Annotated in this window: 52 protein-coding genes (1 of these 52 only partly in view); 24 read left to right on the top strand and 28 right to left on the bottom strand. The window is 67.4% G+C overall.

What is annotated here, in order from left to right:
* Positions 1-126 precede the first annotated feature (126 nt).
* The gene (trmFO, locus tag MLE27_RS10900; RefSeq protein WP_279355790.1) at positions 127-1461 is read right to left on the bottom strand and encodes a methylenetetrahydrofolate--tRNA-(uracil(54)-C(5))-methyltransferase (FADH(2)-oxidizing) TrmFO; all 1335 of its coding nucleotides are present in this window, start codon (positions 1459-1461) and stop codon (positions 127-129) included.
* 71 nt (positions 1462-1532) lie between these two features.
* On the opposite strand from trmFO, the gene MLE27_RS10905 reads away from it, so the two are divergent.
* From MLE27_RS10905 to MLE27_RS10915, 3 genes are read left to right on the top strand one after another with little or no spacing between them, the layout of a single operon-like run.
* Positions 1533-2510, top strand: coding sequence for an ABC transporter ATP-binding protein (locus MLE27_RS10905; RefSeq protein ID WP_243312105.1), 978 nt, complete (start codon positions 1533-1535; stop codon positions 2508-2510).
* Positions 2507-3454, top strand: a complete 948-nt coding sequence (locus MLE27_RS10910) for an ABC transporter ATP-binding protein (protein WP_243312106.1) — start codon at positions 2507-2509, stop codon at positions 3452-3454. The genes MLE27_RS10905 and MLE27_RS10910 overlap by 4 nt, the downstream gene beginning before the upstream one ends.
* 43 nt (positions 3455-3497) lie before the next feature.
* Complete coding sequence (locus MLE27_RS10915; RefSeq protein ID WP_243312107.1) at positions 3498-3995, top strand: hypothetical protein; 498 nt, start codon at positions 3498-3500, stop codon at positions 3993-3995.
* Between the two features lie 542 nt (positions 3996-4537).
* On the opposite strand, the gene MLE27_RS10920 is transcribed toward MLE27_RS10915, so the two are convergent.
* The 8 genes from MLE27_RS10920 to MLE27_RS10955 form a co-directional block, all read right to left on the bottom strand.
* On the bottom strand, positions 4538-4990 hold the full coding sequence (locus MLE27_RS10920; protein ID WP_243312108.1) for a hypothetical protein: 453 nt from the start codon (positions 4988-4990) through the stop codon (positions 4538-4540).
* Between the two features lie 86 nt (positions 4991-5076).
* A complete protein-coding gene (locus tag MLE27_RS10925) occupies positions 5077-5712 on the bottom strand; it encodes a hypothetical protein (RefSeq protein WP_243312109.1) in 636 nt (211 codons plus the stop codon).
* 167 nt (positions 5713-5879) lie between these two features.
* Positions 5880-6965: an NAD-dependent epimerase/dehydratase family protein gene (locus MLE27_RS10930; RefSeq protein WP_243312110.1), complete on the bottom strand. Its 1086-nt coding sequence runs from the start codon at positions 6963-6965 to the stop codon at positions 5880-5882.
* 109 nt (positions 6966-7074) lie between these two features.
* Positions 7075-7998: a glycosyltransferase gene (locus MLE27_RS10935; RefSeq protein ID WP_243312111.1), complete on the bottom strand. Its 924-nt coding sequence runs from the start codon at positions 7996-7998 to the stop codon at positions 7075-7077.
* A gap of 250 nt (positions 7999-8248) precedes the next feature.
* Positions 8249-9721 carry a B12-binding domain-containing radical SAM protein gene (locus tag MLE27_RS10940; protein WP_243312112.1) on the bottom strand — a complete coding sequence of 491 codons (1473 nt, stop codon included), beginning with the start codon at positions 9719-9721 and terminating at the stop codon, positions 8249-8251.
* Entirely contained in the window at positions 9722-10711 is a 990-nt protein-coding gene (locus MLE27_RS10945; protein WP_243312113.1) for a glycosyltransferase, read from the bottom strand.
* Positions 10712-10714: 3 nt separating this feature from the next.
* Positions 10715-11665, bottom strand: a complete 951-nt coding sequence (locus MLE27_RS10950; RefSeq protein WP_243312114.1) for a glycosyltransferase family 2 protein — start codon at positions 11663-11665, stop codon at positions 10715-10717.
* Positions 11666-11806: 141 nt separating this feature from the next.
* Positions 11807-12757: a UDP-glucuronic acid decarboxylase family protein gene (locus MLE27_RS10955; protein ID WP_243312115.1), complete on the bottom strand. Its 951-nt coding sequence runs from the start codon at positions 12755-12757 to the stop codon at positions 11807-11809.
* A gap of 226 nt (positions 12758-12983) precedes the next feature.
* On the opposite strand from MLE27_RS10955, the gene MLE27_RS10960 reads away from it, so the two are divergent.
* Positions 12984-14813, top strand: coding sequence for a hypothetical protein (locus MLE27_RS10960; protein WP_243312116.1), 1830 nt, complete (start codon positions 12984-12986; stop codon positions 14811-14813).
* Positions 14814-15132: 319 nt separating this feature from the next.
* Here MLE27_RS10960 and MLE27_RS10965 read toward each other — a convergent pair whose 3' ends face one another.
* The 6 genes from MLE27_RS10965 to dut form a co-directional block, all read right to left on the bottom strand.
* The gene (locus MLE27_RS10965; protein ID WP_243312117.1) at positions 15133-15786 is read right to left on the bottom strand and encodes a flavodoxin family protein; all 654 of its coding nucleotides are present in this window, start codon (positions 15784-15786) and stop codon (positions 15133-15135) included.
* Positions 15787-16121: 335 nt separating this feature from the next.
* Positions 16122-16412 carry a type II toxin-antitoxin system RelE family toxin gene (locus MLE27_RS10970; RefSeq protein ID WP_243312118.1) on the bottom strand — a complete coding sequence of 97 codons (291 nt, stop codon included), beginning with the start codon at positions 16410-16412 and terminating at the stop codon, positions 16122-16124.
* On the bottom strand, positions 16402-16647 hold the full coding sequence (locus tag MLE27_RS10975) for a type II toxin-antitoxin system Phd/YefM family antitoxin (protein ID WP_243312119.1): 246 nt from the start codon (positions 16645-16647) through the stop codon (positions 16402-16404). Before MLE27_RS10975 ends, MLE27_RS10970 begins: the two co-directional genes overlap by 11 nt.
* Before the next feature lie 223 nt (positions 16648-16870).
* The gene (locus MLE27_RS10980) at positions 16871-17770 is read right to left on the bottom strand and encodes a 50S ribosomal protein L11 methyltransferase (RefSeq protein ID WP_243312120.1); all 900 of its coding nucleotides are present in this window, start codon (positions 17768-17770) and stop codon (positions 16871-16873) included.
* 557 nt (positions 17771-18327) lie between these two features.
* The gene (locus MLE27_RS10985) at positions 18328-19527 is read right to left on the bottom strand and encodes an aspartate aminotransferase family protein (RefSeq protein ID WP_243312121.1); all 1200 of its coding nucleotides are present in this window, start codon (positions 19525-19527) and stop codon (positions 18328-18330) included.
* A 113-nt stretch (positions 19528-19640) separates the two neighbouring features.
* The gene (gene dut / locus MLE27_RS10990; protein ID WP_243312160.1) at positions 19641-20084 is read right to left on the bottom strand and encodes a dUTP diphosphatase; all 444 of its coding nucleotides are present in this window, start codon (positions 20082-20084) and stop codon (positions 19641-19643) included.
* A gap of 212 nt (positions 20085-20296) precedes the next feature.
* On the opposite strand from dut, the gene glgP reads away from it, so the two are divergent.
* The 4 genes from glgP to MLE27_RS11010 all read left to right on the top strand — a co-directional run bounded on the left by glgP (position 20297) and on the right by MLE27_RS11010 (position 27594).
* On the top strand, positions 20297-22870 hold the full coding sequence (gene glgP / locus MLE27_RS10995; RefSeq protein WP_243312122.1) for an alpha-glucan family phosphorylase: 2574 nt from the start codon (positions 20297-20299) through the stop codon (positions 22868-22870).
* A 105-nt stretch (positions 22871-22975) separates the two neighbouring features.
* Positions 22976-24058, top strand: a complete 1083-nt coding sequence (corA, locus tag MLE27_RS11000; RefSeq protein WP_243312123.1) for a magnesium/cobalt transporter CorA — start codon at positions 22976-22978, stop codon at positions 24056-24058.
* 67 nt (positions 24059-24125) lie between these two features.
* Positions 24126-26474 (top strand): ATP-binding protein, encoded by a 2349-nt coding sequence (locus MLE27_RS11005; protein WP_243312124.1) that lies wholly within the window; start codon positions 24126-24128, stop codon positions 26472-26474.
* A 37-nt stretch (positions 26475-26511) separates the two neighbouring features.
* Entirely contained in the window at positions 26512-27594 is a 1083-nt protein-coding gene (locus tag MLE27_RS11010) for an HD-GYP domain-containing protein (protein ID WP_243312125.1), read from the top strand.
* A 24-nt stretch (positions 27595-27618) separates the two neighbouring features.
* Here MLE27_RS11010 and MLE27_RS11015 read toward each other — a convergent pair whose 3' ends face one another.
* Positions 27619-28467: a sirohydrochlorin cobaltochelatase gene (locus MLE27_RS11015; protein ID WP_243312126.1), complete on the bottom strand. Its 849-nt coding sequence runs from the start codon at positions 28465-28467 to the stop codon at positions 27619-27621.
* A 190-nt stretch (positions 28468-28657) separates the two neighbouring features.
* Between MLE27_RS11015 and MLE27_RS11020 the strand changes: the two genes are divergently transcribed.
* Both MLE27_RS11020 and MLE27_RS11025 read left to right on the top strand, forming a co-directional pair.
* Positions 28658-28960 (top strand): metal-sensitive transcriptional regulator, encoded by a 303-nt coding sequence (locus MLE27_RS11020; RefSeq protein ID WP_243312127.1) that lies wholly within the window; start codon positions 28658-28660, stop codon positions 28958-28960.
* Positions 28961-28993: 33 nt separating this feature from the next.
* On the top strand, positions 28994-31462 hold the full coding sequence (locus tag MLE27_RS11025; protein ID WP_243312128.1) for a heavy metal translocating P-type ATPase: 2469 nt from the start codon (positions 28994-28996) through the stop codon (positions 31460-31462).
* 173 nt (positions 31463-31635) lie between these two features.
* On the opposite strand, the gene MLE27_RS11030 is transcribed toward MLE27_RS11025, so the two are convergent.
* The 4 genes from MLE27_RS11030 to MLE27_RS17985 form a co-directional block, all read right to left on the bottom strand.
* Entirely contained in the window at positions 31636-31896 is a 261-nt protein-coding gene (locus MLE27_RS11030; protein ID WP_243312129.1) for a Txe/YoeB family addiction module toxin, read from the bottom strand.
* A complete protein-coding gene (locus MLE27_RS11035) occupies positions 31893-32147 on the bottom strand; it encodes a type II toxin-antitoxin system Phd/YefM family antitoxin (protein WP_243312130.1) in 255 nt (84 codons plus the stop codon). Before MLE27_RS11035 ends, MLE27_RS11030 begins: the two co-directional genes overlap by 4 nt.
* Positions 32148-32292: 145 nt before the next feature.
* The gene (locus MLE27_RS11040; protein ID WP_243312161.1) at positions 32293-32658 is read right to left on the bottom strand and encodes a cupin domain-containing protein; all 366 of its coding nucleotides are present in this window, start codon (positions 32656-32658) and stop codon (positions 32293-32295) included.
* A gap of 5 nt (positions 32659-32663) precedes the next feature.
* Positions 32664-35081, bottom strand: a complete 2418-nt coding sequence (locus MLE27_RS17985) for a diguanylate cyclase domain-containing protein (RefSeq protein ID WP_279355791.1) — start codon at positions 35079-35081, stop codon at positions 32664-32666.
* Between the two features lie 117 nt (positions 35082-35198).
* Between MLE27_RS17985 and MLE27_RS11060 the strand changes: the two genes are divergently transcribed.
* The 9 genes from MLE27_RS11060 to MLE27_RS11100 all read left to right on the top strand — a co-directional run bounded on the left by MLE27_RS11060 (position 35199) and on the right by MLE27_RS11100 (position 41083).
* Positions 35199-35717 carry a nitroreductase family protein gene (locus tag MLE27_RS11060; RefSeq protein WP_243312131.1) on the top strand — a complete coding sequence of 173 codons (519 nt, stop codon included), beginning with the start codon at positions 35199-35201 and terminating at the stop codon, positions 35715-35717.
* A gap of 8 nt (positions 35718-35725) precedes the next feature.
* Positions 35726-36352 (top strand): MBL fold metallo-hydrolase, encoded by a 627-nt coding sequence (locus MLE27_RS11065; protein WP_243312132.1) that lies wholly within the window; start codon positions 35726-35728, stop codon positions 36350-36352.
* A 6-nt stretch (positions 36353-36358) separates the two neighbouring features.
* Positions 36359-36982 (top strand): flavodoxin family protein, encoded by a 624-nt coding sequence (locus tag MLE27_RS11070; protein WP_243312133.1) that lies wholly within the window; start codon positions 36359-36361, stop codon positions 36980-36982.
* Positions 36979-37728: a ComF family protein gene (locus tag MLE27_RS18185; protein WP_243312134.1), complete on the top strand. Its 750-nt coding sequence runs from the start codon at positions 36979-36981 to the stop codon at positions 37726-37728. The genes MLE27_RS11070 and MLE27_RS18185 overlap by 4 nt, the downstream gene beginning before the upstream one ends.
* A gap of 56 nt (positions 37729-37784) precedes the next feature.
* Positions 37785-38096, top strand: a complete 312-nt coding sequence (rplU, locus tag MLE27_RS11080; protein WP_243312135.1) for a 50S ribosomal protein L21 — start codon at positions 37785-37787, stop codon at positions 38094-38096.
* Positions 38097-38106: 10 nt separating this feature from the next.
* Positions 38107-38376: a 50S ribosomal protein L27 gene (rpmA, locus tag MLE27_RS11085; protein WP_243312136.1), complete on the top strand. Its 270-nt coding sequence runs from the start codon at positions 38107-38109 to the stop codon at positions 38374-38376.
* A gap of 198 nt (positions 38377-38574) precedes the next feature.
* A complete protein-coding gene (locus MLE27_RS11090) occupies positions 38575-39594 on the top strand; it encodes a flagellar motor protein MotB (RefSeq protein ID WP_243312137.1) in 1020 nt (339 codons plus the stop codon).
* A 19-nt stretch (positions 39595-39613) separates the two neighbouring features.
* Positions 39614-40474, top strand: coding sequence for a flagellar motor stator protein MotA (gene motA, locus MLE27_RS11095; protein WP_243312138.1), 861 nt, complete (start codon positions 39614-39616; stop codon positions 40472-40474).
* A gap of 24 nt (positions 40475-40498) precedes the next feature.
* A complete protein-coding gene (locus MLE27_RS11100) occupies positions 40499-41083 on the top strand; it encodes a response regulator (protein WP_243312139.1) in 585 nt (194 codons plus the stop codon).
* 19 nt (positions 41084-41102) lie between these two features.
* Here MLE27_RS11100 and MLE27_RS11105 read toward each other — a convergent pair whose 3' ends face one another.
* The 4 genes from MLE27_RS11105 to MLE27_RS11120 form a co-directional block, all read right to left on the bottom strand.
* Positions 41103-44417 (bottom strand): response regulator, encoded by a 3315-nt coding sequence (locus MLE27_RS11105; RefSeq protein WP_243312140.1) that lies wholly within the window; start codon positions 44415-44417, stop codon positions 41103-41105.
* 63 nt (positions 44418-44480) lie between these two features.
* Complete coding sequence (locus MLE27_RS11110) at positions 44481-45233, bottom strand: OmpA/MotB family protein (RefSeq protein ID WP_243312141.1); 753 nt, start codon at positions 45231-45233, stop codon at positions 44481-44483.
* Between the two features lie 3 nt (positions 45234-45236).
* A complete protein-coding gene (gene motA / locus MLE27_RS11115; protein WP_243312142.1) occupies positions 45237-46085 on the bottom strand; it encodes a flagellar motor stator protein MotA in 849 nt (282 codons plus the stop codon).
* Positions 46082-46693 (bottom strand): hypothetical protein, encoded by a 612-nt coding sequence (locus tag MLE27_RS11120; RefSeq protein WP_243312143.1) that lies wholly within the window; start codon positions 46691-46693, stop codon positions 46082-46084. Before MLE27_RS11120 ends, motA (MLE27_RS11115) begins: the two co-directional genes overlap by 4 nt.
* Positions 46694-46952: 259 nt before the next feature.
* Between MLE27_RS11120 and MLE27_RS11125 the strand changes: the two genes are divergently transcribed.
* From MLE27_RS11125 to MLE27_RS11135, 3 genes are all read left to right on the top strand, one after another.
* A complete protein-coding gene (locus MLE27_RS11125) occupies positions 46953-48392 on the top strand; it encodes a DNA integrity scanning protein DisA nucleotide-binding domain protein (protein ID WP_243312144.1) in 1440 nt (479 codons plus the stop codon).
* A gap of 2 nt (positions 48393-48394) precedes the next feature.
* Positions 48395-49273, top strand: coding sequence for a M23 family metallopeptidase (locus MLE27_RS18190; protein WP_243312145.1), 879 nt, complete (start codon positions 48395-48397; stop codon positions 49271-49273).
* Positions 49274-49373: 100 nt separating this feature from the next.
* A complete protein-coding gene (locus tag MLE27_RS11135; RefSeq protein ID WP_243312146.1) occupies positions 49374-49655 on the top strand; it encodes a hypothetical protein in 282 nt (93 codons plus the stop codon).
* A 71-nt stretch (positions 49656-49726) separates the two neighbouring features.
* On the opposite strand, the gene MLE27_RS11140 is transcribed toward MLE27_RS11135, so the two are convergent.
* From MLE27_RS11140 to MLE27_RS11150, 3 genes are all read right to left on the bottom strand, one after another.
* Positions 49727-50956 carry a CgeB family protein gene (locus tag MLE27_RS11140; RefSeq protein WP_243312147.1) on the bottom strand — a complete coding sequence of 410 codons (1230 nt, stop codon included), beginning with the start codon at positions 50954-50956 and terminating at the stop codon, positions 49727-49729.
* A 113-nt stretch (positions 50957-51069) separates the two neighbouring features.
* On the bottom strand, positions 51070-51390 hold the full coding sequence (locus MLE27_RS11145; RefSeq protein WP_243312148.1) for a hypothetical protein: 321 nt from the start codon (positions 51388-51390) through the stop codon (positions 51070-51072).
* Between the two features lie 7 nt (positions 51391-51397).
* A complete protein-coding gene (locus tag MLE27_RS11150; RefSeq protein ID WP_243312149.1) occupies positions 51398-51919 on the bottom strand; it encodes a toxin-antitoxin system YwqK family antitoxin in 522 nt (173 codons plus the stop codon).
* Between the two features lie 127 nt (positions 51920-52046).
* Between MLE27_RS11150 and MLE27_RS11155 the strand changes: the two genes are divergently transcribed.
* Positions 52047-52568, top strand: a complete 522-nt coding sequence (locus tag MLE27_RS11155) for a hypothetical protein (RefSeq protein ID WP_243312150.1) — start codon at positions 52047-52049, stop codon at positions 52566-52568.
* 85 nt (positions 52569-52653) lie between these two features.
* On the opposite strand, the gene MLE27_RS11160 is transcribed toward MLE27_RS11155, so the two are convergent.
* Positions 52654-53931, bottom strand: coding sequence for a deoxyribodipyrimidine photo-lyase (locus tag MLE27_RS11160; RefSeq protein WP_341482533.1), 1278 nt, complete (start codon positions 53929-53931; stop codon positions 52654-52656).
* 155 nt (positions 53932-54086) lie between these two features.
* On the opposite strand from MLE27_RS11160, the gene MLE27_RS11165 reads away from it, so the two are divergent.
* Positions 54087-54442: the 5' portion of a YajQ family cyclic di-GMP-binding protein gene (locus tag MLE27_RS11165; protein WP_243312152.1), read on the top strand. 136 nt of this gene lie beyond the right edge of the window; only the first 356 of its 492 coding nucleotides appear in the window; it begins with the start codon at positions 54087-54089; its stop codon lies beyond the right edge, outside the window.

Consider the following 54442-nt stretch of genomic DNA (forward strand, 5'->3'; position numbering starts at 1 on the left):
GTGTTTGGGGGGGGGGGGGGGTGGGGGGGGGGGGGGGGGGGGGCCCCGGGGGGGGGGGGGGGGGCGCCCCCCCCCGGGGGGGGGGGGGGGGGCCCCCCCCCCCCTCTTCTCTTCCTGCTTCTCTCCCTACTTCTCTTCCTGCTTCTCTTCCGATTCTTTCCCGCCTTCCATCCACCGCTCCCAGGCCGCCCTGGCCCGCGCGGCGTACAGGGCCTTGCGGCTGTCCTTCTTGGCGCGCTCGGTCAGGTCGGGGCTCAGGCCGAAGTTCACGTTGGAGGGCTGGAACTTCTTCACGGGCGTGCGCAGGTGGCCCAGGAGCGCGCCCAGGGCCGTCTCGCGCGGGGGCAGGCTCAGGCCCCCGGCCAGGTGCAGGCCCAGCCAGAGCCCGCAGGCCGCGCTCTCCAGGTAGCCCTCCACGCCGGTGATCTGCCCGGCCAGGTACACTCCCGGGCGGGCGGCCAGCTCCAGGTCGTCCGTGAGCACCTTGGGGGCGTCCACGTAGGTGTTGCGGTGGATGGAGCCCAGGCGGGCGAACTCGGCGTTTTCGAGCCCCGGCAGCATCCTGAAGATGCGCTCCTGCTCGGGGTACTTGAGCTTGGTCTGGAAACCCACCAGGTTGTAGCAGGTCTTCTCCGCGTTCTCGGGGCGTAGCTGGGCCACCGCGTAGGGCCGCCTGCCGGTGCGCGGGTCCGTGAGGCCCACGGGCTTGAGCGGGCCGAAGACCAGGGTCTTCACGCCGCGCTCGGCCAGGGCCTCCACGGGCATGCAGCCCTCGAAGTGGATCTCCTTCTCGAACTCGCGGGGCACCACCTTCTCGCCGTCCAGCAGGGCCTGGTGGAAGGCCAGGTACTCGTCCTTCTCCATGGGGCTGTTGAGGTAGTCGCCCTCGCCCTCCTCCCAGCGGGAGGCGGAGAACACTTTGCTGAAGTCGATGGAGTGGGTGAAGATGATGGGCGCGATGGCGTCGTAGAAATAGAGGCTCTGCGCGCCCACGGCCGCAGCCAGGCTCTGGGCCAGGCCCTCGCTGGCCAAGGGCCCGGCCGCGATGACCACGGCGTCGAAGCCTTGCAGGGCGAGGTCGTCCAGGGAGGCCACCTCCTGCCGGACGAGCGTGATGTTCGCTTCGGCCTCCACCGCGCGGGTCACCTCGCGGGCGAAGAGCTCGCGGTCCACGGCCAGGGCCTTGCCAGCGGGCACCGCGGTGGCGCGGGCGGCGCGCATGACCACGCTGCCCAGGGCTTCCATCTCGCGCTTGAGCAGGCCTATGGCGGCGTCCGGGTCGTCGGAGCGCAGGGAGTTGGAGCAGACCAGCTCCGCCAGGTCGTCCCCGGTGTGCGCCGGGGAGCGCCGCAGGGGGCGCATCTCGAAAAGGGTGACCTTCACCCCGGCCCGGGCCAGGGCCATGGCGCATTCGCAGCCAGCCAGGCCGCCGCCGACAATCGCTACGGTTTTGGGGCTCAACGCGCGCTCCTTGCCTAAGTTTTACGAAAGCCGTAGGTGTACGGGCCGAACGCCTGGCTCACAAGGGAAAAATGGACCCGCTTCTGCGCCTTCAGGATTTCAGCGCCGCCTTCGACACCGCCAGGGGCCTGGCCCCGGCCGTGGACGGCGTGAGCTTCGACCTCGCCCCCGGCGAGGTCTTCGGGCTCGTGGGCGAGTCGGGCTGCGGCAAGACAGTGCTTTCCCTGGGCATCCTGGGGCTGATCCCGCGCCCGGGCAGGATATCCGGGGGCAGGGCCTTCTTCGGCGGGCGCGAACTGACCGCCATGAGCCAGGAGGAGCTGCGCGCCCTGCGCGGGGCCGAGATCGCCATGATCTTCCAGGAGCCCATGACCGCGCTCAACCCCGTGATGCGCGTGGGCGTCCAACTGGCCGAACCCCTGCTGCTGCACAAGGGCCTGGACAAGCGGCAGGCCGAGGCCCGCTGCCTGGAACTGCTCGAACAGGTGGGCCTGCCAGGCCCCCGCGCCGTGCTGCGCGCCTACCCCCACGAACTTTCCGGCGGCATGCGCCAGCGCGTGATGATCGCCATGGCCCTTGGCTGCGGCCCCCGTCTGCTCATCGCCGACGAGCCCACCACCGCCCTGGACGTGACCATCCAGAAGCAGATCCTGGAGCTGCTCTCCGGCCTTGCCGCCGAGCGCGGGCTGGCCATGCTCTTCATCACCCACAACCTGGGCGTGGTGGCCCAGACCTGCCACCGCGTGGGCGTGATGTACGCGGGCCGCCTGGTGGAGGTCAGCCCCGTGGAGGCGCTGTTCGCCAAAGCGCTGCACCCCTACACCCAGGGGCTTATGGCCTCGCTGCCCAGGCTGGGCTCGCGCCACGAGCGCCTGACCCCGGTGGCGGGCACCGTGCCGCCGCTCACCGCGCTGCCCTCGGGCTGCCATTTCCACCCGCGCTGCCCCTTCGTGATGGATCGTTGCAGACGGGAAATTCCCCCCGTCTTCCGCCCGGAGCCGGGGCGCGAGGCGCGCTGCTGGCTGCACGCCGAAGGGGGCCGGGCATGAGCGCCTGCCTGGAGTTCCGCGACGTGCGCAAGACCTATTTCGTGCGGCGCGGCGCGTTCTCGCGGGCCGTGCCCGTGCACGCCGTGGCCGGGGTGGACCTGGCCGTGGCCCACGGCGAGACCGTGGGGCTGGTGGGCGAGTCGGGCTGCGGCAAGTCCACGCTGGCGCGCATGGCCGTGCGCCTGGACGCGCCCACCTCGGGCCAGGTGCTCATGGACGGCATGGACCTCTGGCGCACCGAGGAGGTGACGGACCGCCTGCCGGAGCTGGTCCAGATGGTCTTCCAGGATCCGTTCTCCTCCCTGGACCCGCGCATGACCGTGGCCCAGTCCGTGGGCGAGGCCCTGGACGCGCGCAAGGTGGGGGACAAGGCCTCCCGCCGGGCGCGCGTGGCCGAACTGCTGGATATGGTGGGCCTCTCGCCCGAGCACGCGGGGCGCTACCCGCACCAGTTCTCCGGCGGGCAGCGCCAGCGCGCGGCCATCGCCCGCGCCCTGGCCCTGAACCCCAGGCTGGTGGTCTGCGACGAGCCCGTCTCCGCCCTGGACGTGTCCATCCAGGCCCAGGTCATCAATATTTTCCAGGACCTCAAGGAGCGCCTGGGCCTGACCTACCTGTTCATCTCGCACGATCTGGCCGTGGTCAGCCACTTGAGCGACCGGGTGGCCGTGATGTATGCGGGGCGGCTGGTGGAGCTGGCCCCGGCGGCGGCGCTGTACGATGCGCCGCTCCATCCGTACACGCGGATGCTGCTGGCGGCCATCCCCGTGCCGGACCCGGCCGTCAGGCAGGAGCGCGGGGCCGCGCCCGAAGCCCGCGAAAGCGCCGGGGAGGGGGCCTGCCCCCTGGTTCCCCGCTGCCCGCTGGCCGGGCCGGACTGCGCCCAGGAGCCCCCCATGCGGGAGGCCGCGCCCGGGCATCTGGTGCGCTGCCACCGGGCCTGAGGCGCACACACCACTTCGATATCACGTTAAGGAGCGATAGAGCATGTCCAACGCCTGCAACAACGTCATCTGCGACCTCTCCCGCGTGTTCAGCTTCGAGCACTGGGCCAGGTTCTACTTCACCGTCGAGCGCGACGGGAAAACCTTCCTGGAGGTTCCCGCCGAAGTGGTGGAGGAGTGCCGCAAGAAACACCCGGACCTGGCCCCCCTGCTGGACGAGACCAACAACCAGGAGCTGACCTACGAGTCCTCCTGCCAGAACGTGGGCGCGTTCGTCTGCCGCCTCTACGACGGCGAGCGCTACGGCCCCGGCGTGGTGACCAAGACCATCGACTCCAAGGACTTCCGCATCGAGCTGCACATGTTCGGCCTGTGGCTCAAAGGCCACGAGAACTACCTGGACGAGCACAACGTGGACTTCGACACCTGGCTGGAGATGTTCACCGAGTGGAACAAGCTGGAGCAGGTGGCCGCATACAGGAAGCGGCTGATGGAGTCCTCGGCGGCGGATACGCCTGCGGGCGAGAAGACCGTGCACTAGCGCGGTTGCCGGGCCAAGGCCCGGGGGAAGATGAGAATGGATGCAGCGGGAGCCGGATGGCTCCCGCTTTTTTTTGTGCGAGGGGGGCATGGCTTCAGGCCGGAAAGAAGTCGTTGCAGGATATTCTTGAGCTGTTTCTGGGAATAGATTAGCATGTATTCAGTTGGCATGACGTGTTGCCCGAGCGGAGTTGGAACCTCTCCGCGCTCTCTTGGAGGTGTACTGTGAGAGGAATCCCCTACGGATCGTATTATGGGGCTTATTCGCTTCCGGCCGGATGGTATTTCTGGTTCGGCTGGCCCATGTGGCGTGTTGCTTTGTATCTGCTGCTCAAAGCGGCGGCTGTGTTCTCGCTCATTTTCATCTATTGGTAGGGCGCAATGGAAGTTGAGTTGTCATATCAGGAACTTCAATTGTTAACGGCAGCTTTGTGGCGTGATTTTGTTGGCAGTATCACGTTGTTTGGGGCAGTTCTTTTTGTTGTAAAATTATTGGGACATTAGCCGGACATCCTGCCTGGAGACAGGATGCCGGCTGTTAGATCAATCCATCCTGTCGCAGGTGTTGCCATCGCACTCCGCCGGGTAGGAACCGGGGATATCGATCTCGATATCCGAAGGAATGCCGATGTAATCCAAGGCATCGTCACCATAAGCGCCAACAAGACCACCAATGGCAGCCCCTGCAAGGGCACCTGGAACGCCGCCCGCCTGACCGATACGAGCCCCTATCCCAGCGCCGAGGATTGCGCCCGCTTTGCCGTGTGCTTTTCGCAAATAATCAGGAAATGGGTTCGCCCGCCATTTCAAAGGTCCCAACTCGCGATTAGGAGCTTGCCGTTGAGTGTCAGGCCCCGGGGTCTGAGCACCTAGCTGGCCTTCGTCGGGGCCAGACACCACCAGGGTCCCCCCATTGAAGTTGTCTCCAAAGTGATCGCCCGTCTGGTCCTGGGCGTTGATGAAGCTGTTAGTAAGGCCATCGACATAAGGTTCCATGTGAGTCTCCCTAATCTAGGCGCTGACGGGATGGCCCGTCAGCGCGTTGCACCACCTTCGCCATCGAAGCATTGCCGCCGGTTCGGTCAGTCTGCTCCCTGGCGCCGGGCGATGCGCCGATTGTGGTAGATCTTCGCTGTGTTTTCCGAGACCGCGCGCATCTCCCGATAGAATTCGAGCACCTCATGAGGGTCACGTTCGAACACTCCCTGCGCGGCGCGCCTGGCCGATGCGGGTAAGTGTTCCAAATTGTGCTGCATCACGGCGTTGGTGCCTTCGAAAAGGGGATCGAGCCTCTTCAGTCTTGCGAGGAGTGTTTCTATCCGCTGCCGTGTGCGGTGCTTCCGAGCGTCCTTGAAGTCGGCCAAATGGCGTTTGTGGTGGAAGTCGTTCAGGTCGCGCAGGGTGTACCAGCGCAGTTGCGCGTGGGGATTAGCAGGGGCGGGGCCGAGGTCGTTGGGGACGAAGGTGTCGTTCCAATGGTCCTGGAGAATGACCAGGACTTCGGGGTCGCTCAGGAGCGAGGCGTAGACCGCGTCAAATCCAGGGTCGAGGTACGATACGCACTGAGATAGAGCGTGCGGATTCACAGCCTGGGGCGCGGTGTAGGTTCCGGCGGGGTTGGGGTCGTCGGGGTGGGTTCCTGCCGGAACGCCGCAGGCGGCGTTCAGCCTGCGCCAGTAGGCGGCCAGATTGTCCTTGAATTCCTTTTCTGTTTTCATGGTGCGTCCTTTGTGTGGATATCCCGGTGCTCCGGGTAATGGGACGCATCATATTCAAGAAGGAATCGTTGTCTCCCCACATAGGGCTATGTGGGGAGAAAGTTGGGGGTAGGACAAAAAAAAGGGGGCCCTAAGGCCCCCTTCGTCAATTCTCGCCAATCGCGGTTCTAGCAGGCGCCGTTCGCGCCGCCTTCCTTCACCACGTCCTTCTGCACCTCGTAGATCTCGCGCAGGATCTTGGGCACGTCGTAGGTCATCTTCCAGTCCGGGTAGTGCTCCTCGAACTTCTTGAGCCCGGAGATCCACCAGATGTGGTCGCCGATGCGGTTGGTCTCGTCGTACTCGAAGTTCATGGTGTTGCCGGTGATCTCCTGGCACATGTCGATGGCTTCCATCATGGAGCAGTTGGAGTAGCGCCCGCCGCCCATGTTGTAGACCTCGCCCACGCGGGGCTTCTCGAAGAAGTGCCACAGGGAGTTGACCAGATCGTAGCTGTGGATGTTGTCGCGGACCTGTTTGCCCTTGTAGCCGTAGATGAAGTATTTCTTGCCGGTGATGCAGCAGCGCATCAGGTAGGACAGGAACCCGTGCAGCTTGGTGCCGGAGTGGGCCGGGCCGGTGAGGCAGCCGCCGCGGAACACGCCGGTCTTGAGGTCGAAGTACTTGCCGTACTCCTGCACCACCACGTCGGCGGCCACCTTGGAGGCGCCGAACAGGCTGTGCTTGGTCTGGTCGATGGACATGGTCTCGTCGATGCCGCCTTCCCACTTGTGGCCGGGCTGCAGCTCGAAGCGCTTCTCCAGCTCCACCAGGGGCAGGTAGTTGGGCGTGTCGCCGTAGACCTTGTTGGTGGAGGTGAAGATGAACACGCCCTCGGGGCAGTGCTGGCGGAAGTTCTCCATCATCACCAGGGTGCCGTTGGCGTTGACGGTGAAGTCCATGTAGGGGTCGGAGGCGGCCCAGTCGTGCGAGGGCTGGGCGGCGCAGTGGATCACGGCCTTGATGGCCTTGCCGTAGCGGCCGTAGATCTTGCTGATGGCGTCGTGGTCGCGGATGTCGGCGTCGTAGTGGGTGTAGCCCTTGACGCCGTCTTCGAGGCGCTGGCGGTTCCACTCGGTGGAAGCGTCCTCGCCGAAGAAGGTCTTGCGCAGGTTGTTGTCGATGCCGACGACGTCGAACCCTTTGTCCGCGAAGAAGCGGACGGTTTCCGAACCGATCAGACCGGCGGAGCCGGTGACGATGGCGACTGACATGCGATGCTCCTTGAGGATACGTTGGGGGCGCCGCCCCCAAACCCCCGGCAGGGCTCAGCCCTGCACCCGCCAGGGGAGAGCCTCCCCTGGACCCGGCAACGGGGTGTATTTATTTTATGAGTTTGCCCACCAAAAACATGAAGCCCACCATAAACCGCAGAAAATACATGCCGAAGGCCAGGTGCGGGTGCTTAAGCAGCCTGCGCCAGCGGCCTTGCTCGAAAAATACGCCGAAGAACCTGTAGGGCATGCCCAACTGGCGGCGCACGTCCGGGTCGCCCGCTGGCCATTTGGCCACGTAGGTCTCGAAGGAGTTGCCGTAATAGGTCTTCTTGGTCAGGTAGCGCCAGAGCTCGAAGGCCGCCTCGTTGTGGAAGAGCAGCGGGGTGTCGTCCTTGGTGCGGCGTTCGTAGTCCACCAGCCAGGGCACGAAGGTCCTCTCCGGCAGGCGGGAGACGTAGGCGTCCACGTCGTCGAACTCGTACGTGGAGAGAAGCCCCACGCGGGTGCTGTCGCGCATGAGGCGGTCGAAGTCCCAGTCTTCGGGGCCGGTGAGGCGCTCGTCGAAGCCGCCGGTGGCCTGGAAGGCCTCGCGGGTGAAGGCGCGCACGCAATCGATCACTGTGGCGTCGTAGAAGCTGCGCTCGAAGCGGCGCACCGTGGGGAAGAAGCCCTTCCCGAGCACGATCTCAGGGATGTAGAGCGCGCCGAAGCCGTGCTGCAGCATGATGACCGACTTCTCGACCACCGTGGCCGAGAGGATCATGTCCGCGTCAAGGAACATGAACACGCCGCCGCCGGCCTGGGCGAAACCGAAGTTGCGCTGGGCGGAGCGCTCGGGGCCTTTGTCGAACACCTTGTCCGTATAGCGGGCGGCGATTTCCTTGGTGTCGTCGGTGGAGGCGTTGTCCACCACGATGATCTCGATCAACTCGGCGGGGTAGGTCTGGGCCTTGATGGAGTCCAGACAGTTGCCGATGTTGCGGGATTCGTTGCGGGTGGTGACGACTATGGAGACGCGTTCAGGGTTCATGCTGGGCTTACGTTTTTCCGGCTCTGTCCGTTCATGCGAGATATGTCCGGACCGTCCGGCCGGGGCCGGGTATCCGGTTGTGTCCCCGCCGAGGGGGTCCGGGGGAAATCATTTCCCCCGGCGGGTCCAGGGCAGGGCCCTGGCCGGGTGCGGGGCGGAGCCCCGCCTTGCCTTGCCGCCTGTTGTTTCCCGCACCCCGCGCAGTCCGTGAAGACTTCCGGCCGCGCGGAGCCACTCCATCATCCACCCGTTATTTCTTGCATTCCGCGCAGCCTTTGCGGCTGTTGAGCAGGTGCCCGATCAGCTTCCCGGCTGCGCGATAGAAGAAGGCGATGTCGTCCATGCTGCGGATGGAAAGCACCTTGCGCAGGATGAACGCCGGGGTAAGGGCGGCCTTATAGAGTTCGTTCTTGAATTGCAACACGTCTTCATTGGAAATGGGCGATTTCCACACGCTCTGGCGCATGTCGTAGTCGTCCCAGTCCTCGGTGGTGAGCCAGCCCTGCTTGCGGGCCTCGGCGAAGAGCGGGGTGCCGGGGTAGGGCACCACGATGGTGGCCTGCAGCGTATCCAGGTAGCCCTGGGTGAACATGCGCTTGGCGAAGGCGATGGTTGCCTTGGCGTCCTCCTTGGTTTCCCAGGGGTAGCCCACCATGGTGGTGATGTGCGGGGCCAGCCCGGCCTTCTTGCACATGCGCAGCGTCTCCTCGATCTGGGCCACCTTGATGCCCTTGACCAGCCTGTCCAGGGTGGACTGCACCACGGACTCCAGCCCGATGAGGATGAAGCGGAAGTTGGCGGCCTTGAGCAGGTTCCACTGCTCCTGGCTGAGCGCGCCCACGCGCATGTTGCAGCCCATGACCACGCGCTTGTGCAGCCCCCGGCGGACCATGCCCTTGCAGAAGTCCTCCAGCCACTGGCCCTTGGGGAAGCAGCCCGAGTCGTCGAAGATTTCCTTCACGCCCATGTCGGCCAGGGCCTCGATCTCGTCCAGGTGGCGCTCCACGGAGACGGTGCGGTAGTTGCGGCCCGGGTACAGGGTGGTCCAGGAGCAGAAGGTGCACTTGCCCCACCAGCAGTCGCGTCCGGCCATGATGTAGGTGCCGGGCGTGTATTTGAAGTTGCCGTTCTTGTAGGCGTAGAGCTCCCAGCGGGTGAGCTTGCGGTCGATGTGGGGGAGCTGGTCCAGGTCGTGCTCCAGGGAGGCGGGGCCGCTGCTCTTGATCTCGCCGTTCTCGCGGTACCACACGCCCCCGGGCAGGGCCTCGGCCTTGCCGGAGAGGAAGTCCGCCAGCCCGGCCAGCAGGAAGTCGAAGTCGCCCCCGGCCAGAACGAAGTCGGCGGGGCAGTTCTCCATGGATTCGCCGGGCAGCGCCGTGACGTGGTCGCCCATGAGCACGACCTTGGAGCCGGGCAGCAGGCGCTTGAGCTCCTCCACGATGCGCCAATGGCGCTTGATGACCGGCGTCTTGGACTCCATGGCGATCAGGTCCGGCTTCTCGCGGGTGATGCGCGCCAGCCAGTCGGCGTAGGTCATCTCCTCGGCGATGCCGTCGTCCCAGAACACCTGGTGCCCGCGCTCCTGGCAGAGGCTGGCCGCGTAGGAGGGCACCATGGGATAGATGTAGGTGGGGTTGGTGAACCACTGGAACTGGCGGTTCTGGGACAAGAGGGCAACGCCCTTGCTCGATTCGAGGGGCGGATAGGAGACGGATACTTTCATTTATCTGCCGAGGGTGCTCTTGAGGTCCTTGGTGAACCAGCCGCGCAGGAAGCGCCAGCCGTACCACAGGTGCGTAAGCAGGATGTAGGGTATGGACGCCAGGGTCACGTCCAGGGGCTCGCGGCGCAGGATGTCCAGCACGGCGATGAACTGGGTGAACAGATACACCTTGATGCCCAGCGCGTAGAGGCAGTCGGGCAGCGCGAAGAAGCCCAGCACCAGGAACAGGAGCCACAGCGAAGGCAGGAAGTAGGCCAGCCGCCGGGAGTTGCCCGGAAAATTGTGGGCGAAGAAGCCCCGGTGCGCGCCGTAGTTGCCGATCTGCTTGAGGTGCTTGCACAGCCCGGAGCGGCGGTGGTGCCACACGAGCATCTCCGGCAGGTAGAGGATGCGCCCGCCGGTGCGCTGGGTCAGGTCCATGCAGAGCTTGGTGTCTTCGCCGGGCCAGAAGGCGTTGTCGAAGCCGCCCACGGCCAGGAAGGCCTCGCGGCGCACCATGAGGTTCACGGTGGGCCAGTCCTCCACGTCGCGGCGCGGGGGCAGGGGCAGGTAGCGCTGCGGGAAGCCGCCCGACAGCCGGGAGAGGAACACCGCGCCAGAGGCCCTGGCCCAGAACGGGTCGGAGGGCGGGGTCTGGGCGGGGCCGCCCACGGCTACCACGTCGGGCTCGCGCTCGAAGGCCAGCAGGGCCACGGTGAGCCAGGTGGAGTCGGGGTAGGCGTCGTCGTCGATGAAGGCCAGGTACGTCCCCTTGGCGGCCTCCGCGCCCATGTCGCGCTTGATGGCCGGGCTCACCGCGCCGGTGGGCAGGATGGACACGGCGGGGTGCGCGTAGACGCCCTTCACCTCGCCCTCGGGCAGGGGGGCGTCGGGCAGCAGGATCACCTCGAAGCGCTGCTCGCGCAGTTCGAAGATGTGGCTCAGGCACTCCTCGACGAGGACGCCGGGCTCCTTGAAGGGGATGATGATGCTGAAAAGGGTCTCTGGCATGGTCTACTCCCAGCGGCCCGCGCGTTCGCGGATGATGTAGAGGGGCCGTTGCACCACTTCGGTGTGGATGTGGCCGATGTAGAGCGACACCATGCCCAGCCCGCAGAGCACGATGCCGATGAGGAAGGTGTTGAACACCGTGAAAAAGGCCATGGGCGTATAGTTGGCGCCCCAGAGCACGTTGCCCGTGAGCATGAACCCGAGGACCAGCAGCGACAGGGCGATGATGGTCAGGCCCAGGTAGCCGGTGAAGCGCAGGGGCAGGAGCGAAAAACTGGTGAAGCTGTTCACGGCCAGGTTGAAGAGCTTCTTGAAGGAGTAGCCCACCTGCCCGGTGTCGCGCGCGGGGGCCACGAAGGGGATGTAGGTCTTGCGGAAGCCCATCCAGTCGATGAGGCCCCGGAACATGCGGGTGCGCTCCGTGAACTCGAGCAGGGTGTGCACCACCTTGCGGTCCAGCAGGCGGAAGTCCGTGCTGGAGGGGGGGATGTCCAGGTCGGAGTAGCGGGTCATCACCCAGTAGAAGGCCTTGGAGCCGAACTTCTTCAGCGGGGAGTAGTCGGCCACGGCCTCGCGCACGGTGGCCACGATCTCGTAGCCTTCCTCCCACCTGGCGGTGAGGGTGGGGATGAGCTCGGGGGGGTGCTGCAGGTCCGCGTCGATGCAGATCACGGCGTCCACGTCGGCGCAGAGCTCCACGCCGGCGGTGAGGGCCATCTCCTTGCCGAAGTTGCGCGAGAGCATGAGGCCCTTCACGCGCTCGTCGCGCGAGGCGATCTCCTTGATCTTTTCCCAGGAGGCGTCGGCGCTGCCGTCGTCCACGAGCACGATCCTCCAGTCATAGGGGAGGGTCTCCATGACGGCCCTGAGCCGCTGGTGGAGCGCGTCCAGCCCTTGGGATTCGTTGTAGACGGGAACGACGATGGCGATTGATTTCTGCACGGTGTCAGGCATGCGCTGCTGCTGGAGGGCCGGGCGTGGCGCCCGCCTCCGGTTTCTCCTTGAAGTGGCTGTCGGGCTTCCGTGGCGGGAACCGGCCCGCAACGGCGCAGACCCCCGGCCTGGGCCGGGGGTCTGGAAGCGCCGGGAGCGGTCTTATTTCCTTTTCAAAAACCAGTCAAAGTATTCGATGGTCTTCTTGAGGCCGTCGGCCAGCTTGACCTTGGGCTCCCAGCCCAGGGCCTGCTTGGCCAGGGTGATGTCCGGCTTGCGCTGCTTGGGGTCGTCGGAGGGCAGCGGGCGGTACTCGATCTTGGACTTGGAGCCCGTGTACTCGATGACCAGCTTGGCCAGCTCCATGATGGTGAACTCGCCGGGGTTGCCCAGGTTCACGGGGCCGGTGAACTCGTCGGCGGTCTTCATGGAGCGCACGAAGCCGTCGATCAAGTCGTCCACGTAGCAGAAGGAGCGGGTCTGCTGGCCTTCGCCGTAGACGGTCAGCGGGTTGCCCTGCAGGGCCTGCACGATGAAGTTGGAGACCACGCGGCCGTCGTTGGGGTGCATGCGCGGGCCGTAGGTGTTGAAGATGCGGACCACCTTGATGCGCAGGTTGTGCTGGCGGCGGTAGTCGAAGAACAGGGTCTCGGCGCAGCGCTTGCCCTCGTCGTAGCAGGAGCGGTAGCCGATGGGGTTGACGTTGCCCCAGTAGGACTCCGGCTGCGGGTGCACGTGCGGGTCGCCGTAGACCTCGGAGGTGGAGGCCTGCATGATCTTCGCCTTCACGCGCTTGGCCAGGCCCAGCATGTTGATGGCGCCGTGCACGCTGGTCTTGGTGGTCTGCACGGGGTCGAACTGGTAGTGAATGGGCGAGGCGGGGCAGGCCAGATTGTAGATCTCGTCCACTTCGATGAAGAGCGGGAAGGTGACGTCGTGGCGGAGGAGCTCGAAGTTGGGATTATCCATGAGGTGCTGGATGTTCAGCTTCGTGCCCGTGAAGTAGTTGTCCAGGCAGATGACTTCGCAGCCCTCGGCGAGCAGACGTTCACACAGGTGGGAACCAAGGAAACCCGCGCCGCCGGTTACGAGCACTCGTTTGTTCAGATGCATGTCGGATGATCCTTTGTGGGTGAGATGAAAAGGCCTTGCCTGCGCGCTGTAAACCGCTTTGTGATGTTTGTAAATCGGCTTGAGGCCACGCATCGCGCCGTCCGCCGCCGCACGCCGCGCGGCGGTGCGCACAGGCCCCGGAGCTTGTGGCTCCGGTATTTTCCATGTACCTGCCTGGGCAGCCGCGTCAAGGCTTTGCGATCAATCCCACTAGGATGCCGGGCTCATGCGACTTCGCCCAACATTTGCCGCCCTCAAGGAACGCCTGGACGCCCTCTGCGCCGCGCCGGCCTTCGCCACGCTCGGCCTGCTGGGCCTGGCCGCGCTCTATTTCGCGGCCTACCTCTCCCACCCGGACCTGCCCTTCGACGGCTGCGCCAAGGGCTGGTGGGCCCACTGGGACCAGTTGCGCTACCTGGAGAGCGCCCGCTCCCTGGGTGCGGGCAGCCTGGACCCCCAGACCTACTGGTACCCCCTGGGCTACCCCCTGCTGGGCGCGCCCTTCGCCCGGTCGCTGCCCCTGCATCTTTTCCTCCCGGTGAACCTGGCCTGCACCCTGGCTGCGGCCGCGCTCTTCTGGATGCTCGCCCGGCGCTGGTTCGGCCCGGCGGCCAGCGCGGCGCTGCTCGGGCTGTGCCTGTGGCTGCTGAGCGTCGAGGCCGGGATCTCCCTGCTTGAGCCCTGGAACACCATCCCCACCATGAGCCTGGCCTACGGCATGCTCTGGGTGTCGGGCCTGCCGGGCTTCAGCCTGGGCAGGACGCTCGGCCTCTTCGCCCTGGCCGGCGCCGCGTATCTGGTCCGCCCCGTGGACGCCGCCTTCCTGCTGCCCATTGCCGCCTGCTCCTGCCTGCGCGCGGACAGCGGACGCGAACGCCTGGGCGCGCTGCTGGCGGGGCTTACGCTGTTCGCCCTGTTCCCGCTCTGCGTGGCGGGCCTGAACGTGTGGGTGTTCGGCTCCTGGCGCACGCCTTACGAGCTCAACTCGGCGCAGGTGGGGTTCGGTTGGCGCGGGCTCGTCCGCAAGGCGTATTCCCTGTTCGTGGACGGCCTGCCCGTGTACGGCCAGGCCCGCACCGCGCTGCTGCCGCGCATGCCCTGGCTGCTGCTGGCCCCGCTGGGGCTGTGGGCCGCCTGGAGGCGGGACCGCGCGTGGGCCGGGGGGGCCGGGGCCTCCTTGCTGCTGTGCCTGCTGGCCTACAGCCTCTACAACGACTTCACCCCGCACAACATCTACGCTTTCGAGCTGATCCACTACCTCTTCTGGCTGCTGCCGGTGTGCCTGCTGCTGGCCGCGCTGGCCCTGCGGGACGGCATGCTGCTGCACCCCGGGCCATTGGCCGCGCTGATCCTGGCGGGCCTGACCCTGATGACGCTGCGCCTCGAGGCCCACGATGCCGGGAGCGGCGTGGTGGACGCCCAGGGAAGGCTGGAGCTCCCGGGCGGCGCGGCCCCGCGCGTGGACATGGCCCTCCTGGGCGCGGCCGTCACCGAGCCCGGGAGCCTGGTCTCCATGATCTCGAATGGGGCCGGGCCTCTGGCGCCCTACCGCGACTACCTGCTCTGGAACGACCAGGAGCAGGCCCATCTTTTGTTCGCGTCCCCCCAGGAGCCTGGGCGGCTGCGCCTCACGGACCCGGCTTTCTTCGGGCGCGCGGTGCGGCTGCGCACCACGGGCTTCGGCCTGCGCGACATCAAGGGGATGGAGGAGCTGGTGCTGCGGGCGCTGGGGGGCCGGGTGGTGCGCCTGGCCGTGGCGCACGTCCGGCGCGGCCCCGAGTCCGGGGCGGAGGCCCTGCTGGTGGTGGAGGGCTGGCCCGCGGCGCTGGACGGGGCCTCGGGCTGGTTCGTCGGCGTCGGCGGGATTGCGGCCTTCAGTTCTTCCCGGCCGTTGCTGCCGCTGACCAGGCCTCTGGCGGTGGCGGCGGCACCTGGAAAAGTGGGGCTGGCCTGCCCGCTGCCGGGGCCTGTTCCGGCGGGGACGCCGCTGATGGTGGCCGCGCTGGACGAGTTCGGCCGGGTGCTGGCGGTCTGGCGCGGGGTGCTGGGGGAGTAGGCCCGGGCCGGGGTAGATTTTTTTGTTGGAGTCCCCCTGTGGTGTCGCCCCGGCGCGCAACGGACCGATGTATTTTTTAGAAAAAGCGCCCGGGCCCCCGGGGGGCGGCCCCCAAAGAGACAGCGCGTCTCACGGTGTCGGAGCGGAGGGATCGAGGCCCTAGCCCCGTGAAGCCGTGCGGGAGCCCAGGGAGGCGAAGCCCCTTTGGCCGCCGGAGTCGCTCCCTTACATCCCCTGTCAGAATGCTGAATCCGCTTCGGCGCGGAGCCTGCCGTCTGTCAGGCTCCGCCCACTCATTCGATCATCCATCTATTCCGGATCAGGACGCCTTGGCGGAGGCCAGCTTCCTGCCCAGCTCGAAGGCCTTGGCGCAGACCCGCGGGAAGACCTCCTCGCGCCGCTTGGCCTTGGCCACCGGGTCCCACACGGTGGAGAGGTACTTGCCGTAGTCCTTGAACTGGTAGGTGTCCGTGGCCAGGAGCACCTCGCAGGAGCCGAAGATGCGAGCCATGGTGCCCTGCATGCGGCCCATGAACTTGTCGTAGGCGAGCTGTTCGAGCATCTCCTCCTTCACGTTCATGGTGTAGACCAGGGCGGTGGCCAGCTTGCCGGGGAAGATGGAGGCGTAGCCCGGGGTATAGGTGGTGAAAGGGAACATGAGCCGCTCCAGGAAGGAGCGGGTCTCGCCGGTTTCGGCCCCGAAGTAGACCGGGCTGCCCACGATCAGGGCGTCGGCCGAGGCGGCCTTCTCCAGAATGGGGGTCAGGCCGTCCCGCACGATGCAGCGGCCGTAGCTCTTGCCGCCGATCTTCTTGCACTCGAAGCAGCTGATGCAGCCCTTGAAGTCGAGATCGTAGAGGTGCACCAGCTCGCAGGCCGCGCCTGCGCTCTTGGCCCCTTCCAGGGCGTTCTCAAGCATTGTGGCGGTGTTCCACTTCTTGCGCGGGCTGCCGTTGATGGCCAGTACGTTCATGGGGTGTCTCCCTTGGTAGTAGGATGAGTAGTGCTGCTCATACGGCTTTGCGGGAGATGCGCGCAAGAACGGTCGGAAATGATAGCGAGGCACCGGGAGGGAACCGGGGAGAGGGAGAGTTGACTCAGCCAATTGGAGTCTGCTGGCGGGAGCGTCTGGGCGCGGGGCCGGATATATCGGAAGAATATCCTGGCCCCGGGCCCAGGCGCACCCGCCAGCAGACAACGCGTCTCACGGCGTCAAAGCGGAGGAATTGAGGCTGCTGGTTTCGCGAAGCAGGATGGGAGTCCAGAGGGGCGAAGCCCCTTTGGCCGCCGGAGGCGACTCCTCCCGCATCACTCGGACACGCGGTTTTGCGCCTTGTCGTATACTCGGAGGTTGTCGCGCCAGCCAACCGCGACCACGGTCACGAAGACGATGTCGTCCTCGACGCGGTAAACCAGGCGGTACCCAGCACTGCGCAACTTGATCTTGAAGCAGTCCGGCATGCCCCGCAGCGCGGCAGCGGGCACGCGAGGATTCTCCAGTCGTTCTTCCAGCTTTTTCTTGAACTGCTCGCGCAGGGTCGCATCCAGCCTCTTCCATTCCTTCAGGGCGAGCTCGTGGAAGCGCAGCCTATAGCGCATCGATGTCCACTTCCACGAAAGGCCCGTCCGCGCGTTCGCGGACCAGGCGAGCGTCCTCCAGATCCTCCAGGCGCTCCAGGAGCCTTTCGTAGTACGCGGCGGAGAGCAGGTAGGCCTCCGGCTTGTTGTGGTTGAGCACAGCCACGGGGTCGTCCCCGGCCTCGCTCAGGATGGCGCTGAGGTTGCGCTTGAGCTCGGTGACGCTCACGGTCTTGTTGGAGTAGATGGTCTCCATGCGGAAGGCTCCTGTTTCGGCGTGCTATTTGGCATTAAAATTAGTGCCGTTTCAGGTGTGAGTCAACTTGAGCGTTTCGGTGCGCGGAAGCGCTGATAGGGGAGGGGAAAACTTGACTGGAGGTGATAGGGACGTCCCTCGCATTCGAAAGGGCAGTCCTGGGAACCGGCCTTGGGGGGCCGGTTCCCTGAAGTCCTTGAGTGAAGCCGGCGAGTGCGCCTCTCTACATCCAGAACAACCCGCTCCATTCCCCCTCGTCCTTGCGCAGGGGCTCGGGCATGCCCAGGCGGGTGTAGGCCAGGGCCACGGCAGGGGCCTGGGTGGTCAGCAGGCCGGAGAGCACCAGCGCGCCGCCGGGCTTGAGGTGCGTGATGAGGTGGGGGGCCATGTCGATGAGCGGCTGGGCCAGGATGTTGGCCACGATGCAGTCGAACACGGCGCCCGGGGCCAGGGCCTCCAGCCCGCCCACCACCAGGCGGATGGGGGCGTCGGGCTCGCCCGAGGCGGGCAGCTTGTTGAGCTCCAGGTTCTCGGCGGCGCAGAGCACGGCCTGGGGGTCGATGTCCGCTCCGATGCCCTTGCAGCCCAGCTTGGCCAGGCCGATTGCCAGGATGCCGGAGCCGGTGCCCAGGTCCAGGAAGGAGTCGCCGGGCTTCACGCGGCCCTTGGCCACCATGTCCGCGATGCCGCCCAGGCACAGGGCCGTGGTGGCGTGGTGGCCGGTGCCGAAGGCCATCTTGGGCTCGATGATGATGGGCTCCAGGCCGTGGTGGTCGGCGTCGGCCAGCCAGGGCGGCACGATCTCGAAGCGGCCGCCGATGTCGATGGGGGTGAAGAATTCGCGCCAGGCGGCGGACCAGTCCTGCTGCTCCAGGGACTCCATGCTCACCGTGGCGGCGGGCCAGCGGGAGGCGGCGTAGTCCTTGATGATGGCCGCCATGGGGGACTCGGGCTCCAGGTAGAAGCGGAAGGTCAGGTCGCGGCTCACGGGCCCGACCAGCTCCTCCCAGCCTTGCAGGGAGTTGGCGGAGAGCCAGGCGGCCACATCCTCGCCCATGGCTTCGAGCTCGAAGGGGTCGATGGTTCCGGGGATGACGAGTTCGGTCTTGAGCAGCTTGGACATGATGGCCTCACGCGTGTTTTCTATTGGAGAGCCCGCTTGTGAGCGAAAAAAAAGGCCGGGTCAAGCGACCCGGCCCAGTGGCATGTTGGACTAACGAAACAAAATCCAAGGATTTTCCGTATTTGCCAGCAGGAATTCTGGCATGGGCTGCCTGAGATAGCTTACTAGTCTGGAACCTTGCGGGTACGCTGGTTGCAAGTGGCTTCTTTCCAAAGCCTAATGCAATGTTCGCAAATATCCCCTGGCGGTCTTTTCCCTTCATCAACCCATCGTTTGTCGGGCGCCGGGACGCTCCCGTCACCAGGCCAATTCTGGCAGTGGGGGCAGCAATGCCAATCGTTTTCATAGTCCGGGTTAGGGCGTTTTCTCCACTCAATTTGAATTTTCATATCACACCTCCGGGTGCAATATCAAAATATTGCATAAATTTGTCAATACTATAGAGGTACAATATTGTATTATTATATATACTTGCTTATGTGTGTCGCAAAACTCAGAGGCTTGAAATAAAAAAGGCGCACCCCGAAGGGTACGCCTAGGACAGTTTACGCAATCAACTACAGGTCGCCCAGCACGTCGCCCAGGGCCTCTGCGAAGCGCTTGAGCTCCTCCTGGGTGATGATGAGCGGCGGCAGCAGGCGCAGCACGGAGCCCGCCGTGAGGTTCAGGATGAAGCCGCGCCGGGTGAGCCCCTCCCAGGCCTTCTGGCCGTCCACGGCCAGGTCGATGCCGATCATCAGGCCCAGGCCGCGCACTTCCTTGATCTTGCCGGGGTTGCACTCGGCCACGTCCTGGAACAGGGCCTTGGCGAAGTCGCCCATGCGCGCGGCGCGCTCGGCCAGCTTGTCGCGGTCCATGATCTCGAGGGTCTTCGAGGCCGCGGCGCAAAGCACGGCCCCGCCGCCGAAGGTGGTGGCGTGGGTGCCGGGCACGAAACCGGCGGCAACTTCCTCGGTGGCCAGCACCGCGCCCATGGGCAGGCCGTTGGCCAGGGCCTTGGCCGAAGTGATGACGTCCGGCTCCAGCCCGTAGTGCTGGTGCGCCCACCACTTGCCCGTGCGGCACAGCCCGGTCTGTATCTCGTCCACCATGAACAGGATGCCCGCCTCGCGGCAGGCCGCCTGCACGCCCTTGAGGTAGTCCACGGGGAAGGGCTTCACGCCGCCCTCGCCCTGGATGATCTCGATGAGCACGGCGGCGGTCTTGGGGCCGATGGCGGCCTTGAGCGCGTCCAGGTCTCCGGCGGGCACGGTGACGAAGCCCTCGGGCAGGGGATGGAAGCCGTCCTTGACCTTGTCCTGCCCGGTGGCGGTCAGGGTGGCCAGGGTGCGCCCGTGGAAGGAGTTCACCAGGGTGATGACCTCGTGGCGTTCCTCCCCGCGCACGGCGTGCATGTAGCGCCGGGCGAGCTTGATGGCCCCCTCGTTGGCCTCCGCGCCGGAGTTGCAGAAGAACGCGCGCCCGGGCCGCCAGGTGCCCAGCAGGGCCTCGGCCAGCTCGGCCTGGGGCTCCTGGTAGAACACGTTGGAGACGTGCACCAACTGCCCGGCCTGGGCGCAGATGGCCTGGGTGACCTCGGGGTGGCAGTGGCCCAGGTTGCACACGGCGATGCCCGCCAGCAGGTCGAGGTATTCGCGGCCGTCCAGGTCGTACAGGGCGCAGCCCTTGCCCTTGGCGATGGCCAGGGGGTAGCGGCCGTAGGTGTTCATGATGGACGCGCCGACGCGCTGTTTGAGTGCCTCGAATTTTTCGCTCATGGATGCCTCGCGATGGAAGATCGTCCGCGTCGCCCTCGGCGAGACGGATTCGTCAACAAAAGTCCTTTAAGGGAAAAGGCCGTGGCCGGTGGAGTGGGGCGTGGGCGCGGCCCCTAGTGGGAGCCGGTGTGCCCGAAACCGCCCTCGCCTCGGCAGGTTTGGCCCAGTTCGTCAGCCGCCTGGATGATGACCGGACGGTACGGCATGACGACGAGCTGGGCGATGCGCTCTCCCCTGGCGACGGTTCTGGGGGTTTGGGAGGTGTTGAGCAGCCAGACCACGATCTCGCCCCGGTAGTCCGGGTCGATGACGCCAACGCCCTGGGCCACCACGAGGCCGTGCTTGGCCCCGAGCCCGGAGCGGGAATAGACGAAGCCCGCCAGGCCCGGCTCGCAGATCTCGATGGCGATGCCCGTTCCGAAGGCGTGGCGCGCCCCCGGGGCCACCACCACCTCGGGCTCGTCCATGGCGGCGCGCAGGTCCATCCCGGCGGAACCGGGGGTGGCCGGCTCCAGGCTGAACTCGGACCAGATGGCGTGCGTATGCCTCACCTTCATGGTCACGGGCGCGGTCCCGGGCGTGGCGATGGACGGGTCGGAGAGGCTCACGGAGGCTCCTTGGGGTTGATCGCTCGCCCTGCACTAGCGCTTTTGGGTCCGCAGCAAAAGGAAAAAATGAAGCCCGGGCAAGGCCCTGCACCTGCGCCTTGCCATTTCACAAAAGCCTTGGCATGGTGTCGAGGCTTAATCTTTTCATCATAAGGACAGCCATGCAACCACTGCGCGTCTACAGCGTTGTCCCCAAGTTGCCGCCCAGGCTCAAACCGCTCTGGGAGTTGGCCTACAACCTCTGGTACTCGTGGAACAACGAGATCGCCGAGTTGTTCGCCCAGGTGGACCAGAAACTCTGGCGCGAGTGCGAGCTGAACCCCGTGGCCTTCCTCAACAGGCTGCCCCAGCGCACCCTGGAGAACCTGGCCACGGACCAGTTCTTCCTGGACAGGCTCACGGAACTCAGGCGCAACCTGGAGACGTACCTCTCCAAGGCCACCATCTCCATCCCCTTCCCCGAGGGGGAGAACAAGGAGCCGGTCATCGCCTACTTCAGCCTGGAGTACGGCATCTCCAAGGGGCTGCCCATCTACTCCGGCGGCCTGGGCATCCTGGCGGGCGACCACCTGAAGTCCGCGTCGGACCTGAGCCTGCCCCTGGTGGCCATCGGCATCGCCTACCAGCAGGGCTACTTCCGCCAGTACCTCACGCCCGACGGCTGGCAGCAGGAGCGCTACCCCGTCTACGACTTCGAGCAGATGCCCATGACCCCCTGCCTGGACGCGGACGGCAAGCGCCTGCTCATCTCGGTCGACCTCAAGGGCGACCGCGTGTTCGCCCAGGTCTGGCGGGTGGCGGTGGGGCGCATCAGCCTCTACCTGCTGGACACCAACATCCAGGAGAACCAGCCCCAGTTCAAGCAGATCACCACCAGGCTCTACGGCGGCAACCTGGAGATGCGCCTCTGGCAGGAGATCCTGCTGGGCATCGGCGGCATCAAGACCCTGGACGCCCTGGGCTTCAAGCCCAAGGTGATCCACATGAACGAGGGCCACTCCGCCTTCGCGGGCCTGGAGCGCATCCGCCGCTTCATGGAGAACGCCGGGCTGACCTTCGAGGCCGCGGCCGAGCTGGTGGCCTCCTCCTCCATCTTCACCACGCACACCCCGGTCCCGGCGGGCAACGACCGCTTCCCGCCCGACCTCATGCAGCCCTACTTCGAGGACTACGCCCGCAAGCTGGGCCTGGCCTGGAAGGTGTTCCTGGCCCTGGGCCGCGAAGACCCCCGCAACGACGCCGAGCCCTTCTGCATGACGGTGCTGGCGCTTCGGCTCTCGCGCATCAACAACGGCGTGTCCATCCTGCACGGGTTCGTGTCGCGCAACATGTGGAAGCGGGTCTGGCCGCAGTACCCCGTGGAGGACGTGCCCATCGGCGCGGTGACCAACGGCGTGCACGTGCCCACCTGGGTCGCCCCGGACCTGGCCCTGCTCTTCGACCGCTACATGGGCCCCAACTGGCGCGAGGACCCGGACTGCCCCCGCGTGTTCGAGCAGACCGAGGCCATCTCCGACGCGGAGCTGTGGCGCACCCACGAGCGCCTGCGCGAGCGCCTGATCGACTTCGTGCGCCGCCGCCTGCACGACCAGCTGCTGGCGCGCGGGGCCAAGCGCAAGGAGCTCCAGATCGCCGAGGAGGTGCTGGACCCCCAGGCCCTGACCATCGGCTTCGCCCGGCGCTTCGCCACCTACAAGCGCGCCACGCTGCTGCTCTCCGACCAGGAGCGGCTGGTGAAGCTCATCTCCGACTCGTCCAGGCCCCTGCAGTTCATCTTCGCGGGCAAGGCCCACCCCCACGACAACGAGGGCAAGAAGCTCATCCAGCAGCTTGTGCAGCTCTGCGAAACCGCCGAGTGCCGCTACAGCATGGTCTTCCTGGAAGACTACGACATGGAGATCGCCTCCTACATGTACCACGGCTGCGACGTGTGGATGAACACCCCGCGCCGCCCCCTGGAGGCCTGCGGCACCTCGGGCATGAAGGCCATGTGCAACGGCGTGCTCAACTTCTCCACCCTGGACGGCTGGTGGGCCGAGGCCTGGAAGCCCGACAACTCCCTTGGCTGGGCCATCGGCCTGGGCGAGGAGTACGAAGACGTGCAGTACCAGGATTTCGTCGAATCCCAGATGCTCTACAATGCCCTGGAGAACGAGATCGTCCCCACCTTCTACGAGCGGGGCCACGGCAACCTGCCGCGCGGCTGGATCCGCAAGATGAAGGAGTCCCTCAAGACCCTGGGCCCGGTGTTCACCTCCCACCGCATGGTGGAGGACTACGCCCGCGTGGCCTACGGCCCGGCCATCGAGAACTACAACCGCCTGGTCAAGGCCGAGTTCGCCGCCGCCAAGGACCTGGCCCAGTGGCGCATGGAGATGATGACCAAGTGGTCCAGCCTGAACGTGCGCAACGTCCAGGCCACGGACCCGGGGCAGGTGTTCGTGGGCGAGCCCATCGTGGTCACCGCGGAGATCAGCCTGAACGGCATCCGCCCGCAGGACGTGCGCGTGGAGGTGTACTCCGGCCCCGTGGACTACGAGGGCAAGTTCACCCAGCGCGAAACCACCATCATGCAGCCCAGCGACTCCACGCAGGACGGCTGGCAGGTGTTCAGGGGCGAGGTGATGCCCGTGGAGGCCGGCAGGTTCGGCTTCACCGTGCGCATCCTGCCGCACCACCCGCTGCTGTTGGACAGCCACTCGCTCGGGCTCATCAAGTGGGCGGAGCAGGGGTAGGGGGCGGAAACCCGCCAAACATGACGATCCGGCAATGCTGAGGCGCGGGGCTTGTGGCCCCGCGCCGTTTTCGTTTAGAGCGGCGCGAGAATAAGGAGTCCCCCGATGTTCGAACAACTTCGCCGCCGCAGCAGGACCGCAGGCCGCGCCCCGGGCACCCCGGAATACGTCGGCGTCGAGCGCAGCACGCCCGTCACCCTCCAGATGATAACCTACGACGCCTCCGGGGTGGAGTCCGTCCACCCGGAGCACCTGCGCGAGTGCGCCTGCTTCAGCGAGGGGCCGGGCGTCAGTTGGATCAATATCGACGGCCTGCACGACCCCGCCGTGGTGAGCGAGGCGGCCGAGGTGTTCAAGATCCACCCCCTGGTGGTGGAGGACATCGTGCACACCGGCCAGCGCCCCAAGATGGAGGAGCTTGGGGACTCCCTGTTCGTCATCATCAAGATGCTCAGTTTCAACGAGAAGACGCGCAAGGTCGAGGACGAGCAGGTCAGCTTCATCCTGGGCAGCCACTACCTGCTCACCTTCCAGGAGCACGCCAACGGCGACGTCTTCGGCGAGGTGCGCAAGCGCATCATGGGCCGCAAGGGCCGGGTCTGCAGCATGGGGGCGGACTACCTGCTCTACGCCCTGATGGACGCCGTGGTGGACAACTACTTCGTGGTGCTGGAGCGCATGGGCGAGGAGATCGAGGACATCGAGGAGATGCTGCTCTCCGCGCCCAAGCCAGAGCACCTGGAGGCCCTGCACGGCCTGCGGCGCGAAGCCCTGTTCCTGCGCAAGTACATCTTCCCCCTGCGCGAGGTGGTGGCCAAGCTGGAGAAGGGCGGCAACGAGCTCATCTCGGACAACACCATCTTCTACCTGCGCGACCTCTACGACCACACCATACAGGTGATGGACACGGTGGAGACCTTCCGGGACATGCTCTCCGGCATGGTGGAGCTCTACCTCTCCAACATCAGCCTGAAGATGAACGAGATCATGAAGGTGCTGACCATGTTCTCCAGCTTCTTCATCCCGCTCACCTTCATCGCCGGGCTCTACGGCATGAACTTCAAGTTCATGCCCGAGCTGGAGTGGGAATACGGCTACTTCGCCGTGCTCGCGCTCATGGCCACCATAGGCGTGAGCATGCTCCTGCTCTTCAGGCGCAAGGGCTGGATCGGGAAACGTTCGAGATAGGAGCCAGCGGCGGCGGCCCGCGTTAAAGCGATTGTCACCAATGGGGCTTCTCGGCTACCCTGGATGCATGAATTTCCGTCGCCATGCAGCATCCCGGGGGCTTACGGCCCTGGTGCTCGCCGTGGCCCTGTGCGGCCCATGGGCGCAGCCGGCCAGCGCCGGGCAGGATCCGCCCGCGGACCAGCCAGCTCCGGCCAAACGCGTGCTGGTCGCTTTCGCCGAGACCCCCGAGTATCTCGCCTATCCCAACTTCCTGGCCAGCATCAAAACGACCCTCGCCGAGCAATACGGGCTGCGCCCGGACTTCTCCATCGAATACCTGGCCATGGGCCGCAACGCCCGGGATTCCGACTACTCCACCGACCTCAAGCGCTTCCTCGCCGCCAAGTACCGCTACACCCCGCCCGACGTCGTGATCTCCTTCGGGGGCACCGGCGCAGCGTTCATGCTGGCCAACGGGGCTGAAATGTTCCCCGGCAAGCCGCTGGTGGTGGCCGGGGCCACCATGGGCAGGGCGCCGGAGAACCTGCCCCCCGGAGTCACGGTGCTGGCCACCAGCTTCGACCCTGCCCGGGCCGTGCAGTCCATCCAGCGCCTTCGGCCCCTGGTGCGCAACATCGCGGTGGTGATCGGCGCCTCCCCCGCCGAGCTGCGGCTGGCGGAGGCATGGAAGGCGGCGCTCGGCAAGGGGACCCCGGACTGCTCCGTGGAGTTCGTCGACAACCGCAGGCTGGTCGAAACCATAGAATTCCTGGCCCGCCTTCGTCCCAACTCGGCCATACTGTTCCACTCCTACTTCCAGGACGGCGCGGGTGCCGCATTCCACCCGCTCACCGTGTTCCACCGCATCGCAAGCGAGGCAGGGGTTCCGCTGTTCGTCACCCAGGACACTTTCGTGGGCGTGGGGGGCGTGGGGGGCTACGTCATCAGCAACCGGACCGCCGGGGCCGCGGCTGCCCGCGTGGTGGGGGAAATCCTTTCCGGCAAACCCCAGGACGGGGTGCTCGCCGCGGACAACACCGAGAATCTCTATGACTGGCGTCAGCTCAGACGCTGGGGCATTGAGGAATCCCGGCTGCCCAAGGGCAGCCGGGTGGAATACCGCGAGCCCTCCGCCTGGCTGACCTACCGCTGGCAGATCGTGGCCGTGCTCATGCTGCTGGCCTTCCTCTTCAGCTACATCGTCATTCTGCACGTGGCCCGGGCCCGGCATCTGCGCATGCAGGGCGAACTGGCCCGCAGCAAGAACAAGCTCCACGCCCTGCTGGAGGCCATGCCCTCGGCCATCATCGCCGTGGATCAGAAGGGGCTCGTAAGCAGTTGGAACAGGGAGGCCGCGCTGCTCAGCGGCGTGCCCGAGGCGCGGGCCCTGGGCCTGCCCCTGCGCGAGGCCTTCCCCTGGCTGGCGGAGCAGGTGGAGGGCACGGACGCGCAACAGCTTGCCAGCCAGTCGCAGCACATCGAGCGCGCCGATTTTCTCCAGGGCGAGGAGCACAGGTTCCTGAGCATCTCCATGTACGCGGTGGAGGAGGGCGAGGCCCGCGAGGTGGTGCTGCGCGTCGACGACGTGAGCAGGCAGGTGCGCCTGGAAGAGCTGATGATCCACAACGAGAAGATCATGTCCCTGGGGGGGCTGGCCGCCGGCATGGCCCACGAGATCAACAACCCCCTGGGCATCATCCTGCAGTCCGTGCAGAACGTGGAGCGCAGGCTTTCTCCCGTCTTCGCCAAGAACGGGCAGGCTGCCAGCGAGTGCGGCCTGCCGCTGCCCGCCCTGGACTGCTACCTGGAGCGGCGCGGCGTGGCCGTGGCCCTCAAGGACATCAAGGAGGCCGGAGCCCGCGCGGCGGAGATCGTCCGAAACACGCTGGACTTCTCGCGCAAGGACGGCGAGGGCCTGGAGCCCTGCGACCTTGTGAGCCTGCTGGGCAACATCGTGGGCATCGCCCAGAGCGATTTCGACCTGGAAAGCAACTACGACATGAAGAAGGTGCGCCTGATTTTCGACCACGGGCCCGGCCCGGTGACGGCGCACTGCTCCCGCAGCCAGATCGGGCAGGTGTTCCTGAACCTCATCAAGAACGGGGTGCAGGCCATGGGCACGTTGGAGGCCAAGGACTACGTCCCCACCCTGACCATGACCGTGCGCGAAGACCAGGACACCTGCTACGTGGAGTTCGCGGACAACGGCCCCGGCATCCCGGAGAGCGTGCAGAAGCACATCTTCGAGCCCTTCTTCACCACAAAGAAGCCGGGCAAGGGCACAGGGCTGGGGCTTTCTGTCTCCTACTTCATCGTGGCCCGCAACCATGGGGGGCGTATGAGCGTGGAATCCGTGCCGGGCAAGGGCGCGCGCTTCATGGTGGCCCTGCCAAAGTTCCCCCGCGGCCGCCAGCAGGGAGCCGCCGAAGCGTAAGCCGTACCGGGATACACATTGAACCCAGGAGGGCAGGATGAAAATCCTGGTCATCGACGATGATTCGGCGATCCGCAACAGCGTCCGCGACTTTCTGGAGGACTGCGACCGGGAAGTGCTCCTGGCCGCCAACGGGCAGGAAGCCCTGGACCTGCTGCAGGCCCGCGACGACATCGGCGTGGCCCTGGTGGACCTGAACATGCCGGTGATGGACGGCTACACCTTCCTGTCCAAAGTGCGGGAGAGCCGCCCCGGCCTGCCCACGGTGGTGCTCTCGGGCGTGGGGGTGCTCTCCGACGCCATGGCCGCCATCAGGGCCGGAGCCTGGGACTTCATCTCGAAGCCCATCCTCAATTTCGACGTGCTGCTGCACTCCATCTCCTCCGTGGAAGAGAAGGCCAGGCTGCTGGCCGAGAACAGGGCCTACCAGGAACACCTGGAGGAGATGGTCCGCCAGCGCACCATGCAGCTCGAAATCGCCAACGAGCGCGTGATCCACTGCCTGGGCAAGGCCGCCGAGTTCCGCGACAACGACACGGGGCACCATGTCATCCGCGTGGGCGAGATCGCCAGGATACTGGCCACGCACATGGGCCTCGACCAGGACTTCAGGCGCCTGATCCGCCTGGCCGCGCCCATGCACGACATCGGCAAGATCTCCATCCCGGACCATATCCTGCTCAAACCCGGCCCCCTCTCCGACGAGGAGTGGGAGGTGATGAAGCGCCACACCATCCTGGGCTGCGAGATGCTGCATTTCAACCCCGAGGACGCCAAGCCCGGCTGCACCCTGGACCTGCTCAACCTGCTGGAAGGCCAGGACGACCTGATCTCCATGGCCCAGCGCATCGCCCTGTGCCACCACGAGCGCTGGGACGGCCTGGGCTACCCCCACGGGCTCAGGGGCGACGAGATTCCGCTGGAGGCGCGCATCGTCTCCGTGGTGGACGTCTACGACGCCCTTGGCAGCATGCGCCCCTACAAGAAGGCCATCCCCGAGGACGTGTGCAAGGCCAAGATCATAGGGGCAAGCGGCAAGTACTTCGATCCGGCGGTGGTGGAAGCGTTCGAGCGCCATTACGACGAGGTGGCGGAGATCAGGCGGAAATACGCGGACTGAGAAGGGGCAACCGGCTGGGCGGCGTTACGCCCGCGCGCGCCAGGGGGTCTCCCCCTGGCCTCCGCCGGTCAGGGCGCGCAGGCGGCGCACCAGGCGGGCGGCGAAGGGCTCGCGCTCCACGAGTCCGGCAAGGTCGGCGCGGCTCTCGATGCCGTGGGCCGCAAGCACGGATTTCCAGGAGCCGGGCTGGTCCCCGGCGAGGTCCTTGTGGGCGTGCCTGCCGGCAACGGTCAAGAGCGGCATCAACAGCGCCTTGCGCACCCCGGAGGCGGCAAGGCCCGAGGCGATGGCCCGGATGTTCAGCGGGTCATGTTCGTCGGCGGCCTCCAGCACGCCCAGGCGCGCGCCGGGCAGGCTCAGGCGCAGGGCCTGGGCCAGGTGCCTGTACAGCGACTGGGCGGCGTGGGTGGTTCCGTGGCCCATGAGCACCACGGCCTCGCTGGGAGCGGGCGGGTCCTGGGCGAGGCTTTCGCGCAGGGCCATGGCCACGTCGGGCGCGTCCAGCGGGGAGTCGAGCAGCGGCCCGCCGATGGCCACCTCGGCCCCGCAGCAGCCCGCGAGATCCTCCAGGCTCCGGCACATCCGCCCGAACTCCTCCCCGGCGATCACATGCAGTGACTGCACGGCCACGCGCAGAGGCCCGAGCCTGGCCTGGGCGTAGAGCCCAGGAAGCATCTCCTCAAGTGGCTGGCCTTGAGCGCCCCTGGCAGCGGGGTGGTTTCCCGCGCGGGGGGAGGCCGTGTAGGCCAGCAGCACCCTGCGCGCTGGGAACTCGCGCCCCACGCGGGCGGCGAAGGCCTCCAGGGCGGCGCGGGCGCTCGGATGAGAGGAGCCGTGGGCGGCCAGTATGCACAGCGACGGGTGTTCGTTCATGGCGGGTGAGTGCCTGTAGCAGACTTCCCCCCGGGAGCCAATGCCCGGGGAGGCAATCCCCTCAGGAGCGAGGCTTTCCCGCCGGTTTAGCGCGCTGCCCGCGCCGTCTTTCATTCCACCCTCTTGACAGGATACCCTCAGGGGGTATTTGTATACCCCGTAGGGGTATTCGCAGGTAAGGGGGTGGCGCATGGAATGCGCATCGCATTGTGCTTCCGACAAGAAGATGTCGGCCCGAGTCAAGCGTATCGCGGGCCAGGTGGCTGGCATCCAGCGCATGCTGGATGAAAAACGCTACTGCGTGGATATTCTCAACCAGATCGCCGCCGTGCGCTCCGCCCTGGACGCGCTGGGCGTGGAGCTGCTCGGCAGGCACCTGGAAACGTGCGTGCTCGGGCACGGCACCGCCTCCGAGCATGAGGCCGCCCGGCCCATGACGCAGCAGGAGATGCTGGCGGAATTCAAAACCGCGTTGTCCCGCTTCCTGAAGTGAGCGGGAGCACAATCATATACAAGGTCCACCCAGATGGAAAAACGCACCCTGCCCGTGACGGGCATGCACTGCGCGGCCTGCTCGGGCCGCATCGAGCGCGTTCTGTCCCAGATGCCCGGCGTGGAATCCGCCGTGGTGAACCTGGCCGCCGAAACCCTGGACGTCCAGTGGGACCCGGCCCGGACCTCCCTGGAGGCCCTGGCCGCCCGCGTGGCCGAGCTGGGCTTCGGCCTGACCCTGCCCAGGCCTGCCGCCGCCATTCACCTGGCCATCGGCGGGATGCACTGCGCCTCCTGCTCCAGCCGCATCGAGAAGGTGATCGGCGGCATGGAGGGCGTGGACGCCATCCGCGTGAACCTGGCCACGGAGACGGGCGAGCTTGAACTTTCCCCCTCAGGGCCATCCCTGGATATCGTCACCGCCAAGATCGCGGAGCTGGGCTTCAGCGCCACGCCCCTGGCCGAGGAGGACGATTCCGTCTTCGAGGGCCAGCAGAAGGCCCAGGCCGAACGGCTGGAGGCCCAGCGCCGCGCCCTGGTCCCCCAGCTTCTGCTGGGGGGGCTCGAACTGCTGGTGGCCATGGGGCCCATGCTGGGGATGGCCCTGCCCGGCTTCCTGGCCCCGGAGCACTCCCCGGCGGCCTATGCGCTCCTGCAGTTGGCGCTCACGGCCCCGCTCCTGTGGCTTGGGCGGCGCTTCTACCTGGACGGCATCCCGGCCCTGCTGCGCGGCGTACCCACCATGGACTCGCTTATCGCCCTGGGCACGGGCGCGGCCTTTCTGGCCTCGCTCTGGAGCACCGTGGAGATCGTCCTGGGCATCGACCCGCACCACGCCGTGCACGGGCTCTATTACGAGTCCGCCGCGGTGATCGTGGCGCTCATCTCCCTGGGCAAGTATTTCGAGGCCCGCTCACGCTCCAAGACGGCCGAGGCCGTGCGCGCGCTCATGCGTCTGGCCCCGGAGACGGCCACCCGCATCGGGGCGGACGGATCGCAGACTTCCGTACCTGTGAAGCAGGTGCGCCCCGGCGACACGCTGTTGGTGCGCCCCGGGGAGCGCGTGCCCGTGGACGGCGAGGTGGTCGAGGGGGCCTCCGAGGTGGACGAGTCCATGCTCACCGGCGAGAGCGCGCCCGTGGCCAAGAAGCCCGGGGACCAGCTGGCCGCGGGGACCATGAACGCCCTGGGCGCGCTGACCATGCGCGCCCTGAAGGTGGGCCGAGACACCATGCTGGCCAGGATCATCGCCCTGGTGCGCGACGCCCAGGGCTCCAAGGCGCCCATCGCCAGCCTGGCGGACACGGTGAGCCTCTATTTCGTGCCCATCGTCATGGCTCTGGCCGTGCTGGCCGGGTTGGCCTGGCTCCTGGCCGGGGAGGGCTGGGCCTTCTCCCTGCGCATCTTCGTGAGCGTGATGGTCATCGCCTGCCCCTGCGCCATGGGCCTGGCCACGCCCACCTCCATCATGGTGGGCACGGGCCGGGGCGCGCGCCTGGGAGTGCTCATCAAGAGCGGGCAGGCCCTGCAGGCCGCCAGCGAGGTGGGGGCCGTGGTCATGGACAAGACCGGCACCCTGACCCTGGGCAAGCCCGTGCTCACCGACGTGCTGCCCGCGCCCGGCATAGCCGCCGAAATCCTGCTGGCCCACGCAGCGGCGGTGGAGGCCCTCTCGGCCCACCCGCTGGGGTTGGCCGTGGTTCAGGCCGCGCAGGCGCGCGGGTTGGAGCTGCCTTTCGCCACCGACGCGAAGGCCATGCCCGGCAGCGGCGTGGCCGGTAGCGTCGGCGGCAGGCCGGTGCTGGCCGGGCGGCCCGGCTGGCTGGCGGAGCAGGGCGTGGATATCCCGCCCGCCATGCTTGCCGAAGGCGAGCGGCTCTCGGCCGAGGCCAAGACCCCGCTGTTCGTGGCCGAGGCTGGGAAGCTGCTGGGCATCCTGGCCGTGGCGGACGCCGTGCGCCCCGAAACCCCGGAGACTGTGCGCCGCCTGCGGGAGATGAACGTGCGGGTTATCATGCTCACCGGCGACAACCAGCGCACCGCAGACGCCGTGGCCGCACAGGCAGGCGTGGAGGAGGTGGCCGCCGAGGTGCCGCCCGAGGGCAAGGCCGCGCGCGTGGCGGAGTTGCAGGCCCAGGGCCTCAAGGTGGCCATGGTGGGCGACGGCATCAACGACGCTCCGGCCCTGGCCAGGGCGGACGTGGGCGTCTCCATGGGGACGGGCATCGACGTGGCCATCGAGACCGGGGACGTGGTGCTCATGCGCGGCGACCTGCGCGGGGTGCTCACGGCCATCGGATTGTCGCGGGCCACCGTGCGCAACATCCGCCAGAACCTGTTCTGGGCCTTCGCCTACAACGTGCTGGGCATCCCGGTGGCGGCGGGGGTGCTGCACGCCTTCGGCGGGCCGACGCTCTCGCCCATGATCGCGGGCGCGGCCATGGCCATGAGTTCGGTGTCGGTGGTGTCGAATGCGCTCAGGCTGCGCTTCTGGAAGGGGTAGGGGCCGCTGCATCGGCCGTCGGGGCCGCCTGCCCGGCGCGGCGGCCGTAATCCCAGCTGCCGGGCCTGCGGCCCTCTGGCGAAGCGCCAGCGCGGGATCTCGCCCGCCACGCCGGGCAGGCAGCCCCAACGGCCAAGCGGTCCTACTGTAGTTTGTTGGGAAAAGACGGGAAATCAGTAGTGGTAGCGGCAGGCCAGGACGATGACCATGTCCTGGGTCACGCTGTAGACGAGGCGGTGTTCGGCGTCGATCCGGCGGGACCAGCGGCCTGCGAGGTCGAAGCGGAGCTGCTCGGGCTTGCCCAGCCCCTCGAAGGGGGAGCGCTGAATATCCTTGATGAGCCTGTTGATCCTGCGGAGCATGGCTTTGTCCGTGGCCTGCCAGTGGAGGTAGTCCTCCCAGGCTTCCGGGGTCCAGGCCACGGCGAGGCTCATTCCTCGATCAGCTCCCTGGCCTGGAACTCTCCGGCGGCCTCGCGCGCCATGCTGGCGCGCAGGCGTGCTGCGTTGGCCGGGCTGCGCATCAGGTAGGCGGTCTCCTCGATGGCGTTCCAGTCGTCCAGGCTGAGCATGACCACGGCCCCGGCCTTGCGTCGGGTGATGATCACGGGCTCGTGCCGGTCGCAGACCTTGTCCATTGTCTCGGCGAGTTTTTCGCGCGCGGTGCTGTAGGTGATGGCGTCCATTGTGTCCTCCGGCTGAAATGAAGTTGTACGAATTCCTGTACAACTGTCAAGGGGCCGAAAGTCTCGCCCTGCCGGGCGCGAAGCGGAGAAGGGATTCAAAAGGGAGGAACTCCCTTTTGCCGCCGGAGGCGTCTTCTTCTGAAACCTACTCCAGCCAGATCGGCGCGTCCTGCTTCCTCTCGTCCCCCTGGGCGTCCCCGGTGTTCACCGTGGCCGCCGGCTCCACGAGCATGATGTGCACCTCTTCCGGGGCGTGGGGGCAGTGCTCCACGCCGCGCGGGATGGCCAGGGCCTGGCCTTCCTCCAGCCAGACGTCTCCGTCGCGGAAGCGGATGCACAGCCTCCCCTTGAGCACTACGAACATCTCGTCCTCGTGCTCGTGGGCGTGCCAGACGAAATCGCCCTGGATGCGGGCCAGCTTCACGTAGGTGTCGTTGACCTGCGCGGCCACACGGGGCGACCATAGCGCGTCGATGGACGCGGCCGCCGCTTTCAAATCCAGCGCCTTCATCGCCGCTACCCCCTGCCCAGCGCCTGCTGGGCCTCTTCCTTCTTGCCCTGCTTCTCCAGCGCCCTGGCCAGCTCCTTCCAGAACTGCTTCTGCTCCGGGCGCAGGGCCGCGCTCTGCCTCGCCAGGGCCTCGGCGATGGCCGGGTCCTCCCCGGCGTCCAGGTAGAGCTTGGCCAGCAGGTTCATGGAGAAGGCGTCCTTGGGGTCGTGCAGCAGGGCCTGATGCAGGTACTCGCGGCCCTGCTCGGTGCGGCCAAGGGCCAGGGCCACGCGGGCCAGGTGGCGCATGGCCAGGCCCTTGCCGCCGGGCAGGGCGTTCACCTTCTCGTAGTATTTGCGGGCGTTGGCCAGCTTGCCGGACTCCTCGGCCATGCGGCCCAGACGCAGCAGGCTGTACACGTCGCCGGGGTTGAGCTTCAGGCAGCGCTGGAAGCACTTGCGGGCCTGGGCCACCTCGCCCAGGCGGTGGCAGGCGTGGCCCAGGTTGTACAGGGCCATGGCGTTGCGCGGCTCCTTGGCGAGCACGCGCTCGAACTCGGCCTTGGCCTGGGCCATGCGCCCGAGCCTGGCCAGGCAGATGCCAAGGGAGTTGCGGGCCAGGCGGTTCTCCTCGTCGGCCAGCAGGGCCAGCTTGTACTCCTCCACCGCGCCGTAGATGTCGCCCAGGGTGAAGAGCCTGTCCGCGCTGATGGTCAGCGAGATGGTGTCGAACACGGCCAGCTTGTCCCGCCCGGGCAAGAGCAGGGAGTGGTCCAGGGCCTTGCGGCAGTTCTCCAGCACGTCGGCCTTGCCGAAGTTCAGGAAGGGATAGCCCGCCAGGCCAACGGCCAACTGCAGGCCCAGGCGCTCCCTGGCGGCCTCCATGAAGGCGGCGAAGCGGGGGCGCAGCTCCAGGGGGTCCACCCCGGGCAGGTAGAGGATGAGGCTGCCGGTGGAGAAGCGCCCGCCCTGCATCTGCTGGCCGAAGCACTCGCGGCACAGGGCCGTGACCTCCTGCACGCGGGCCTCCGCCGGGGAGGAGCCCGCCAAGGCGCGCTCCTTGCCGGGTTCGGGCAGGCGCACCAGGGCCAGGCTGAATATGCTCTGGGATTCGCGGGCCTGGGCGATGTGGCGGATGAAGTCGCGGTGGCCCAGCAGGCCGCTGACCATGTCGCGCTGGGGCTGGGCCGGGGGCTGGTCCTCGGCGGCGAAGCGCTCCTCGCCCTCCTGGGCCATGAGCAGCCGGTCGCCGGGCTCGATGGGCCAGGAGGCGTCGGTCAGGTGCAGCACCTCCGCGAAGGAGACGTCCTCCTGGGTCTCCATGAGGATGATCTCGCCCTTGACCATGGCCGGGTAGCGCCCGGAGACCCGCGTCTCGCCGGAGCGGGCCAGCTGGTGCGCGCCCTCGAAGCGCGGGGACCACACCAGGAAGCGCTGGCCCTCCTTGGCGTCCACGGCGCGGCCCAGGCTCACGGCCAGGCGGCCCAGGGGCAGGCGCTCCAGCACCTGTCCGCCCTCGCGCAGCAGCCGGGCGAAGCTGATGACCTGGTTGCGGCCCAGGTCCTTGGCGCAGGCCAGGGTCTTGCGGGCCTTCTGGATCAGGATGCGCGCGGCCTCGCCGGTGGGCGCGGCCAACTGTCCGCCGTGCAGGTCCTGCGGGTAGAGGGCGAAGCCCGCGCTCACGGTCAGGCGGATGCGCTCGCCGTTGACCGGGTATTCGAAGACCTCCTCGGCCACTGCGGCGCGGAAGTTCTCGGCCAGTTCCTGGCAGCGGGCCGGGGTGCCGCCGGGCAGCAGGACGGCGAACACGTCCTCGCCCAGGCGGGCGCAGAGGCTGTCGCCCGGAGCGGCGGCCGTGAGCAGCTTGCCCACGGAGGCCAGCAGCTTCTCGCCGAAGAGATGGCCGAAGCCCTGGTTGACCCAGGTGAAGAAGTCCACGTCGAAGAGCACCAGGCCGAAACCGCCGCGCGCCTCGCCGGGCCCGGCCTCCAGGCAGCTGGCCGAGCCGGGCAGGATGCAGGCCTGCACCAGCTCGATCTCGCGCTCCAGGGCCTGGGTCAGGTGCTGGCGGTTGGCCAGGCCGGTGACGCCGTCCGTGCGGCAGGCCTTGGCCAGCCGGAGATTCTCCAGGCAGAGCGAGGCCGCCTGGTTGAGCACGGAGAGCGCCCCCTTGGAGGGCTGCGGCTTCACGCCCCTGGCCATGAACATGCCCATCAGCTCGCCTTCGTGCGTGAGCGGCAGCAGGAGCTTCTGCTCACCCCGCAGGAATTCCGGCTCGGCGGGGCCGGAGCCGGACCCCGGCGGCGGGAAGTACAGGCTGTAGGACTTGAACCCCACGAAGGCCTGGAGGGCGTCCTTGAGGGCGTGTTCGCTGCCGATGAGGTCCTGCCGGGTGAGACGGACGCCCGCGAGGGGCTGAGCGGGGATGTTCTGGCGCATGGGCATACATATAGGGCCGCCCGGCCGGTGACAAGCGCGGGCAGCGGGAGAAGGCGGACATGGCGGCGGGACGGCTTGCCCGGTGCCGGGCCATGGGCTATACGGCAGGGCGGAGCATACGCCATGGAACACAATCCCGTACTCGAAGCCATCCGCGGCCGTCGCAGCATCCGGCGCTACAAGGCCGAAGCCGTGCCGAGGGACGTCCTGCTGGCCGTGCTGGAGGCAGGGCGCTGGGCCCCCAGCGGGCTCAACAACCAGCCCTGGCGCTTCCTCGTGGTGCAGGCCGGAGACCCCCGGCAGGAGGCCCTGGCCGGGCTCACCAAGTATTCCCACATCGTGCGCCAGGCCGCCGCGCTGTTCTGCGTCTTTATGGACCGCGAGATCGTCTACAACCGCGCCAAGGACCTGCAGGGCGTCGGGGCCTGCCTGCAGAACATGCTCCTGGCGGCCCACGCCCAGGGCCTGGGCGCGGTCTGGCTGGGCGAGATCATCAACCAGGAGCCCCGCGTCACCGAGGCCCTGGGCCTTGACGGGCAGCGCCTGGAGCTCATGGCCGTGCTGGCCGCGGGCTGGCCGGACCAGAAGGGCTCCTCCGACCGCAAACCCCTGGAGCAGCTCCTGCTGGAGCCTCTCCCCTAAGGATATTCATGAAAATCGAGACGTTCGCCATCGGCCCCCTGGAGACCAACAGCTACCTGGCCCACGAGGGCTCCCTGGCCGTGGCCATCGACGTGGGCGGCGACCCAAAGCCCATGCTGGCCAGCCTGGCCCGCAACAAGCTCACGCTCACGCACATCCTGCTCACGCACGTGCATTTCGACCACACCTACGGGGTGGGGGCGCTGCATGAAGCCACCGGGGCCAAGGTGCTGGCGGGTGCTGGCAGCGACGAGCTCATGCGCACCGAACTGGGGCGCGGCGGCTTCATGGGCCTGCCCCCCGTGCGCGACTACAGCTACGAGACCATCGCCGAGGGCGAGTTCGAGGCCCTGGGCCAGGTCTGCAAGGCCCTGGCGACCCCGGGCCACGCCCCGGGCAGCCTCACCTTCCACTTCCCGGCGGCGGGCGTGGCCTTCGTGGGGGACCTGGTGTTCTACCGCTCCGTTGGCCGCTCGGATTTCCCCGGCGGCAGCCACGACGTGCTGGTGGACAGCGTGCGCCGCAAGGTCTTCACCATGCCGGGCAGCACGGTGCTCTATCCGGGCCACGGCCCCGAGACCACGGTGGACGACGAGCGCCTGCACAACCCCTATTTCAGCGACTTCGCCAGGTAGGCCGCGATGGTTCCCCCGGCCGAAGCGCTCGTCCTGGCCTGCGGCCCCCGGCCCGGGGGCAACAGCGACCGCATGGCGGAACTGCTGGCCCAGGGGCTGGCGGAGGCCGGGGTTCCGGCGCGCCTGCTGCACCTGCGCGACGCGGGGCCGCTGCCCTGCGTGGGCTGCCAGGGCTGCTCCCGCGACGCGGGGTACGCCTGTCCGCTCATGGACCAGGACGGGGCGGAAGAGGTGTTCGGGCGCATCAAGTCCGCACCGCTGCTGTTTTTCGCCTCGCCCATCTATTTCTATCACCTGCCGGGGCAGTTCAAGGGCTTCATCGACCGCTCCCAGCGGCACTACGAGGCCTGGGCCGCGGGCGATCCGGCCCTGCGGTCCCTGCCGCCGCGCACGGCCCACGCCTGCCTGGTGGCCGGGCGGCCGCGCGGGGAGAAGCTCTTCGACGGGGCGCTGCTCACGCTCAAGTATTTCCTGCGCACCTTCAACGTGCGCCTGGGCGAGCCGCTGACGCTCATGGGCCTGGACGGCCCGGACGACCTGTGCGGCGATGCCGGGGCCTGCGGCCAAGTGCTGGATTTCGCCCGCAGGGCCGTTGTCGGCGCCGGCCTGGGTGCGGGCCCGGCAGCGTGAAGGCCCTCGCCGCCCGGATGCTCGGGGCCGCGCGCGCCCTGGCCGGGTGGCGCTGCCCCTGCTGCCTGGCGGCCCAGGAGCGCGAAGGGCTCTGCGCCCGCTGCGCCGGATTGTTGACGCCGCGCGCCAAAGGGTACTGCCCCGGCTGCGGCGAACTGACGCCCATCCCCGATCAGGAGCCCACCCTGTGCCCGCGCTGCCGGGAAACCCCCCGCCCATGGGACGCGCTGGGATTTTACGGGGTCTACGGGGGCGCGCTGCGGGAGTGCCTGCTGCGCTTCAAGTTCGGGGGCAGCCACTCGGGCCAGGCGTTGCTCACGGGGCTTCTGCATCAGGCCTACGAGCTGCACCGCCAGCGCCCCGGAGGGATGGACCCGCGCGGGCCGGAGCTGGTCTGCGCGGTGCCCGTGCACTGGCGCAGGCTGGTGACGCGCGGTTTCAACCAGAGCTTCGAGCTGGCCAAGGGCCTGGCCCGCGTTCTGGGCGTGCCCGCCCCGGCGGCGACCCTGAGCAAGGTCAGGGCCACGGGGCCGCAGAGCAGGCTCGGGGCCAGGGAGCGCGCCGTGAACCTCAAAGGGGCATTCGAGGCGGACCCGGCGCTGGTTGCGGGGCGGCGCGCGCTGCTTGTGGACGATGTGATGACCACGGGCTCCACCCTGGAAGCGGCGGCCAAAGCCCTGCGCGGCGCGGGTTGCGCCAGGGTTGAGATACTGGTTCTGGCGAGGGATGAAAAAATCGGGGGTTGACATTTCGGGGCTGTCTCCGTAAGTACGGCTTCCCCGTTTGCGGAGGTCTATCTACCATGTACGCTATTATTGAGACTGGCGGTAAGCAATACCGCGTCGTTGAGGGCGCCAAGATCACCGTTGAGAAGCTCACGGCTGATGCCGGTTCCCAGGTGGCCCTGGAAAAGGTGCTGCTGGTCGGTGAGGAAGGCGGCCTGAAGGTCGGCGCTCCCTATGTGGAAGGCGCCAAGGTCACTTGCGAGGTTGTCGAGCATCTGCGCGGCCCCAAGGTGATCGTGTTCCACAAGTGGCGTCGCAACGACTCCCACAAGAAGACCGGTCATCGTCAGGATCTCACGACCCTGAAGATCACCTCGATCCAGGCCTAGGAGGAACACCATGGCTCATAAAAAAGCAGGCGGCAGTTCCCGCAACGGCCGCGACAGCGCCGGTCAACGCCGCGGCGTGAAGCGCTACGGCGGCCAGGTCGTCAAGGCCGGCAACATCCTGGTGCGCCAGCTGGGCACCAAGTTCCACCCCGGCACCAACGTCGGCCTGGGCAAGGATTTCACCCTGTTCGCCCTGGTGGACGGCGTGGTCAGCTACGAAAAGTACATCCGCAACCGCAAGGTCAAGACGCGGGTGTGCGTGGTTCCGGCCGCGGCCTAGCCAGGACGATCCCGCTCCCAGCGCGGGGCGGAGACAGATTGTTCACAGAACAGGCGACCCATCGGGTCGCCTTTCTGCGTTGTCCCGCCTCCATGCCGGATGCGCTCCGGCCGATTCTTGAACGTTGGGGTCCGATCAGGTACGCTCCGAGCCTGTTGGCCCTGAAATTGCATTGAATTCCCCCCGGAAGGGAGCGCCATGGCGGACAAGGAACACAAGAAAGTCATCATCAAGAAGGTGAAGAAGGGCGGGCACGGCGGCCACCACGGCGGCAGCTGGAAGGTGGCCTATGCCGACTTCGTCACCGCCATGATGGCCTTCTTCCTGGTCATGTGGCTGGTCAACTCCCTGCCGCAGGAGAAGCGCGAGCAGGTGGCGCAGTATTTCCAGTCCTTCAGCCTGTTCGACAACGGCGCGCAGCCGAGCCTGATCCCGGCCACCGACATCTCCCAGATCCAGAAGGAGAACAACCCGCCGGCCATCGTCCAGCCCATCAGCGAGAGCCCCGCCGGGGCCGCCAAGGAGAAGACCGAGGCCGAGAAGATGGCCGAGGCCCTCAAGGAGGCCGTGGAGACCAAGACGCCCGACCTCAAGCAGCAGGTCACGGTGAAGACCGAGGCCGACAAGGTGATCTTCGAGCTTTCCGAGGACGCAAAGGGCAAGCCCCTGTTCGCCCTGGGCAAGGCCGACCTGACCCCCGACGCCAGGCGCGTGCTGGAGGCCGTGGCCCCCAAGCTGGCCCAGGCCGGAAAGGGCGCGCTGACCATCGAGGGCCACACCGACGCCTACACCTACGCGGGCGACCGCTTCACCAACTGGGAGCTCTCCACCGAGCGGGCCTCGGGCGCGCGCCGCGTGCTGGAGAAGGCGGGCGTCTCGGGCGAGGCCGTGGGCATGGTGGCCGGGTTCGCGGCCACGCGGCCCATGGTCCCGGCCAACGTGTACGACCCCAAGAACCGGCGCATCCGCCTGGTGCTGGAAGTGCCCAACGCCAAGAAGAGTTCCGAGGCCGGGGCGCAGGGCCAGGGCGGCGCCGGTTCAGGCTCCGGCCCGGGCCAGGCTGGCGACGCCAAGGCCAAGAAGGGCCCGGGCAACATGTTCGTGGAGCCCGAAGCCCCTCCGCCGCCCCCGGAATCGCCCATCCCCCGGGAAAAAAGGGAAATTCTGGACCAGCAGATCGAAAGGCTATACGACGAGCAAATCAAGGGCAAACCCTGAACGAGGATACTGAAGCGTCATGTTCGCCATCATCGGCATAGTCATGGTCCTTGGCTCGGTCATCCTGGGCTACACGCTGGAGAAGGGAAACTTCGGCGTGCTCTGGCAGCCCGCCGAGCTGGTGATCATCTTCGGCGCGGCCTTCGGCTCCATGGTCCTCGGCTCCCCCAAGGAAGTGGTCATCGGCGCGCTCAAGGGCATCGGCGGGGCCTTCGGCTCCTCCAAGTGCAGCAAGGCCTTCTTCCTGGACATGCTCATCATGCTCTCCATGCTGTTCATGAAGATCCGGCGCGAAGGCCTGGTGGCCATCGAGAAGGACATCGAAGGCCCGGAATCCAGCCAGATCTTCAGCGGCTTCCTCAAGAACAAATCCAACAAGTTCATCGTGGATTTCGTCTGCGACACCATGCGCGTGTTCTCCACCGTGAACATCGAGCAGCACGAGTTCGAGAACATCATGGAGGCCGACATCGAGGCCTACAGCCACGAGGCCGTGGCCCCCTCCGGCGCGGTGACCAAGATGGCCGACGCCCTGCCGGGCCTGGGCATCGTGGCGGCGGTTCTCGGCGTCGTCATCACCATGGGCTTCATCAGCGAGCCCCCCGAGGTCATCGGCCACCACATCGGCGCGGCCCTGGTGGGTACCTTCCTGGGCGTTCTGATGTGCTACGGCATCATCGGCCCCATCGCCGCCAACATGGAATGCAAGGCCAAGGACGGCGAGCACTGCCTGATCGTGGTCAAGTGCGCCCTGGGCGCCTTCGTGGGCGGCAACCCTCCCCCGGTGGCCCTCGAGGCCGGCCGGCGGGCCATACCCAACCACCACCGCCCCAGCTTCGCCGAGCTGGAGGAGGCCGTGAAAGCCTCCAAGGGCAAATAGCGAGCTGTTCCATACCGGGGGATCATGTCCGGGGAAATACGGGTTCTGCTGGCCGAGGACGTGGCCATCCTGCGGGCGGCCATCGCCGTCATGCTTGCCTCCTGCCCGGGCGCCAGGCTGCTGGCCGAGGCAGGGGACGGGGCCGAGGCGGTGCGCCTGGCCGGAGAGCTCGAGCCGGACGTGGTGCTCATGGACCTTTCCATGCCGGTGCTGGACGGCCCCGAGGCCCTCGCCCGCATCAAGCGGGCCTCGCCCGGCACGGCCGTCCTGGCTCTCACCGCCCACGACGATCCCGCGCTCATCGTGCGGACCTACGGCGCGGGCGCGGACGGATACCTCCTCAAAGACATCACCAAGGCCGAACTCTGCCGTGCCCTGGAGCGCGCGGCCGCGGGCCAGCCCTGCCTGGGGGGCAGCGGCGCTGCGGCCCTGCTCGGGGCCCTGGACGGCGGGGCGCGGCCATTGAGCGAGCCGCAACGCGACCTGCTGGAGTTCATGGCCCAGGGCATGAGCGAGGCCGAAGCCGGGTCGCTCCTGGGCCTGGGCCAGGCGGGAACCGCTGAGCTGATAGGCGGGGTGTTGCGGCTGCTGCGCGAACCGCGGGACTGAAGCAGGAGGCCGGGGCTGCTCAGCGCCCCTCGCGGTCCTGGGCTTCGAGCTTCTTCAGGATGTCGTAGAGCTCCAGGACGGCCATCAGGGCTTCATCCACGTTCCGTTCATGGGCGGCGCGCTCCAGGCGGACGCCGAGCTGGTTGACCTCGTCCACGCCGAAGGTCATGGATGTGCCCTTCATGTCGTGCCCGACCTGAGCCGCACCATCGAAATCGCCCACGGCGAGCATCCGCCGGGCAGTCTCCGCGCGCTCCCTCAGAAACACCAGGATATCCTTCATCAAGGGGTGAAACTGATCGGCGGGCTGGTCGGCCGCCTTCCCTCCGCACCCGGCGGCCTTGCGGCTGTAGCGCTCCACCAGCTCCTGCAGAACGCCCAGAGGCACGGGCTTGGCCAGGTAGTCGGTCATGCCCGCGTCGATGAAGCGTTCCCTGTCGCCCCGCATGGCGTAGGCGGTCAGCGCGATCACCGGCATCTGCGCCACGTTCTCGCCGCATTCGCCGGCGCGGATGCGGCGCACGGCCTCCAGGCCGTCCATCCTCGGCATCTGCACGTCCATGAACACCAGGTCGAAGCTTTCCCGGCGCAGGGCGTCCAACGCGGCCACGCCGTCCTCTGCGGCGGCCACCCGGTGCCCAAGGGAGGCCAGGAACTCCTGGAACACATGCAGGTTCATGGGGTTGTCCTCCACCACCAGGATGCTCAGGCTGCGCTGCCCAGGCCCCGTGTCCGCAATCTGGGGGGCCAGGTCCTGCTGGCTTTGCCCCGGCAGGCCGAAGCGGGCCGTGAAGCAGAAGGTGCTTCCCGCGCCGGGCGCGCTCTGGGCCCAGATCCTGCCGCCCATCAGCGCGGTGAGCTCCCTGCAGATGGCCAGCCCAAGCCCCGCGCCCTGGAACCGCTTGGAGAGGGTGGAGTCCACCTGCCTGAAGCTGTCGAAGACGCTCTCCAACTGGTTGGGGGGGATGCCGATGCCCGTGTCCTCCACGCAGATCTGCAACTCGACATAGGCATCGGTCGTGCGCAACACGCCGGCCCTGAGCCCGATGTGTCCCTCGGCGGTGAATTTCAGGGCGTTGCCCAGCAGGTTGGAGACCACCTGCCCCAGACGCACATGGTCGCCGACGAGCTGGGCCGGAATGTCCTGCGCCAGGGTCACGTCCAGGGCCAGGCCCTTGTCGCGGCAGGGGCCGCGGAAGGTCTCCAGCACGCGCTCCAGGGTCTCGCAGGGGTTGAAGGGAACGCTCTCCAGGGTGAGCTTGCCTGCCTCCACGCGGGAAAGGTCCAGCACGTCGCCGATGATGGCCAGCAGGGTCTTGGCGCTGTCCGCGATCATGCGCAGGTGGCGGGCCGTCTTGGCCTGGTCGCCCTGGCGCTGGGAAAGGTCGGCCAGGCCCAGGATGGCGCTGATGGGGGTGCGGATCTCGTGGCTCATGTTGGCCAGGAAGTCGCTCTTGGCCCTGCTGGAGGCCTGGGCCTGCTCGTGGGCGGCGAGCAGCCGGCTCTCGTCCAGCTTGCGCTGGGTGATGTCCATCACCGAGATGAGCACGTGCCGGAAGTTGCGCTCGAAGCCGGGCATGGGGCGGGCGTCGGCCATGGCGTGGCGCTCCTCCCCCATGAGGTTGGTGAAGGAGGTCTCCAGGCTGAAGCAGCCCGCGCCCGAGCGCAGGCCAGAGAACAGGGCCGCGAAGAATTGTCCGCCCCCGGGCAGGTTGATGGTGTGCAGGCTTTGCAGCAGCTCGTAGCGGTTGTTTGCGCCCAGAAGCTCCAGGGCGGCAGGGTTGGCGTCCAGCACGCGGGTCAGGCGGGCGCATTCGGCTGAGAGATCGGGGTTTGATTCCATGAGCTTGGAGTAATCCTCCAGGGCGGCCATCTCGGGAGTGCGCGAGAGGTCGGCCAGGGCGGAGAAGTCGCAGTCCAGGAAGGCGATGGGCGAGCTCATGAAAAGGCTGCGGTAGCGCAGCTCGCTGCCGCGCAGCTTGGAGTTGGCGGCCTCGAGGGCCGCGGTGCGCAGTTGAACGCGCTCCTCCAGCTCGCGGTTGAGCTCCAGCAGTTCCGCCCGGGAGGAGGCCAGTTGCCGCGCGGCGTCGTCCTGGGCGGCCCAGGCCGCGTGCAGCTCCGAGAGGCCCTTGTCCAGCGCCTCGACGGTGCGGGCCCAGGTGCGGGCCAGGTCGCCTATTTCTCCCGGGTGCTTGCGGGCCAGGTCCACCAGGGCGAGCCGGGTGGGCTCCAGGCCGCCCGGGCGGGGCTTGAAGGAGCCCACGCACCCGGCCAGGTCGTTGATGGGCCGGGCAATCCAGCGGGCCGCGCCCCAGGCCATGAGCATGCCCGCCAGGAACAGGCCGGCGATGGCCATTATCTGGTCGCGGGCCAGGGCCAGGGCCGTGTCCTTGAGTTCGCCGTTATCCATGACGAGCCCGAGCCGCCACTGCAGCTGGGGTAGGTGGATGACGAAGGCCGTGTAGTCCTGCCCGCCGTCGCTCCAGTGCAGGTGGGCCGGAGAGTCCGGGCCGGAGGTGACTTCCCTGAACTGGGCCATCACGGCCGTCATGGCCTCGCGCAGGGGCTTGGGCGGAACCAGCAGGAAGGAGCCCTTCGCGTCCATCAGGCAAATGCGCCCGGTGCGGCCCTGCTGCACCAGGGAAAGCGTGTCCACGATGTCGTGGACCATGGTGCTGCGGTAGTCCTGGAAGCGCGCCTCCAACTGGTCGTAGGGCAGGCTCACGCCCACGTGCCAGCCCCAGGGCTCGAACACCTCCACGCAGGCCAGGTGCTTGTCCGGGGCCGCCGGGTCGGCGGTGGGCCACCACAGCAGCAGCGAGCCCGTCCCGTCCCGCTCGAGCAGCGCCGCCTGGTAGGGCTTCTGGTCGGCGTCGCTTCCGCCCTTGACGCCGGACCAGTCCTTCCCGACGAGTGTGTTGTCCGAGTGGGCCAGGCCCTTGCCGTCGCGGTCGGAGATGAAGACGGTCAGGCCGGAGACGGCGCTGGCCGTGGCCGCCTGGGCCAGGGCGGCCTCGTGGGCCTGCTGGGGGGTGATGATGCCGGCGCGCAGCTCCTCGTCCTCCTGCTGCAGGCTGGACATGACGAGGCTCAGATGGCGCCTGAGGGCCTGGCGCTGGTCCTTCAGGGTGTCGCGGATGCGCTCCTTCACGTTGGCGTCGCGTTCGGAGATGAACAGGGAGGAGACCTTGAGCTTCGCGGCGGCGCCGACCTCCTGGTCCTCCACGAGGCGCGTCTTGAGGGAGTAGCCGGTAACGGCCAAAGCAACGGCCACGGTGACGGCCGTGAGCGCCGTGACCAGCAGAAACACCTTGCCGTGGAGCGAGACCCTCATCGGAGGCCCTCCAAGGGGATCACCCCCGCGCCGGGGCCTCGAACGCGCGGTTCGGGCCCGGCATCAGTTCACCACCATGGTGTTCATCACCCCGGGACGGTGGAAATAGAACTCCACCCTGCGGTTGAGGGCGTTGCTGTCGGGGTCGAAGGCGGGCACCAGGGGCAGGGTGTCCCCATAGGAGACGGCCCGTACCCGGTTGGGGCTGATGGCGCTCTCCTTGAGGACGGCGCGCACCACGGCCCCGGCCCGCGCGCCGGAGAGCTCCCAGTTGGAGGGGAAGGGGCCGGCCTTGTACTCGTCGGGCGTGGCGTGGCCGCGCACCATGAGGTTGAGGTTGAAGGAGCGCAGCACGTCCTGGACTTCCTTGACGATCTTGGACGCCTCGGGCGTGATCTCGGCGGAGCCGGGCTTGAAGAGGCTGTCGTTGTTCACCCGCAGGAGCACCCCCTGGTCGTCGCTGCTCACGCCGGAGCTGCGCTTGAGGTAGGGGTCCTCGGTGATGATCTTCTTGAAGCGCATGGCGATGGTGTAGCGCGCGGCCTGCTCCTCGGTGAGGGCCTGGGGCTTGGCCTTGGTGGAGCCCATCACCGGGGAGTTGGGGTCCTGCATGGTGACGGCGGGGGTGGTTTCGGACTTGAAGTAGGTCTCCAGAGCCTTCTGCACGTCCTTGGGGACCATGTTCATGATCCACATGAGCAGGAAGAAGGCCATCATGGCGGTGACGAAGTCCGCGTAGGCCACCTTCCAACTGCCGCCGTGGTGCGCCTGGTGGCGGCGGGAGGGCTTGGCCGGGCGCGATGAGCCCTTGGACATGGATCAGCCCCCCCGGATGATCTGTTCGAGTTCCTCGAACGTGGGGCGGTAGATGTCCGGCACGGAGCGGCGGCCGAACTCCAGGGCGATCATGGGGGTGGCGCCGTGGGCCGTGGCCGAGATGGTGGCGCGGATGACCCCGAAGAAGGCCTCGCGCTCCTGGCTGCGGTTCTCCAGCTTGGTGGCCATGGGCCCCACGAAGCCGTAGCAGAGCAGCACGCCCAGGAAGGTGCCCACCAGGGCCGCGCCGATGGAGTGCCCCAGTTCGTCGGGCGGTGCGGTGATCTTCTGCATGGTCAGCACCACGCCCAGCACCGCCGCCACGATGCCCAGGCCCGGCAGGGACTCGGCCACCTTGGAAATGTTCTGGGCGGGCAGGGCGGTCAGGGCGTGCATGGACTCGATGTCCGCGTGCATGATGCCCTCGATCTCGCCGGGTTCGCCCGTGACCAGGTAGACCCGGAAGGTGTCGCAGATGAAGCGGATCATCTGCGTGTCGTTCTTGATGTTCTGGTGGCCGGTGAAGATGGCGCTGGCCTCGGGGTGCTCCACGTCGCGCTCCACGCTGGCCAGTCCTTCGCGGCGGATCTTGATGAGCAGCCTGGCCAGCAGGCTCAAGAGCTCGACGTACTGGGTCTTGGAGTAGTGCTTGCCGGAGAAGACCTCGCGGATGTGGTGCACCACCAGCTTGAGCGAGGTTTTGGTGGATGCGATCAGCAAGGAGCCCAGGGCCGCGCCGCCGATGACCAGCAGCTCCGCCGGCTGGAGCAGCACGCCGAACTTGCCCCCGGCGATCCAGTAGCCGCTGGCGACGCAGCCAATGACGACAAGAATCCCAAGTATTGCAATCATTTCAAGTCCTCATTGGCCCCAGGGCCAGCTCCGCCCCCGGAAGAGAGCACGTAAGACAATTCGGCCAGAAGGTTGTCCAGGTCGAGGCCGGTGCGGGCCTCCCCGGGGTTGGCGAATTCGCCGCGCGAAAGGTTGTCGCACCAGTGGGCCAGGGCCGTGACCCCGCAGACCTGGGCGTCAAGGAACTCCAACTCCTTCTCCAGCCGGGAGCCCACGGCGAAGCGCACGAAGCGGGTGCCCAGAAGGAGCCTGTCCTCGCGCCGGACCACGCGCACGATGCGGTTGCTGGTGAACACCGAGAGCACGCCGTAGGGCTGGTCCACCGAGGGGTCCCACAGCTTGAGGTAGATGTGGCAGGCTTCGGCCTTCACCAGGGCTTCCACGCCGGGGTGGGAAGGGTCGATGCTCAGGCCGAGCCCCTGGATGGAGATGTCCAGCAGGCGCACGGCGGCCTCCTCCCGTTTGGACTGGAGGAGCAGGGGAGAGCCGAGCCGGGCCAGGCCGAGGCGAAGGGGAGCCAGGTCCGCGCAGGTCCAGGCGGCCATCTGGCGGACGTAGTGGGCGGGAACGCCGATACGGAAGTCAGCCCTGCGGTTGTCTGCGGTCACGAACGGACTCCAGCGCGCGGGATGCGCGTCAAGGAATCGGTAACACGCTGAAAACGCGTCGCGCAAGGCGCTTCATGGGCTCCGGGCGAAATTCCCTCCTGCCGGGCGGGGTTGCATAAGGGGGGGCTTTGCCGTAGAGAAAACGGCGCGAAGACGCTTCCGGCCAGGAAAAAGACGCTTTTACTTCGTTTATACGCCTTTTTTCAGCTCAGAAACGCCTGAGCGCACCTGGCCCCCGCACAGCGCTCGCCCTGGGGCCATGATTCAAAACACCGCCAAACAGATATCCGCGCGCAACGTCCTGGAGGGTCTTCGCCAGGGCCTGAGCCGGTTCTCCGGCCCGAGCAGGGCCGCGCTCATCATGGCGGAGACCGCGGACTCCCCCCTCACCGTGCACGACCCCGGCAGGCTGCTGCGCGGGCACGAGCCCAAGCTGCACAAGGTCTTCATCGAGGACACCTCCTGGCGCGACAACGCCCCCGACACCAAGGCCATGAAGCCCTTCGGCCAGACCGCCTGGGTCGACCCGCTGCACCTCACGGGGCTGATCTGCGCGGGGGGCTACTCCCAGCCGCTCTTCTACCAGATCTGGTTCACCGAGCTGCACCCCAACATGTGCTCCACCGGGCCCACCCAGCGCTGGCTGGAGCACGCGGTCTGGCTGCTGGCCCACGATTTCGCCTCCGAGGGCGCGTTCTTCACCTCGGCCTCCAAGCACGCCCTGGAGGCCTTCGAGCAGCACGCCGTGCGCAACCACATTTTCTCCGAGATGAGCCGCGAGCTGGGCAGGCCCCCGCAGATGCCGCTCTATCCCATTCTCGAGGCGGTGCTCAACGTCTCCACCACCCGGGAGGAGGGGCAGCGCCCCCTGGGCAAGATGATCTTCATCGAGCCCGCCGACGCCGACCAGGTGCCCTGGCTGGTGCGCTTCCCCGAGAACGAGCGCCCCTATCTGCGCAACGCCAAGCACGTGCGCAAGCTCCTGCTGGCCGTGGAGCGCTCCCTGCGCCGCCTGGTCAGCGACGGCGAGCGGGTGCTCGGCATCAGCGGCCCGGTGAACATGCTGCCCTGCCGGCTCACGGCCGACTTCCAGGACCGCTTCGGTTTCCTGCGGCTTGGGGGCCGCCCCGTGTGCAGCTTCGTGGACGGGGCCTACCACTCCACCACGCGCAAGCCCAACCTGGTGGTGCTCGAAGAGGCGCTGCTGGAGAGCCAGGCCGGGCCGGACCAGGGGCACGACCTCTATCAGATCGTCTGCTCCATCGTGGACGAGGCCCGCAAGGAGGGCTTCGGCTGCACCCTGCTGCTCGATCCCCAGGGCTCCCTGGAGCCCCTGGCCGGCCAGCACCTGGATCCGCCCCTCTTCCTGCAGGACCCGCATCATCTCGACCTGGCCAAATCACTGGCCATGCTGGACGGCGCGCTGCACATCACCGGCGGGGGAGACCTGCGCGCCTTCGCCTGCCTGCTGGACGGCACCAGCGTCGGCTCCGAGGACCGCTCCCGGGGCGCGCGCTTCAACTCCGCCCTGCGCTTCACGGCCATGCACCCCGGGGTGCTGGCCGTGGTCGTCTCCGCCGACGCGCCCGTGTTCTGCTTCCAGGACGGCGTGCAGCTCAACGCCGTGTGCGAGCTCCAGCACGATTGCGAGCTGGACCTCGACCCCCCCACCCTCGAACAATGGCTGGAGGGGCAATAGGCGTGAGCTCTTCGTACGTGCTTTTCCGGCGCACCGCCGACGGCAGGCTGCGCCACGGACTGCGTATCCCCTGCTGGCTGCCCGTGGCCCTGCTGGCCCTGGCCGTGGCCGGCGGCGCGCACCTGCTGTGGCGCCTGCCGGAGATCGGGCAGCTGCACCTGCTGCGCAAGAACGTCCAGGCCGCCAGGCAGGAGCGCGCCCAGGAGCGCGCCGGGCTGCTGGCCCTCAACGACCGCCTCTCCAGGCTGCGCCAGGAAGTGGAGCCCGTGTCCGGCCTCAACGGCAAGCTGGCCTCCGTGACCGGGCTGGCCGGGGCAGAGGCCCAGCAGCGCCCCATGGGCACCGCCGGGATGGTGGAGGGCGGCGTGGGCACCGAACGGCGCCTGGCCCGTCAGTTGGCGGCCCAGGCCCGCGCCCTGGTGGAGGAGGTCGCCTTCCAGGAGAGCAGGCAGCGCCAGTTGACCTCCATCCTGCACGAACGCGCCCTGGAGTTCGCGGCCCGGCCCTCCATCTGGCCTGTGCGCGGCCCCATCAATTCCGATTTCGGCTATCGCTACATGGCCCGCTCCCGCGAGTACCACAAGGGCGTGGACATCGGGGTGCCCTACGGCTCCCAGGTGTTGGCCCCGGCCGACGGCAAGGTCGCCTCGGTGGGATACGAGTCCGGCTATGGGCTCATGGTGGTCATCGAGCACCGCCACGGCCTGAGCACCATCTACGCCCACCTCAAGTCCGCCGAGGTGGAGGAGGGCGAAGAGGTCAAGCGCGGCGCCCCCATCGCCCATTCGGGCATGAGCGGGCGCACCACCGGCTCCCACCTGCATTACGAGGTCCGCCAGTCCGGCAACCCGGTGGATCCCATGAACTTCATGCTCAATTAAGCTTTTGTCACCTTCCGCCGAAGCCATGGACGCCCATGCGCCGCTTCGAGTAATGTCCTGTTTTCAAACGGACATCCTTTCATACACATAGGTTCGCATGATGAAGAAATTTTTGCTGGCGTCGGCCCTGCTGCTCGTGCTCGCAGGCTGCGGAAAATACGAAGTCTACGAGCGCAACGTGCATTACCTCACCTCCGACACGCTCCAGGCCGAGAAGGCCAACGTGACGGAGCGCTACGAGAAGGCCAGGGCCGCGCTGATCCGCGCCGAGGCCACGGGCAACTTCGAGCTGATCCGCCCGGCCGAGGCCGAATTCAAGGACGCTCAGAAACAGCTGAAGGTGATAGAGGACGAGGAGCGACGCCGCGCACGCGGCTGGTAGAACCGCCGCCCGCGCACGCGACGATGACGAAGGCCCGCCTTGGCGGGCCTTCTGTTTTGGGGCGCGACCGCTCAGGCGTACCTGCGCCGCATCACCTTCAGCACAACCTTCATCCGGTGGGTGTAGTCGTGCTCCGCCAGCACGCGGCGGCGGGCGGCGTCCGCGATCTTTTGGCGCTCGCCGGGGTGGGCCAGGTAGTGGCGGGCCATGTCCGCCACTTCCCCGGGATGCCCGTAACAGACGACCTCCGCACCAGGCTCGAACAAACCCGGCAGCTGCTCGCGTTCGTCCGTGAGCAGGAAGGCCCCGCAGGCGGGCACGTCGAACACGCGCTGGTTCACCGCGCCCTTCATCTGCAGGCTGGTGGCGTTGAAGTTCAGGCCGCTGCCCGCATAGAACCCCGGCAGGTCGCGGGTGTAGTCCAGCGGCCCGGCAAGGCGCCAGTCCAGCCCGGGGGCGGGGGGCGGCAGCAGGGCCCGCCAGCCGTCGTCCCCGGCCAGCAGGGGGGCGCAGGGCAGCAGGGCGCGCACGCGCTCCAGGCGGTAGAGGCGGGTGGCCTCCCAGGTGAGCAGCTGCTCCAGATCCAGCCGGGGCTGGCCCTGGGGCAGGGCCTCCCAGGCGGCGGCCAGGTCCGGGGATTCGGCGCGCATGAACTCCAGGGCGGACCGAGCCGGGGAGGCCGCGAAATCCGGGGCCAGGGACAGGGCCAGATCGCGGGCACGGCCATGGCGGGCGAGTCTTCGGCGCAGGCGCTCCACGGGCCGGAGCATGGAGTCCCCCACGAAGCTCGCACCTCCCTCGGGAGCGTGGGCGGGAGCGTGGGCGGGCGCGGGCGAGGGGGGCGCGTCCGGGCGAAAGAGCGACGTGTCGGTGGCCAGGGGCAGGTAACGCACGTTCTCGAAGCCCTGGGATTCAAGCGGGGCCACGGTGTCCGCGTCCCAGGCGAAGACCTGGCACCAGGGGCTTGGCTGATTGGGAAAATCGTGCAGGATCAGGCGGGGGCTGTCCACGAACCAGGAGGCCAGGGGCAGGGCCATGCGCCCGAGGAGCTCCAGCAGCATGCCCCGGCTGTCCAGCCCCAGGTGGTTCACGGTGATGGCGAAATCGGGGCGGAAGGCCGCCGCGGCCCCCAGCAGGGACTCCACGAAAGCGGTGCTGCCCAGGCCGCCCCGAGGCAGCTCGAGCTGGTGGCAGGGCCATCCCAGCCGGGCGCAGGCCGAGGCGATGTCGCGCTGGAGGAAATAGCCGCTGGTGAAGACCAGCACGCGCGGCGCGGCGTTGCGGAAACGCGGCGTTCGCACCCGCGCCCAGAAGGAGTCCGCACTCGAAGGGGGGCCTGAAGAAGGGCCGGGCGCGTGTGCCGCCGCCGGGGAACCCCCGGGCGGCGCGGACGGAGCTGCGGGCATGGGACCGCTCAGCGCGAGGATTTGCTCTTGGCCTTGTGGGGCTCGGCCTTCTGGGCCTTGTCGGCCTCGCGCTTCTTCTGCAGTTCGGCGACCTTGGCGTTGAGGGCGTCCACCTGCTGCTTGTTTTGCGCGCCGGCCTTCTGCAAGCGCTGCTCGCACTGGTTCTTCAGGTCGGCCTCGCGGGCGGCCATGTCGTCCTTGATCTTCTTGATCTCGGCTTCCTGGGCCGCGATGAGCTGGTTCTTGGCGGCGATCTGCTTCTTGAGGTCGTCGCTGGAACAACCGGAGAGCAGCAGAGCGGCTGCGAATGCGATCAGGATGCTTCTCATGGCGTACCTACTTGTTTTTCTGCGTCAAAACGCCTTGGTCATAGACCTCGTCGCGCACAAGCTTGCCTGAGGCGTCGAATTGCCGGAAGGGCCCCTGGAGCTTGCCCCCCTGGGAGCTGACCTCGGAGCGCAGCTTGCCGTCCTCGTCCCAGATGCGCGAGCGCTCGGAGAATTTCTTGCCGCCTCGGAACACCGCGACGGTCTCCTCCTCCAGGCGTCCGTTCTCCTGGTAGCGGCGGATGGTCCAGGTGTCGCCGGCCACCGTCACTTCCTCGGCGATCTGCCCGCCCTCGTACCAGAGCTTGCTGTCCGCCAGCTTGCCTCCCTGGTAGTGGGCCTCCAGCCGGGGCTGGCCGGACTGGTGCAGGTCCTGCACGAGCCCGGAGTAAGGCACGCCCTCGCCGGACTTGTAGACCAGGCCGCCGCGCTCCTCCATTTCCTCCGGGGATGCGCCGGACTGGGCCCGCGCCACGGCCAGGGAACAGCCAACGGCCGTCAAGGCCAGTAAAACGGCGAACAGGATGCGCATCTGAGGCTTATTACTCCCAAGGGGATTTCGCTGGCAAGAGCCAAGCCCTGCTTGCTTTCAAACCTCGTTGCCATTAGCGTGCTTCCCGGCATGGAGCCATCCGTGACCAGGAGGAATCAAAAAGTTCATGATTGTCCCCAAGGTGCATAAACGAGAGAAGTCTTCCTCGTTCTTTTCGCCCCACCGCAGCGACCTCGTGGTGGTGGGCATCTGGATTTTGAGCCTCGTTCCGGCGTTTTTGATCTCGGTGCTCAAAAAGGACCCCCTCTACGCCTCGATCATCACCATCGTGATCCAGTTCCTGGCCTCGTTCGGGTCCATCACGCTGTTCGGCGTCATCAGCCAGTTGATCTGCTACCGCTACGTCGAGTCCTCCAAAGTGCACGACCGCATGATGGACGGGCTGTTCTACGGCTTCCACGCGGGCATGGTCGCCTGGATACTCTACGCCTCATACAATATCCTTCATATCCTGTTCGGGAGCCGGCCCGTGGGCGCGAGCCACCCCGTGGGCGAGACCAACGCGCTCATCGGCTTCTTCGGCTTCACCTGCATCGTGAGCTGCATGGCCGGCATCCTGTTCGGCTTCATCTTCGGCAGGCTGGAGGACAGGCGCAGGGCCAAGGGCACGGGCGCGCTGCCCCAATAACCGGCTAGCGGCAACCGGCAATATCGAAAGGCCCGGACGCGCATGGCGCATCCGGGCCTTTTCCTTTTGGGGTGGGCGGCTCGTGTCAGCCCAGGACGCGCTCCACATAGGCCTGGATGTCGAACTTGCGGCGAAGGCCCGCGAAATTCATGTAGCGCACCTGGCCGAACACGGGGCGCTCGGCCCAGGGGCGGTCGTGCACGCCGCCGATGGCCCAGGCGATGCCCGCGTAGCCGTTGGGATCGCGCCCGTCCAGGCTGTGGCGGTCGTTGAAGGCCACGGCCAGGGACATGGCCGTGGCCGCGTCCGGGGTCCACTCCAGAATCTTCTTGGCCCAGTACATGCGCATGTAGCCGTGCATCTTGCCGGTGCGCACCATCTCCAGCTGGGCCGCGTTCCAGGCCGGGTCGTGCGTCCGGCCCTGTTCCAGCTCCTCCGGAGAATAGAGCGCGGGGCGCGGGTCAGCGGCGTGCTTTTCCAGGGTGCGCGCGGCCCACTGGGGGAAGCAGGCCGTGGAGTCGTAGTCCTGGTGGTGCAGGCAAAAGTTGTCGGCCAGTTCCCGGCGCACGATGAGCTCCTCCAGGAAGGCCTCCTTGTCGGGGGCGGGCGCGCCGGAAGATGCCGCCGCAAGCGCCGCGCGCTGCGCCGAGAGCATGCCGAAGTGCAGCCAGGGCGACAGGCCGGACTGGCCGCCCCTGGCCGGGTCGTTGCGGTTCTCGGCGTAGCCGCGCAGGCGGCGGGACAGGAAATCCTCCAGGGCGGCCTGGCCCGCGCGCTCACCCGGAGCGAACCCGCCGGGGATGGAGGCGGAGCGGGCCGTGCGGAAGGCCTCCGCGATCCCCGCGGCGCTCCGCCCGAGGCCGGAGGGGATGGCTGGCGCGGGCTGGGCGGGCGGTTCGGGGAACTCCGTGAGAAATTCCGGCAGCAGGCGGTGGATTTTTGGGCGGATGGTCCGGGCCATGTACTCGGGCTTGTCCGAGGCCAGGAAGCAGGGGACCACGTTGCGGGCGTCGGCCTCGTGCAGGGGGCAGGGCAGGGCCGTGCCCGCCCGGGCCAGCCAGGCTCGCTTGTGGCGCAGGGGGTCGAAGTCGGCCACCACGGCGGCGGCGTCCAGGGCGCGCGCCAGGCGGACGATCTCGGCCGGAGGGTCGCCCAGCAGCCGCAACAGGGGGATGCCCCGCGCGGCCATGTCGCGCTCCAGCTGGTCCAGGCCCTCCAAAAGAAAGCGGAAGTGCGCCGCCTCGGCCCCCGGGTAGGCCGGGTCCAGGCAGTGGGCGCTGACCAGCGGCGCGCCAAGGCCCCGGGCCAGCTCCCAGGCGTGGAGCAGGGACCAGTTGTCCCGCAGGCGGTGGTCTCGGTGCATCCAATGCAGCACCGGCCCCCGCCCCCCCGCAGTCCGTGAGAGCATGCGCCCGCGCCGCGCGCTCACCCTTCCCAAGCCTCTCGGGGTTGCAAAGCGTTGCGACTGTATGTAGAAAATGCGATCATACGGTATCCCCGCCAATACAGGAGAATTTCATGCCTTCTTTCGACGCAGTCAGCAAGGTCGATCTTCAGGAAGTGGACAACGCCGTGAACAACACGGTCAAGGAGATCGCCACCCGTTTCGACTTCCGCGGGTCCAAAACCGAGGTGAGCCTGAACAAGAAAGACCAGCTCATCGTGGTCACCACGGAGAGCGAGATGCGCGCCAAGGCCGTGCGCGATATGCTCATCGGGAACCTGGTCAAGCGCAAGGTGGACACCAGGTCAGTGGAGTTCGGCGAGGTCAAGCCCGCGGGCGGCTCCACCATGCGCCTGGAGGCCAAGATCGCTGAAGGCATCGACAAGGACACGGCCAAGAAGATCGTGGCCCTCATCAAGGAATCCAAGAT

The organism is Fundidesulfovibrio agrisoli, from assembly GCF_022808715.1.
GTDB classification, from domain to species: Bacteria; Desulfobacterota; Desulfovibrionia; order Desulfovibrionales; family Desulfovibrionaceae; genus Fundidesulfovibrio; species Fundidesulfovibrio agrisoli.

Excerpts from the sequence above, each read along its gene's own strand:
- MLE27_RS10925 (WP_243312109.1), bottom strand. The coding sequence starts at position 5,712 with ATGAAAACAGAAAAGGAATTCAAGGACAATCTGGCCGCCTACTGGCGC.
- MLE27_RS11015 (WP_243312126.1), bottom strand. The coding sequence starts at position 28,467 with ATGAACGAACACCCGTCGCTGTGCATACTGGCCGCCCACGGCTCCTCT.
- MLE27_RS11010 (WP_243312125.1), top strand. The coding sequence starts at position 26,512 with ATGAAAATCCTGGTCATCGACGATGATTCGGCGATCCGCAACAGCGTC.
- dut (WP_243312160.1), bottom strand. The coding sequence starts at position 20,084 with ATGAAGGTGAGGCATACGCACGCCATCTGGTCCGAGTTCAGCCTGGAG.
- MLE27_RS11160 (WP_341482533.1), bottom strand. The coding sequence starts at position 53,931 with ATGCACCGAGACCACCGCCTGCGGGACAACTGGTCCCTGCTCCACGCC.
- MLE27_RS10935 (WP_243312111.1), bottom strand. The coding sequence starts at position 7,998 with ATGAACCCTGAACGCGTCTCCATAGTCGTCACCACCCGCAACGAATCC.
- MLE27_RS11150 (WP_243312149.1), bottom strand. The coding sequence starts at position 51,919 with ATGCGCATCCTGTTCGCCGTTTTACTGGCCTTGACGGCCGTTGGCTGT.
- MLE27_RS10960 (WP_243312116.1), top strand. The coding sequence starts at position 12,984 with ATGCGACTTCGCCCAACATTTGCCGCCCTCAAGGAACGCCTGGACGCC.
- MLE27_RS10910 (WP_243312106.1), top strand. The coding sequence starts at position 2,507 with ATGAGCGCCTGCCTGGAGTTCCGCGACGTGCGCAAGACCTATTTCGTG.
- MLE27_RS11145 (WP_243312148.1), bottom strand. The coding sequence starts at position 51,390 with ATGAGAAGCATCCTGATCGCATTCGCAGCCGCTCTGCTGCTCTCCGGT.
- MLE27_RS11065 (WP_243312132.1), top strand. The coding sequence starts at position 35,726 with ATGAAAATCGAGACGTTCGCCATCGGCCCCCTGGAGACCAACAGCTAC.
- MLE27_RS11005 (WP_243312124.1), top strand. The coding sequence starts at position 24,126 with ATGAATTTCCGTCGCCATGCAGCATCCCGGGGGCTTACGGCCCTGGTG.
- MLE27_RS11070 (WP_243312133.1), top strand. The coding sequence starts at position 36,359 with ATGGTTCCCCCGGCCGAAGCGCTCGTCCTGGCCTGCGGCCCCCGGCCC.
- MLE27_RS10955 (WP_243312115.1), bottom strand. The coding sequence starts at position 12,757 with ATGCATCTGAACAAACGAGTGCTCGTAACCGGCGGCGCGGGTTTCCTT.
- MLE27_RS10945 (WP_243312113.1), bottom strand. The coding sequence starts at position 10,711 with ATGCCAGAGACCCTTTTCAGCATCATCATCCCCTTCAAGGAGCCCGGC.
- MLE27_RS10970 (WP_243312118.1), bottom strand. The coding sequence starts at position 16,412 with ATGCGCTATAGGCTGCGCTTCCACGAGCTCGCCCTGAAGGAATGGAAG.
- MLE27_RS11060 (WP_243312131.1), top strand. The coding sequence starts at position 35,199 with ATGGAACACAATCCCGTACTCGAAGCCATCCGCGGCCGTCGCAGCATC.
- MLE27_RS11030 (WP_243312129.1), bottom strand. The coding sequence starts at position 31,896 with ATGAGCCTCGCCGTGGCCTGGACCCCGGAAGCCTGGGAGGACTACCTC.
- MLE27_RS11040 (WP_243312161.1), bottom strand. The coding sequence starts at position 32,658 with ATGAAGGCGCTGGATTTGAAAGCGGCGGCCGCGTCCATCGACGCGCTA.
- MLE27_RS11125 (WP_243312144.1), top strand. The coding sequence starts at position 46,953 with ATGATTCAAAACACCGCCAAACAGATATCCGCGCGCAACGTCCTGGAG.
- MLE27_RS11090 (WP_243312137.1), top strand. The coding sequence starts at position 38,575 with ATGGCGGACAAGGAACACAAGAAAGTCATCATCAAGAAGGTGAAGAAG.
- MLE27_RS10915 (WP_243312107.1), top strand. The coding sequence starts at position 3,498 with ATGTCCAACGCCTGCAACAACGTCATCTGCGACCTCTCCCGCGTGTTC.
- MLE27_RS11135 (WP_243312146.1), top strand. The coding sequence starts at position 49,374 with ATGAAGAAATTTTTGCTGGCGTCGGCCCTGCTGCTCGTGCTCGCAGGC.
- MLE27_RS10975 (WP_243312119.1), bottom strand. The coding sequence starts at position 16,647 with ATGGAGACCATCTACTCCAACAAGACCGTGAGCGTCACCGAGCTCAAG.
- MLE27_RS10980 (WP_243312120.1), bottom strand. The coding sequence starts at position 17,770 with ATGTCCAAGCTGCTCAAGACCGAACTCGTCATCCCCGGAACCATCGAC.
- rplU (WP_243312135.1), top strand. The coding sequence starts at position 37,785 with ATGTACGCTATTATTGAGACTGGCGGTAAGCAATACCGCGTCGTTGAG.
- MLE27_RS11025 (WP_243312128.1), top strand. The coding sequence starts at position 28,994 with ATGGAAAAACGCACCCTGCCCGTGACGGGCATGCACTGCGCGGCCTGC.
- MLE27_RS11110 (WP_243312141.1), bottom strand. The coding sequence starts at position 45,233 with ATGTCCAAGGGCTCATCGCGCCCGGCCAAGCCCTCCCGCCGCCACCAG.
- MLE27_RS11020 (WP_243312127.1), top strand. The coding sequence starts at position 28,658 with ATGGAATGCGCATCGCATTGTGCTTCCGACAAGAAGATGTCGGCCCGA.
- MLE27_RS10930 (WP_243312110.1), bottom strand. The coding sequence starts at position 6,965 with ATGTCAGTCGCCATCGTCACCGGCTCCGCCGGTCTGATCGGTTCGGAA.
- MLE27_RS10965 (WP_243312117.1), bottom strand. The coding sequence starts at position 15,786 with ATGAACGTACTGGCCATCAACGGCAGCCCGCGCAAGAAGTGGAACACC.
- MLE27_RS10920 (WP_243312108.1), bottom strand. The coding sequence starts at position 4,990 with ATGGAACCTTATGTCGATGGCCTTACTAACAGCTTCATCAACGCCCAG.
- MLE27_RS10940 (WP_243312112.1), bottom strand. The coding sequence starts at position 9,721 with ATGAAAGTATCCGTCTCCTATCCGCCCCTCGAATCGAGCAAGGGCGTT.
- motA (WP_243312138.1), top strand. The coding sequence starts at position 39,614 with ATGTTCGCCATCATCGGCATAGTCATGGTCCTTGGCTCGGTCATCCTG.
- motA (WP_243312142.1), bottom strand. The coding sequence starts at position 46,085 with ATGATTGCAATACTTGGGATTCTTGTCGTCATTGGCTGCGTCGCCAGC.
- rpmA (WP_243312136.1), top strand. The coding sequence starts at position 38,107 with ATGGCTCATAAAAAAGCAGGCGGCAGTTCCCGCAACGGCCGCGACAGC.
- MLE27_RS11100 (WP_243312139.1), top strand. The coding sequence starts at position 40,499 with ATGTCCGGGGAAATACGGGTTCTGCTGGCCGAGGACGTGGCCATCCTG.
- corA (WP_243312123.1), top strand. The coding sequence starts at position 22,976 with ATGTTCGAACAACTTCGCCGCCGCAGCAGGACCGCAGGCCGCGCCCCG.
- MLE27_RS11035 (WP_243312130.1), bottom strand. The coding sequence starts at position 32,147 with ATGGACGCCATCACCTACAGCACCGCGCGCGAAAAACTCGCCGAGACA.
- MLE27_RS11155 (WP_243312150.1), top strand. The coding sequence starts at position 52,047 with ATGATTGTCCCCAAGGTGCATAAACGAGAGAAGTCTTCCTCGTTCTTT.
- MLE27_RS10985 (WP_243312121.1), bottom strand. The coding sequence starts at position 19,527 with ATGAGCGAAAAATTCGAGGCACTCAAACAGCGCGTCGGCGCGTCCATC.
- MLE27_RS11105 (WP_243312140.1), bottom strand. The coding sequence starts at position 44,417 with ATGAGGGTCTCGCTCCACGGCAAGGTGTTTCTGCTGGTCACGGCGCTC.
- MLE27_RS10905 (WP_243312105.1), top strand. The coding sequence starts at position 1,533 with ATGGACCCGCTTCTGCGCCTTCAGGATTTCAGCGCCGCCTTCGACACC.
- MLE27_RS17985 (WP_279355791.1), bottom strand. The coding sequence starts at position 35,081 with ATGCCCATGCGCCAGAACATCCCCGCTCAGCCCCTCGCGGGCGTCCGT.
- glgP (WP_243312122.1), top strand. The coding sequence starts at position 20,297 with ATGCAACCACTGCGCGTCTACAGCGTTGTCCCCAAGTTGCCGCCCAGG.
- MLE27_RS10950 (WP_243312114.1), bottom strand. The coding sequence starts at position 11,665 with ATGCCTGACACCGTGCAGAAATCAATCGCCATCGTCGTTCCCGTCTAC.